Origin of the sequence: Streptomyces sp. NPDC047014 (assembly GCF_040644195.1) — a bacterium.
In the GTDB taxonomy this organism is placed as follows: Bacteria; Actinomycetota; Actinomycetes; order Streptomycetales; family Streptomycetaceae; genus Streptomyces.
Genome location: NZ_JBEYVX010000033.1, coordinates 1 through 56,886, shown reverse-complemented (window position 1 = coordinate 56,886; position 56,886 = coordinate 1). Strand labels below are relative to the sequence as shown.

At 72.6% G+C, this 56,886-nt stretch carries 48 protein-coding genes and 1 pseudogene; 30 read left to right on the top strand and 19 right to left on the bottom strand.

Annotation, left to right across the window (positions count from 1 at the left end; all coding sequences use genetic code 11):
* Positions 1-96 precede the first annotated feature (96 nt).
* Positions 97-1,320, top strand: a complete 1,224-nt coding sequence (locus ABZ873_RS19485; protein WP_360873212.1) for an alpha/beta fold hydrolase — start codon at positions 97-99, stop codon at positions 1,318-1,320.
* A gap of 63 nt (positions 1,321-1,383) precedes the next feature.
* On the opposite strand, the gene ABZ873_RS19480 is transcribed toward ABZ873_RS19485, so the two are convergent.
* Entirely contained in the window at positions 1,384-1,647 is a 264-nt protein-coding gene (locus ABZ873_RS19480; protein ID WP_360873209.1) for a hypothetical protein, read from the bottom strand.
* Positions 1,648-1,859: 212 nt separating this feature from the next.
* Here ABZ873_RS19480 and ABZ873_RS19475 point away from each other — a divergent pair, with 212 nt between their 5' ends.
* Entirely contained in the window at positions 1,860-2,624 is a 765-nt protein-coding gene (locus ABZ873_RS19475) for an LDL receptor domain-containing protein (protein WP_360873206.1), read from the top strand.
* Positions 2,625-2,679: 55 nt separating this feature from the next.
* On the opposite strand, the gene ABZ873_RS19470 is transcribed toward ABZ873_RS19475, so the two are convergent.
* Positions 2,680-4,308, bottom strand: a complete 1,629-nt coding sequence (locus ABZ873_RS19470) for a penicillin-binding transpeptidase domain-containing protein (RefSeq protein WP_360873203.1) — start codon at positions 4,306-4,308, stop codon at positions 2,680-2,682.
* 123 nt (positions 4,309-4,431) lie between these two features.
* On the opposite strand from ABZ873_RS19470, the gene ABZ873_RS19465 reads away from it, so the two are divergent.
* Both ABZ873_RS19465 and ABZ873_RS19460 read left to right on the top strand, forming a co-directional pair.
* Positions 4,432-5,397 (top strand): LysR substrate-binding domain-containing protein, encoded by a 966-nt coding sequence (locus tag ABZ873_RS19465; protein ID WP_360873200.1) that lies wholly within the window; start codon positions 4,432-4,434, stop codon positions 5,395-5,397.
* On the top strand, positions 5,394-6,263 hold the full coding sequence (locus tag ABZ873_RS19460; protein WP_360873197.1) for a serine hydrolase: 870 nt from the start codon (positions 5,394-5,396) through the stop codon (positions 6,261-6,263). The genes ABZ873_RS19465 and ABZ873_RS19460 overlap by 4 nt, the downstream gene beginning before the upstream one ends.
* Positions 6,264-6,335: 72 nt before the next feature.
* On the opposite strand, the gene ABZ873_RS19455 is transcribed toward ABZ873_RS19460, so the two are convergent.
* On the bottom strand, positions 6,336-7,010 hold the full coding sequence (locus ABZ873_RS19455) for an adenosylcobinamide amidohydrolase (RefSeq protein ID WP_360873194.1): 675 nt from the start codon (positions 7,008-7,010) through the stop codon (positions 6,336-6,338).
* Between the two features lie 188 nt (positions 7,011-7,198).
* On the opposite strand from ABZ873_RS19455, the gene ABZ873_RS19450 reads away from it, so the two are divergent.
* The 6 genes from ABZ873_RS19450 to ABZ873_RS19425 all read left to right on the top strand — a co-directional run bounded on the left by ABZ873_RS19450 (position 7,199) and on the right by ABZ873_RS19425 (position 12,882).
* Positions 7,199-8,083, top strand: coding sequence for a class I SAM-dependent methyltransferase (locus tag ABZ873_RS19450; RefSeq protein WP_360873191.1), 885 nt, complete (start codon positions 7,199-7,201; stop codon positions 8,081-8,083).
* A gap of 1 nt (position 8,084) precedes the next feature.
* Positions 8,085-8,807 carry a tRNA-dependent cyclodipeptide synthase gene (locus tag ABZ873_RS19445; protein ID WP_360873188.1) on the top strand — a complete coding sequence of 241 codons (723 nt, stop codon included), beginning with the start codon at positions 8,085-8,087 and terminating at the stop codon, positions 8,805-8,807.
* Positions 8,758-9,963 (top strand): cytochrome P450, encoded by a 1,206-nt coding sequence (locus tag ABZ873_RS19440; RefSeq protein ID WP_360873185.1) that lies wholly within the window; start codon positions 8,758-8,760, stop codon positions 9,961-9,963. The genes ABZ873_RS19445 and ABZ873_RS19440 overlap by 50 nt, the downstream gene beginning before the upstream one ends.
* A 158-nt stretch (positions 9,964-10,121) precedes the next feature.
* On the top strand, positions 10,122-10,367 hold the full coding sequence (locus tag ABZ873_RS19435) for a hypothetical protein (protein ID WP_360873182.1): 246 nt from the start codon (positions 10,122-10,124) through the stop codon (positions 10,365-10,367).
* A gap of 170 nt (positions 10,368-10,537) precedes the next feature.
* Positions 10,538-11,734: a serine hydrolase domain-containing protein gene (locus ABZ873_RS19430; protein ID WP_360873179.1), complete on the top strand. Its 1,197-nt coding sequence runs from the start codon at positions 10,538-10,540 to the stop codon at positions 11,732-11,734.
* Between the two features lie 275 nt (positions 11,735-12,009).
* Entirely contained in the window at positions 12,010-12,882 is an 873-nt protein-coding gene (locus tag ABZ873_RS19425; RefSeq protein WP_360873176.1) for a universal stress protein, read from the top strand.
* A gap of 11 nt (positions 12,883-12,893) precedes the next feature.
* Here ABZ873_RS19425 and ABZ873_RS19420 read toward each other — a convergent pair whose 3' ends face one another.
* Positions 12,894-13,607, bottom strand: coding sequence for a response regulator transcription factor (locus tag ABZ873_RS19420; protein WP_360873173.1), 714 nt, complete (start codon positions 13,605-13,607; stop codon positions 12,894-12,896).
* Positions 13,608-13,869: 262 nt separating this feature from the next.
* Between ABZ873_RS19420 and ABZ873_RS19415 the strand changes: the two genes are divergently transcribed.
* Positions 13,870-14,196: an STAS domain-containing protein gene (locus ABZ873_RS19415; RefSeq protein WP_360873170.1), complete on the top strand. Its 327-nt coding sequence runs from the start codon at positions 13,870-13,872 to the stop codon at positions 14,194-14,196.
* Positions 14,197-14,312: 116 nt separating this feature from the next.
* A complete protein-coding gene (locus ABZ873_RS19410; RefSeq protein ID WP_360873255.1) occupies positions 14,313-14,744 on the top strand; it encodes a pyridoxamine 5'-phosphate oxidase family protein in 432 nt (143 codons plus the stop codon).
* 102 nt (positions 14,745-14,846) lie between these two features.
* Here ABZ873_RS19410 and ABZ873_RS19405 read toward each other — a convergent pair whose 3' ends face one another.
* Complete coding sequence (locus ABZ873_RS19405; protein ID WP_360873167.1) at positions 14,847-16,571, bottom strand: GAF domain-containing sensor histidine kinase; 1,725 nt, start codon at positions 16,569-16,571, stop codon at positions 14,847-14,849.
* A gap of 146 nt (positions 16,572-16,717) precedes the next feature.
* Between ABZ873_RS19405 and ppk2 the strand changes: the two genes are divergently transcribed.
* The 4 genes from ppk2 to ABZ873_RS19385 all read left to right on the top strand — a co-directional run bounded on the left by ppk2 (position 16,718) and on the right by ABZ873_RS19385 (position 20,008).
* Complete coding sequence (gene ppk2 / locus ABZ873_RS19400) at positions 16,718-17,512, top strand: polyphosphate kinase 2 (protein ID WP_360873164.1); 795 nt, start codon at positions 16,718-16,720, stop codon at positions 17,510-17,512.
* Positions 17,513-17,655: 143 nt separating this feature from the next.
* Positions 17,656-18,294: an ABC transporter permease gene (locus ABZ873_RS19395; RefSeq protein WP_360873161.1), complete on the top strand. Its 639-nt coding sequence runs from the start codon at positions 17,656-17,658 to the stop codon at positions 18,292-18,294.
* Between the two features lie 136 nt (positions 18,295-18,430).
* Positions 18,431-19,390, top strand: coding sequence for a hypothetical protein (locus ABZ873_RS19390; RefSeq protein WP_360873158.1), 960 nt, complete (start codon positions 18,431-18,433; stop codon positions 19,388-19,390).
* Between the two features lie 126 nt (positions 19,391-19,516).
* Positions 19,517-20,008 (top strand): hypothetical protein, encoded by a 492-nt coding sequence (locus ABZ873_RS19385; protein WP_360873155.1) that lies wholly within the window; start codon positions 19,517-19,519, stop codon positions 20,006-20,008.
* A gap of 10 nt (positions 20,009-20,018) precedes the next feature.
* Here the strand turns inward: ABZ873_RS19385 and ABZ873_RS19380 are convergent, their stop codons facing one another.
* Positions 20,019-20,873 (bottom strand): class I SAM-dependent methyltransferase, encoded by an 855-nt coding sequence (locus ABZ873_RS19380; protein ID WP_360873152.1) that lies wholly within the window; start codon positions 20,871-20,873, stop codon positions 20,019-20,021.
* Positions 20,874-21,158: 285 nt separating this feature from the next.
* On the opposite strand from ABZ873_RS19380, the gene ABZ873_RS19375 reads away from it, so the two are divergent.
* The 3 genes from ABZ873_RS19375 (at position 21,159) to ABZ873_RS19365 (ending at position 24,078) form a co-directional block, all read left to right on the top strand.
* The gene (locus tag ABZ873_RS19375; RefSeq protein ID WP_360873149.1) at positions 21,159-22,562 is read left to right on the top strand and encodes an alpha/beta hydrolase; all 1,404 of its coding nucleotides are present in this window, start codon (positions 21,159-21,161) and stop codon (positions 22,560-22,562) included.
* Between the two features lie 106 nt (positions 22,563-22,668).
* Entirely contained in the window at positions 22,669-23,661 is a 993-nt protein-coding gene (locus ABZ873_RS19370) for a helix-turn-helix domain-containing protein (protein WP_360873146.1), read from the top strand.
* A gap of 60 nt (positions 23,662-23,721) precedes the next feature.
* Positions 23,722-24,078: a hypothetical protein gene (locus ABZ873_RS19365; protein WP_360873143.1), complete on the top strand. Its 357-nt coding sequence runs from the start codon at positions 23,722-23,724 to the stop codon at positions 24,076-24,078.
* Positions 24,079-24,261: 183 nt separating this feature from the next.
* Here the strand turns inward: ABZ873_RS19365 and ABZ873_RS19360 are convergent, their stop codons facing one another.
* Positions 24,262-26,067 carry an ABC transporter ATP-binding protein gene (locus ABZ873_RS19360; RefSeq protein ID WP_360873252.1) on the bottom strand — a complete coding sequence of 602 codons (1,806 nt, stop codon included), beginning with the start codon at positions 26,065-26,067 and terminating at the stop codon, positions 24,262-24,264.
* A gap of 54 nt (positions 26,068-26,121) precedes the next feature.
* Entirely contained in the window at positions 26,122-27,573 is a 1,452-nt protein-coding gene (locus tag ABZ873_RS19355; RefSeq protein WP_360873140.1) for an amidase, read from the bottom strand.
* A gap of 119 nt (positions 27,574-27,692) precedes the next feature.
* Between ABZ873_RS19355 and ABZ873_RS19350 the strand changes: the two genes are divergently transcribed.
* Positions 27,693-28,310, top strand: a complete 618-nt coding sequence (locus ABZ873_RS19350) for a helix-turn-helix domain-containing protein (RefSeq protein WP_360873137.1) — start codon at positions 27,693-27,695, stop codon at positions 28,308-28,310.
* 49 nt (positions 28,311-28,359) lie between these two features.
* Here ABZ873_RS19350 and ABZ873_RS19345 read toward each other — a convergent pair whose 3' ends face one another.
* The 3 genes from ABZ873_RS19345 to ABZ873_RS19335 all read right to left on the bottom strand — a co-directional run bounded on the left by ABZ873_RS19345 (position 28,360) and on the right by ABZ873_RS19335 (position 30,565).
* A complete protein-coding gene (locus tag ABZ873_RS19345; RefSeq protein ID WP_360873134.1) occupies positions 28,360-28,752 on the bottom strand; it encodes a nuclear transport factor 2 family protein in 393 nt (130 codons plus the stop codon).
* A gap of 96 nt (positions 28,753-28,848) precedes the next feature.
* A complete protein-coding gene (locus ABZ873_RS19340; protein ID WP_360873131.1) occupies positions 28,849-30,072 on the bottom strand; it encodes an alpha/beta fold hydrolase in 1,224 nt (407 codons plus the stop codon).
* Between the two features lie 79 nt (positions 30,073-30,151).
* Positions 30,152-30,565: a VOC family protein gene (locus ABZ873_RS19335; protein ID WP_360873129.1), complete on the bottom strand. Its 414-nt coding sequence runs from the start codon at positions 30,563-30,565 to the stop codon at positions 30,152-30,154.
* A 123-nt stretch (positions 30,566-30,688) separates the two neighbouring features.
* Here ABZ873_RS19335 and ABZ873_RS19330 point away from each other — a divergent pair, with 123 nt between their 5' ends.
* On the top strand, positions 30,689-31,732 hold the full coding sequence (locus tag ABZ873_RS19330; protein WP_360873126.1) for a YafY family protein: 1,044 nt from the start codon (positions 30,689-30,691) through the stop codon (positions 31,730-31,732).
* On the opposite strand, the gene ABZ873_RS19325 is transcribed toward ABZ873_RS19330, so the two are convergent.
* The 3 genes from ABZ873_RS19325 to ABZ873_RS19315 form a co-directional block, all read right to left on the bottom strand.
* Positions 31,700-32,257 carry a ribosome-inactivating family protein gene (locus ABZ873_RS19325; protein ID WP_360873249.1) on the bottom strand — a complete coding sequence of 186 codons (558 nt, stop codon included), beginning with the start codon at positions 32,255-32,257 and terminating at the stop codon, positions 31,700-31,702. The genes ABZ873_RS19330 and ABZ873_RS19325 overlap by 33 nt on opposite strands.
* A 241-nt stretch (positions 32,258-32,498) precedes the next feature.
* Positions 32,499-32,753 (bottom strand): DUF6332 family protein, encoded by a 255-nt coding sequence (locus ABZ873_RS19320; protein WP_360873123.1) that lies wholly within the window; start codon positions 32,751-32,753, stop codon positions 32,499-32,501.
* 62 nt (positions 32,754-32,815) lie between these two features.
* A complete protein-coding gene (locus ABZ873_RS19315; RefSeq protein WP_360873120.1) occupies positions 32,816-37,378 on the bottom strand; it encodes a hypothetical protein in 4,563 nt (1,520 codons plus the stop codon).
* A gap of 205 nt (positions 37,379-37,583) precedes the next feature.
* Here ABZ873_RS19315 and ABZ873_RS19310 point away from each other — a divergent pair, with 205 nt between their 5' ends.
* Positions 37,584-38,225: a dihydrofolate reductase family protein gene (locus tag ABZ873_RS19310; protein WP_360873117.1), complete on the top strand. Its 642-nt coding sequence runs from the start codon at positions 37,584-37,586 to the stop codon at positions 38,223-38,225.
* Positions 38,226-38,320: 95 nt separating this feature from the next.
* Here the strand turns inward: ABZ873_RS19310 and ABZ873_RS19305 are convergent, their stop codons facing one another.
* The gene (locus ABZ873_RS19305; RefSeq protein WP_360873114.1) at positions 38,321-39,451 is read right to left on the bottom strand and encodes an NADH:flavin oxidoreductase; all 1,131 of its coding nucleotides are present in this window, start codon (positions 39,449-39,451) and stop codon (positions 38,321-38,323) included.
* A gap of 201 nt (positions 39,452-39,652) precedes the next feature.
* Here ABZ873_RS19305 and ABZ873_RS19300 point away from each other — a divergent pair, with 201 nt between their 5' ends.
* The 4 genes from ABZ873_RS19300 (at position 39,653) to ABZ873_RS19285 (ending at position 42,105) form a co-directional block, all read left to right on the top strand.
* A complete protein-coding gene (locus tag ABZ873_RS19300) occupies positions 39,653-40,126 on the top strand; it encodes a MarR family transcriptional regulator (protein ID WP_360873247.1) in 474 nt (157 codons plus the stop codon).
* A gap of 85 nt (positions 40,127-40,211) precedes the next feature.
* Complete coding sequence (locus tag ABZ873_RS19295) at positions 40,212-40,457, top strand: antitoxin MazE7 (protein ID WP_360873111.1); 246 nt, start codon at positions 40,212-40,214, stop codon at positions 40,455-40,457.
* 2 nt (positions 40,458-40,459) lie between these two features.
* Positions 40,460-40,840 carry a toxin Doc gene (locus ABZ873_RS19290; RefSeq protein ID WP_360873108.1) on the top strand — a complete coding sequence of 127 codons (381 nt, stop codon included), beginning with the start codon at positions 40,460-40,462 and terminating at the stop codon, positions 40,838-40,840.
* A 191-nt stretch (positions 40,841-41,031) separates the two neighbouring features.
* The gene (locus tag ABZ873_RS19285) at positions 41,032-42,105 is read left to right on the top strand and encodes a saccharopine dehydrogenase NADP-binding domain-containing protein (protein ID WP_360873105.1); all 1,074 of its coding nucleotides are present in this window, start codon (positions 41,032-41,034) and stop codon (positions 42,103-42,105) included.
* Positions 42,106-42,142: 37 nt separating this feature from the next.
* Here ABZ873_RS19285 and ABZ873_RS19280 read toward each other — a convergent pair whose 3' ends face one another.
* The 3 genes from ABZ873_RS19280 to ABZ873_RS19270 form a co-directional block, all read right to left on the bottom strand.
* Entirely contained in the window at positions 42,143-42,367 is a 225-nt protein-coding gene (locus ABZ873_RS19280; protein ID WP_360873243.1) for a DUF2945 domain-containing protein, read from the bottom strand.
* 248 nt (positions 42,368-42,615) lie between these two features.
* Positions 42,616-43,071, bottom strand: a complete 456-nt coding sequence (locus ABZ873_RS19275) for a hypothetical protein (protein ID WP_360873102.1) — start codon at positions 43,069-43,071, stop codon at positions 42,616-42,618.
* Between the two features lie 46 nt (positions 43,072-43,117).
* Positions 43,118-44,464 carry a hypothetical protein gene (locus ABZ873_RS19270; protein WP_360873099.1) on the bottom strand — a complete coding sequence of 449 codons (1,347 nt, stop codon included), beginning with the start codon at positions 44,462-44,464 and terminating at the stop codon, positions 43,118-43,120.
* Positions 44,465-45,400: 936 nt separating this feature from the next.
* Between ABZ873_RS19270 and ABZ873_RS19265 the strand changes: the two genes are divergently transcribed.
* The 4 genes from ABZ873_RS19265 (at position 45,401) to ABZ873_RS19250 (ending at position 56,191) form a co-directional block, all read left to right on the top strand.
* Positions 45,401-47,182 carry an N-acetylglutaminylglutamine amidotransferase gene (locus tag ABZ873_RS19265; RefSeq protein ID WP_360873097.1) on the top strand — a complete coding sequence of 594 codons (1,782 nt, stop codon included), beginning with the start codon at positions 45,401-45,403 and terminating at the stop codon, positions 47,180-47,182.
* A 98-nt stretch (positions 47,183-47,280) separates the two neighbouring features.
* Positions 47,281-49,428: a prolyl oligopeptidase family serine peptidase gene (locus tag ABZ873_RS19260; protein WP_360873094.1), complete on the top strand. Its 2,148-nt coding sequence runs from the start codon at positions 47,281-47,283 to the stop codon at positions 49,426-49,428.
* A 200-nt stretch (positions 49,429-49,628) separates the two neighbouring features.
* Positions 49,629-50,744: a glutamate--cysteine ligase gene (locus ABZ873_RS19255; RefSeq protein ID WP_360873091.1), complete on the top strand. Its 1,116-nt coding sequence runs from the start codon at positions 49,629-49,631 to the stop codon at positions 50,742-50,744.
* A 236-nt stretch (positions 50,745-50,980) separates the two neighbouring features.
* Positions 50,981-56,191, top strand: coding sequence for an NACHT domain-containing protein (locus tag ABZ873_RS19250; protein ID WP_360873088.1), 5,211 nt, complete (start codon positions 50,981-50,983; stop codon positions 56,189-56,191).
* A 309-nt stretch (positions 56,192-56,500) separates the two neighbouring features.
* Here the strand turns inward: ABZ873_RS19250 and ABZ873_RS19245 are convergent.
* Positions 56,501-56,886: pseudogene (locus tag ABZ873_RS19245) on the bottom strand (hypothetical protein); the annotation flags it as partial.

Genomic DNA, 56,886 nt, shown 5'->3' with positions numbered 1-56,886 from the left:
CATAAGCACACATATTTGCTTCCGGCCGCGCCGTGCCCTACAGTCCATCTCGCAAGCACAAATCTGTGCTTCAAGTTCTGGCTGGAGGAGACCGCCATGAAGCAGCTGCTGTTCCCGAACAACACCCAGTTCTGGTACGAGACCCTGCGCTCGATGAGCCACATCGCCTACGGCGGCGCCGACTTCGGCGAGGTCGTCTCCACCGCCGAGCGCATCACCGAGGGCGACTACGACAGCTGGTACACCGAGTGGTTCGCCACCGCCGGCCGGGTGGCCGCGCAGGCCGAGAAGGCCCTCGCGGACGGCCACCGCGTCAGCGCCCGCGACGGGTTCCTGCGCGCCTCGAACTACTACCGGTCGGCGGAGTTCTTCCTGCACGGCAAGGAGTGCGACCCGCGCCACGACCACGCCTACGACCGCTCCGTGGAGTGCTTCAAGGCCGCCGCCGCCCTCTACACCACCCCGCGCATCGAGCCGGTCCAGATTCCCTACGAGAACACCACGCTGCCCGGCTACCTCTACCGGGCCGACGACTCGGGGACGCCCCGCCCGACGCTGATCATGCACAACGGCTTCGACGGCACCGCGGAGGAGATGCACTTCTTCGGCGCGCTGGCGGGTGTCGAACGTGGCTACACCGTGCTCGTCTTCGACGGCCCCGGCATGCCCGGCCCGCGCCACCACCAGGGCCTGGTCTTCCGCCCCGACTGGGAGAACGTCATCACCCCGGTGATCGACTTCGCGGAGACCATCCCGGAGGTCGACAACAGCCGCATCGGACTGTTCGCGCTCAGCATGGGCGGCGTACTCGCCCCCCGGGCCGCCGCGTTCGAGCACCGGCTCGCCGCGCTGATAGCCGTCGACGGCCTCTACGACCTCGGCGAGACCTCCGTACGCAACATCCCCGGCACCCGCGAGGAAGCCGAACGCCTCCTGCGGGCGGAATCCGCCCCGGAGATCGACGCCGCCCTCGACCAGATCATGGCCAAGGACCCGATCGCCCGCTGGGCGCTCAACCACGGCATGTACGTCATGGGCGTCGACACCCCCCGCGCCTTCACGGCCTCCTACCTCGACTACACCCTCGCCGGCGGCATCGCGGAACGGATCCAGTGCCCCACCCTCGTCTGCGACGCCGAGGAGGACGAGTTCTTCAAGGGCCAGCCCGAGCAGCTCTACGAACGCCTCACCTGCCCGAAGACCCTCATGCTCTTCACCGCCGAGGAAGGCGCCGGCGCCCACTGCCACCCCGGCGCCATCCGCCTCGCGGGCGCCCGCATCTACGACTGGCTCGACAACACCTTCGCGACCACGTCCTGACCGGGCCACGCACCCCGCCCGAGCCGGGGCAGGGCGGGGCACCGGCACCCCCGCCCTGCCGGCTCAGTCGTTGCGCAGGACGGGGGTCGCCGCACTGCGGGGCAGGGGCGGGAAGACACAGAACTCGTTCGAGGCGCAGTCGCGTGACTTGGAGAAGAGCATGCCCAGGCCCGCCAGGCTGCTGACGGGGAGGCAGACCCCGCGAGCCGTCGGCTGGCTGGCGGGGGTACAGGGCGCCAGGGGCTCGGCGGCCGCGGTCGTGACCAAGCCGGAGAGGGCGAGCAGGGTGCCTGCGGCGAGGACGACCCCGCGGATGGTGGTGCGCATTCAATCCTCCGGTTTTCCTGTTGTCGGAAAGACGCTCTCCCCAAGCCGAAGCGAGGCCGGGGGACAGGGCACGTCGGGTTGGGCCCGATGGCGCAATGCCCCGAGGCCGCCCCGGTCGTCGGCGCTGCCATCCGGTGGTTCTTCGGTAGCGGCCTTCGGTGGCGGGGGAGACTGCCCGCGCCCCCGTGTGCCGACCGACGTGAGGAACGTAGATGCGCGTCCGCGTACTGGCGCTGGCCCTGACCGCGAGCTTCGGCCTCGCTCTGCCGGCCGCCGCGGCGCAGGAGGCGGGCACCGCAGTGCCTGAAACCCTTCGCGCCTACGGTGTCGGCGGCCGGCTGGCGGCTCTCCAGGTGCAACCGACCCCGCTGGCGACCAGTACCCGCCCCAGCGCCTCGACCGCGGGAATCGGCATCGGGCGAGGGCCGAACCGCATCGGCACCGGGGCCGCCTCCGCCACCGTCTCCTCCGACAGCGACATGGAGCGCGCCGAGGCAAGCGTCGACGACGTCAGTGTCTACGCGGTGATCGGGCGCATCGCCGCCGAGCAGGTGTCCGTCACCTGCCGCGCCCAGCGGGACTCGGGAACGCAGGGCGTCACCACGCTCACCGGGGCTTCGGTGGGGACCACCGAGCTGCCCGCGAAGCCGGTCCCCAACACCGTGATCCGGTACCCCGCCACCGCGCCCACGCTCGAACTGACGCTCAACGAGCAGTCGACCGCCCAGGGCGCCCTGACCGTCAACGCCCTGCACGCACGCGCACTGGACGGCTCCGCGGACCTCGTCATCGGCTCGGCCACCTGCGGCCCCCTCGCCCCGCCGGATGAGCCTACGTGCCCGGAGGGCTTCGTCGCGTGCGGCGACAGCAGCTGCATCGACGCCTCCCTGGTGTGCGACGGGAAGCCGGACTGCCTCGACGGCAGCGACGAGGGCATCTGCGGCCCGACCGCCGGCGTGCCCTGTCCCGCGCACTGAGCAGGCCCGCCCGCACGGCTGAATCCCGCGATCAGCGGCCGGAACCCGGTGCCCCTCAGGCCGGGTCCTGCGGGACGGCTTCCAGGAGGTGGCGTACGACCGGCACCGCGGACGAGCCGCCCGTGATGCCGCCTTCGACGACAACGGCCACGGCGACGTTGCCGCGGGTGGCGACGACCCAGCCGTTGTTCGGGGCGCTCTCACTGACCTCGGCGGTGCCGGTCTTCGCGCCGATGCCGCCGGGCAGGCCGGCCAGACCGCGCGCGGTGCCGTCGGTGACCGTGGCCCGCATCAGGGCGCGCAGCTGGGTGACGACCTCGCCGGGCAGTGCGGTGGTGGTGGTCCGGTCCTCGGCGTCGGGGGTGACGGTGGGCTGGTGGAAGGTCCCGGAGACAGCGGTCGCGGCGACGGAGGCCATGGTCAGCGGGTTGCCCAGGACCCGGCCCTGGCCGATCATCGAGGCGGCCTTCTCGGTCTGGTCGCGCGGGGCGGGTACGGATCCGTCGAAGGTGGGAAGGCCCACGTCCCATTTCTGGCCGATGCCGAAGTACTTCCCGGCGACCTCGCCCAGCTCGGCGTCACCGACCTTGCCGCGCAGGCTGATGAACCCGGTGTTGCAGGACTCGGTGAAGTTCTTCGTGAACGTCGCACCGGGGAACTCGGAGGTCTCGACATTGTGGAACTGCTTGCCGACGGTGAGGTATTTGGGGCAGTCCACGATGTCGCCCGGCTTCACGGCTCCGCCCAGGAGCAGCGCGCCGGTGGTGACGATCTTCCAGGTGGAGCCGGGGGCGTAGGTGCCGGACAGGGCGCGGTTGAAACCGGCGGCCGGTGAGTTCGCCACGGCCAGGATCTCGCCGTTGTCGATGCGCAGGGCGACGAGCGCGGCGTCCTTCCCGCCGGCCTTCGCGGCCAGGGCCTGATCGGCGGCCGCCTGCCAGCGGGAGTCGAGCGTGCTGGGGATGCTCTGCCCGGCGGCGGCGCCTTCCTTGCCGAAGCGGGCCTCGGTCCCGGTCACCTCTCCGCTCGCCCGATCGATCCGCTCGATCGCACCGCGCGGACCGGCTCCCGCGCGCTGCGCGATCTGGGCGAGCACCGGCTTCAAGGAGGGGCTGGCGTCTGCTGCCAGGGGCTTTCCGGAGCGGTCGGTGACGGGGGAGCTTCCCGCGTCCTCGCGCTGGAGGCGGAACTTCTCGGTGCCGCTCAGTCTCGGGTGGATCAGCGACAGGTCCCAGGCGACCTTCCAGGCCCCGTCCTCCTGGCGGCGCACGGGTATCCGCGAGTCGTAGGACCAGGTGCCCAGGCCGGTGACCGGCATCCTCGTGGCGAACGCGAGGGTGACGGTGCCGTCCTCGGCCGCGCTCGCCGCGCCCGCCGTGAGATCCGGCTCGGCGATGTCGAGTCCGGCGGTGAAGTTCCGCAACGCGGTCCGGGCCTCATCGGGGCTGGTGGTACGGGCTCCCGCGCTCTCGGCGCGGCCACCGGCCCAGTCCGCCAGGAACGCCTTCGCCTCGGCCACAGCGGCCGGATCCACGGCAAGCCGGTCCGGCCCGAACGGCCCCCACCGGGTGGCGTACGCGCCGGCCGTCGCGACCACGGCAGCGGCGGCGGCCACCGCAACGGCCGTACGCGGAAGGCGTGGACGCGGGCGGAGAGCAGGGACGGGGTGTTCCGATTCGGGCATCGGGGGCTCCTTCACTGGTGCGGCGAGAGCGTGGACAGACCCCGAGATCAGCATCCGGCCCACCACCGTGTCCAATATCGGAATCAAAATCCGAACGATGCACATTTGATATCGTCGCTGTTCATGGACCTTTTCGGACATGTGCGGTGCTTCGTCGCTGTTGCAGAGGAGAGACATTTCGGCCGGGCCGCCGCCCGGCTGGGCATGGCCCAGCCGCCCCTCTCCCAGCGCGTCCAGCGCCTGGAGAAGGAGCTCGGCGTCCGGCTCTTCGAACGCACCAGCCGCAGCGTCACCCTCACCCCCGGCGGCGCCCTCCTGCTGGACCAGGCACGCGCCCTGCTCGCCGGCACCGACACCTTCCTGGCCGCCGCCCGCCGCATCCGGGACGGCCGCACCGGGCTGCTGCGCGCCGCGCTCCCCTCCGGCACCGCCGCCGAGCCCGTCGCCGCGATCCTCGCCGGCCTGCACCACCGGCAGCCCGGCCTGGAGATCGAGCTCCACGAGCTGTCCACCGCCGAACAGCTCGCCCGTATCGCGGCGCACGAGCTCGACGCCGGGCTCGTCCACCACCCCTGCGACACCACAGGGCTCGCGCTGGGCCCCGTACTGCGCCGCGAGCTCGGCGTGCTCCTGCCGCCGGACTCACCCCTGGCCGCACGCGCCGACGTGCCGCTGTCCGCCCTCACCGGCCATGACCTGGTCCTCTTCCCCCGCAAGGACGCCCCCGCCCTCTACGACGAACTCCTCACCACCTGCGCGCGCGGCGGCTACACGCCCGCCACCGTCCGCCACGGCCAGGGCGACCGCTTCGTCCGCGGCCTGCTCCACTCGGTCCGCGCCGTGGCCTTCGCCCCACCCGACCTCCCGTACCCGGCCGGGGGCAGCGGACCGGACATCGTCTGGCGGCCGCTCACGGGAGCACCGCTCGCCATCCGCTTCTCCACCGCCTGGCCCCAGGACCGCGCCGGCGCCGCCGTCACCGCCTTCGCCGACACCGTCCTCGACGTCCTGCGCGACACCCCCGGGGTCTCCGCCGACTTGCCCCCGAGCCCCCTGCACCTGCGTCCGGCATCGGAGTACTGGCTGTGAACCCCCTCGCGCGCATCCGCACCGCCTTCACCGAGGCCGGAGCGACCGGCTGGCTCCACGCCGTCGACATCGACTCCGGCGCCGAGATCGACTCCGGCGCCGACCACCCGGTAGTCACCGCCAGCGTCCACAAGCTCTGCCTGCTCCTCGCCCTCCACCAGCAGGCCGAACAAGGTGCCCTGGACCTGACCGAACCACTCGACTGCCCGCCCGCCGGACGCGCTACCGGCCCCACCGGGCTGGCCGCGATGCTCGACACCGTCCGCATCTCCCTGCGCGATGCCGCCTACCTCATGACGGCCGTCAGCGACAACGCCGCCGCCGAACTCCTCCTGGAACGTGTCGGCCTCGACGCCGTCAACGACACCACCCGGCGCCTCGGCCTCACCGCCACCCACGCCCCGCACACCTTCGCCCAGACTCTCGCCACCCTCCGGGAGGACGCCGGCCCGGCCGGCACCCAGGCCCTGACCGACCCGCACGTGATCACCCGGCTGCGCGCACTGGACCCCACCCGCACCAACCACAGCACCCCCCGCGACATGACCCGGCTCCTGACCGCGATCTGGCGCGACGAAGCCTGCGCACCCGAACACGGCGCCGCGATCCGCCGCCTCCTCGGCCTGCAGGTCTGGCCCCACCGCATGGCCTCCGGCTTCCCCTTCGACGACGTACACGTCGCCGGAAAGACCGGCACCCTGCCCACCCTCCGCAACGAGGTCGGCGTGATCGAATACCCCGACGGCGGCCGCTACGCCATCGCCGTCTTCACCCGCGCCGCCAACCCCGCGGCCACCCTTCCCGCCGTCGATGCCGTCATCGGCACCACGGCCCGCATCGCCGTCGACGCCCTGCGCAGCCGGTAGGTACCCGGCCGCCGCTGCCTCTACGGGCCCACCCCGGCCGGGGAGTTCCCGGCGTGGCAGGTCCGGCCCGCGTCAGGGGCGGGCGGCCTCGCGTACCGCGCCGTGGACGGCGCGGGCCAGGCGGGAGCCCCACAGGGAGCGGGGGCCGGCGAAGGCGTGGGCTTCGTCCTCGGGGCGGGGGACGCGTGCGGCGACGCATACGGCGTCGGTGGGGGTGCCGGAGCAGTCGTAGCCGGCGTCGAGCAGGGCCTGGACCTTGGCTTCGGTGGCGGTGGCCACGGCGTTGACCAGGGCCGCGTCGGTCAGGGCCACCGGGAGCGCCACCACGATGTTGACCGTGCCGGGCACCACCACCGCGGGGTCCTCCGCCGGGGCCGCGGCCCACCCGCGTACGCCGAGCCCGGCGGTGGCGGTGGCCTCGACACCGCCGTCGCAGGCGTATCCGTACGCCCGCACATCGGCGGCGGTCATCAGCCCGACCCCTTCCCCGTCGGCGCCGGCGTCGCGGGCCAGCTCGGCGAGGTGCCGGTCCGGGTCGGTGCGCCGGTAGCCGTGGGAGACCTGGGCGTTGAGGACCCACCGGCGTTCTCCGATGCCCCCGCCCAGCACGGCGCTGCTGATCATCCGCCAGCCTTCACCGGCCCGCCACAGCAGACCGTGCAGCCGCTCCCCGTCTTCGAGGCGGCTGAACTCCCGCACGGGCAGCAGGCCGGTGCCGGGACGGGGCGGAGGAAGGAAAGCGGTCACGAACGAGACTCCTTGCGGGGCGGGACCGGAAGATCCTACGGCGCACCGTCCCGCCCCGCCCTGCGGTCTGCTCGTGATGGACCGTGTCCGGGTGGAGGAGCCGCGCCGGGCGCCCGGCGCGTCAATGCGCCCCACGCGTTAGTTTTTCCCACGGGGAAAAGGATGTTCGTGTTTTTCGCTACCGGCCGATGTTCTGTACCACCGGCGCGCACACTGTGCCTCCACCCGGACTTCCCCGTCCCTGGAAAAACTTCTGCCCGTCCCCAATCATCATCCGCATGGACAGCAGCCAGTCTGGAAGTCAGTTCGACACAGCCGCGGATGCCTATGAGGCGTCCGCAAATGATCTCCCCGTGCGGCCGCACATCGAGTACCCCTCCATTCGCCGCCACTGCGGCGATCTGGCGGGGAAAAGCGTGCTGGACCTGGGGTGCGGAACCGGCATGTACAGCCGTCACCTCGTCCGCTGGGGTGCCCGGACGGTCATCGGCGCGGATATCTCCGCCGGAATGCTGGGGCGGGCGCGGGAGATCGAAAAAGAGGCGCCGCTGGGAATCGTCTACCTGGAGCGCGACCTCACGCAGCCCTGCGCCTGTGACCCGGAGTTCGCCGACCTCGCCGGCAACATCGACCTGGTCCTGGCGGTGTACGTCCTGTGCTACGCCACCAGCAGGGAGGACCTGGTGGCCATGTGCCGCACCGCACGGGCCGATCTCCGGCCCGGAGGGCGGTTCATCGCGCCCGTGCTCAATCCGGACTACGCCGACGCCGGCGAACACCCCGACCACTACGCCGGGTACGGGTTCACCCTCACCGGAACCGCACCCCGAGGAGAGGGAAGCCCCGTCCGGCTCGATGCCTGGTTCCCCGAAGGATCCGGCATCGAGCCCGTGCGGGTGGACGCCGTCTGGTGGTCGCGGAGAACCTACGAAGAGGCCCTGCGGGAGGCGGGCTTCACCTCGGTCACCTGGCACCGCATGCAGGTCACCGACCAAGGTGTGGCCGAGAGAGGCAGCGCGTACTGGGCCAACTACCTCTCCCGGCCGCATGCCCTGGTGATCGAGGCTTCCTGACATGTGCGGGATCATGCTGGAAACAGCCGAAGGTTCCAGCATCGAGCGGGGCGAGGCATTGGCCTGGGGCATTTCCCCGTTCAATTCCTTCTACTCCGCCGCCACCATCCGCCGGCTCATGCGGTGGTCCCTCCCCAGATTCGACCGGGTATACGTCCTGCTCGCCGGCCCCGAGGCCGCCAGCCGATTCATCTGCTCCGGGGTGACCCCTCATCGGGCCGTGGACAAAGTCATGACCCAGGTGCATTACCAGCGTCGTGCCGCCCAACGCGCCATAAGGGACGCCGGATATCCCCATGCGGCGCGCGACGTCATCGTATGGACCCGGCTCTACGCGGCCCCGCGCTATCAGGAACTGCGGGCCCTGATGCGGGACGCCTACGACACGCACACGAACGTCAGGGAATTGGCCCGCTCCACCATCGCGCAGGTGCTGGCCTCGCCCACAGGGGATCCGCCCCCTCGGGCGCACATCGACGCGAACGTGGACTACGTCCTGGCGGAAATGCCGTTCGTCCTCGACGCGGCGGCACTCCTGGGTCACCGCCGGGCCGTCTTCGCGTACCACCGCCGTTTCCCGCTCTTCGACTACCTGGCCACCGGGGCCGTACCCGCCCTGAGACCAGGAGCCGGCCAGACCTACGCGCAACTCACCCTCCTTCCGGAGAGCCACGATGAACGACCCCACACCTCCGACGGTGGACTACCCCCTTCCGTCCGGTGAGCACGGAGCCCCCTCGCCCCTGTTCGACACCCTGCGCCGCGAGCACCACCTGGCCCGGATCCGTACGGCGTCCGGCCAGGTCACCTGGCTCGTCACCCGGCATGCCGACATCACCGCCATCGCCACCGACCGCCGCTTCTCCCGCGATCTGACCCGCGGGAACACCGTGGCACTGCCCCGGGACGACTTCAACGCCGTACCCGGCGGCATCTTCAACCTGGACCCGCCGGACCATTCCCGGGTGCGGCGCATCCTCCAGCCCCACTTCTCGCCCGCCGCCGCCGGCGCGCTCCAGCCCGCGGTGGCCGCGCACGCGCACCGGCTCATCGACGCCCTCGCGCAAGGCCCCAACCCCGCTGACCTGGTGGCCGCCTACAGCCGGCCGCTCGCCCTCCACATGGCATGCGAGCTCATGCGGGTCCCGGCCGAGCAGCGCGCGCGGATCGTGGGGGACCTGCGCGTACAGATGGACACCGTCGCCCCGTCCGTCCTCGTGGGCTCCTCCACCGCACACCTCCTGGAATTCGCCGACGAGGTCCTGGCCACCCCGCCCGGAAGCGGCCCCGTCGCCGCGCTCACCCGCGCGCACGAGGCGGGGACCATCAGCGCCGACGAGCTGCGCGGGACGGTGATGTACCTCTTCCTGACCTCGGCCGAACCGGTCATGGGCCCCACGACGACCGGGGTCTACACCCTCACCCGCCACCCGGACATCCTGCACCGCCTCCAGGACAGCGGGGACAGCGACGAGCCCTGGGACGAGGCGGTGTGGGAGCTGCTGCGCTTCCACCACAACTCCAACTCCTCCCTGCCCCGTGTCGCCACCGAGGACGTCACCCTCTCCGGTACGACCATCCGCCGGGGCGACCACGTCATCACCCCCTTCGTCGCCGCCTCCAACGACCCCGCGCGCTTCAAGGCCCCGCACAAGTTCCGGACCGGCCGTGCCGCTGCCGAGGACCCCCAGGTCACCTTCGGCTCAGGGCCCCACTACTGCCTCGGCGTCAACATCGCCCGCATGCACCTGCGGACAGCGCTCCGGACCCTCTGGCAGCGCCTGCCGCGCCTCACCCTGGCGGTCAAGCACCAGGACGTGCCGTGGGAACCCCGGGAATTCCTCTTCACGCGCCCCACCCATCTCCCCGTCGTCTGGTAGGCCCGCGCGGGAGGAGCAGCGCGAGCCGGTCCGCGGTTCCGCTGGTGGCGGGCGGCAACCCGCCCGCCCACCAGCGGAAACGTACGTGCGGTGCGGCGGATCCGGGGGCACACTCCAGCGCCGTCTGTTTTCGATCATCCTCACCGGGGGCTCCCACCGTGGACGTCGCACGCCTCGTCGTCATCGCTCTCACCATCACCGTGGCACTCGTCTTCTACCGCCGGACCACCGGCGAGACCCCCGGCGGGAGCACCGCCCGCGCCGCCCGCCGGGCCGGGCTGCTCCCGCAGTCCCGGCTCGTCGACGGCTGTGTGGACGCCCTCCCGTGGCGGTACTGGACCGATCCGGCGGCCGCCTTCTGCCACTACCGCGACCGCGCCGCCCGCCGCGCCCGCCGGAGCTGACCGGAGGACATCCGGCGGACGTAGCGCGCGCCGCGGACCGGGCGCGGCGTACGGGCTGCTAGGCAGGGGGGCCGCTGTACCGGCCGGGCGCCGTCACCGGCTCCGCCGGACACGGCCCCACATGCCGGCCACAGCTCCCGCACCCCCCCCGCACCCCAGGAGACACGCACGTGCTGACCCGCGCCCGCGGACGCCGCCTCCGTACCGTCCTGTCCGCCGCCGTCCTGGCCGCCGCCGCGCTCGGCGGGCTGATCCAGCCCGCGCAGGCCGCCGACCCCGGCCCGTCCGGCGGCGGCCACCCGCGGCACGACAGGAAGCTCCAGCACCAGCTGGACGGGCTCGTCGCCCAGGAGGACGGCCCGCCCGGCGTGATCGCCATGCTCACCCGGGGAGACCGTACGGAGGTCTACACGGCCGGAGTCGGCGACATCGAGACCGGCCGCCCCCCGCACCCCGACGACCACATGCGCATCGCCAGCATCGCCAAGGCGTTCAGCGGCGCCGTCGCCCTCCGGCTCGTCGACCAGGGCCGCCTCTCCCTCGACGACACCATCGGTGGACGCCTGCCCGCACAGCCGAGCGCCTGGCACGCGGTGACCCTCCGCCAGCTCCTCCAGCACACCAGCGGCCTCCCCGACTACTCGGCCGACCCCGAGTTCCTGGAGATCCTCAACGCCGACCCGCGCCACGTCTTCGACCCCCGCCGGCTCCTCGACTTCGTCGCCGACGAACCGCTGCGGTTCGCCCCCGGATCCCTGTACGAGTACTCCAACTCGGACAACATCGCCGTCGCGCTCATGGCCGAGGCCGTCACCGGCAAGCGCTACGAGGACCTGCTCCGCGAGCTCGTCTACCGCCCGCTCGGCCTGCGCCGCACCAGCCTGCCCCTCGGCTACCGGCTGCCCCGGCCCTACCTGCACGGCTACGACGTCACCCCGCCCGCCGCGCCCGAGGACATCAGCGAGGCCGTCGGCGCCTCCGGCGTCTGGGCCTCCGGAGGCATCGTCTCCACCCCCCGGGAGCTGGGCGCGTTCATCCGCGGCTACGGCGGCCCCGCGCTGCTGTCCGAGGCCACCCGCCAGCAGCAGCTGACCTTCCGCCCCGGCGACTCCTCGGAGCCCGCCGGGCCCGGCACCAACGCGGCCGGGCTGGCCATCTTCCAGTACACGACCCGCTGCGGGGTGGTCTACGGCCACACCGGGAACTTCCCCGGCTACACCCAGCTCGCCGCGACCACCCCTGACGGCACCCGCTCGCTGACCTTCTCCCTGAACACCCAGACCAACAAGGCCATCAAGCCCGCCCTGCTGGCCCGGCTGCGCACGGTGGAGGAGAAGTTCGTCTGCGCCCTGCTCAAGGACGAGTGAGCCCCGCCCCGTTCGACCGACTGCGCCTCAGGCGGGCCACGCCACCGGATGTCGAAAGGGCCGATGCCGACACCCTGGACCCTGCCGCCGGGGAGCGGCAGGGGAGGAGGGTCCCCCGGGGAGGGACCCTCGGCCCTTTCGGGCGCCCGGCCGGGCCGGGGAAGGTGAATCCCGGTGGCGCCCGGCCCTTCCCCCGGCCGGCGCCGCCGATCACGAACTGCCGGTCAGGCGTGGCCCACCCCGATGCCTCGCGCATCAGTACGGAGGACAGACCCGTGAAGCGCACCCTCGTCGTCGGGGTGGACGGTTCCCCCGAGAGCCTGGCCGCCGCCCATTGGGCGGCCCGCGAAGCCCTGCGCCGCGAGCTGCACGTGCGCCTGGTCCACGCCTGGCTGTGGCAGCCGCTCGCCGTCCCGGTCGTCCAGGACCGCGCCACCGAGGCCCGCCGCGCCCAGGAGATCCTGGACGCGGCCGAAGCCGAGCTGACCCGCCGCCACCCGGGGCTCGCGCTCTCCACCGAGGTGGCCCCGGACCTGCCCGTACCTGCCCTGCTGCACGCGGCGGAGGGCGCCGAGGCCCTGGTCCTCGGCACGCGGGGGCACGGCGCCCTCGCCGGCTTCCTCCTGGGCTCCTCCGGGCAGCAGCTGATCGCCTCCGCCGCCTGCCCGGTGGTCTCCGTACGCGCGCCGAAGGGCGGGAGCGCCGACGGCGGCGGGGGAGAGGTGGTCGTCGGCCAGCAGGGCGGGGTGGAGGAATCCGCCGACGTCCTGCGCTTCGCCTTCGAGGCGGCGGCCTCCCGCAGGGCCCCGCTGCGCGCGGTGCGGGCCTGGAGCCTGCCCCCGGTGTACGGCTACAGCCCCGGCTCGATGTGGACAGCCGACCAGATGGGCGGGCTCGAACCGTACGAACGGGCCGCGCTGGACCAGGCCCTGGAGCCGTGGCGGTCGAAGTACCCCGAGGTGGAGGTCGTCGCGCATGTGGAGCAGGGCAGCGCCGGGCACGCGCTGCTCACCGCCGCCCCGGACGCCCGGCTGCTCGTCGTCGGCCGGCGGATCCGGACCTCGGCGCTGGGGGCGCGTACGGGGGCGGTCGCGCACGCGGTGCTGCACCACGCGGCCTGCCCCGTCGCGGTCGTACCCCACCACTGAGGCGGCGGCGCCTACTCCGGGGCCGGGCCCTGCCCCGGCTGGCGGCCGGGCGGCGTCAGCGCGTGGCTGGCGATGACCGCCGCCTGGACGCGCCGCTCCACGCCGAGCTTGATGAACAGCCGGGAGATGATGTTCTTCACGGTCTTCTCCGCGAGGTACAGCCGCTGGCCGATCTCCCGGTTGGTCAGCCCCTCGCTGACCATGAGCAGGATCTCCTTCTCCCGGTCGGTGAAGCCCGGCAGCCCGGGAGCGCTCTCCTCCTTGGGTACGTCGCCGCGCATGCGCGCCATCAGCCGCGCGGTGGCACCGGGATCCAGCATCGACTGCCCTGAGGCCACCGTGCGGACCGCCGTCACCAGGTCGGTGCCGGTGATCTGCTTGAGTACGTATCCGGAGGCGCCCGCCATCACGGCGTCCAGCAGCGCCTCCTCGTCGTCGAAGGACGTGAGCATCAGGCAGGCCAACTCCGGCATCCGCGAGCGCAGTTCGCGGCAGACGCTCACCCCGTCGCCGTCCTGGAGCCGTACGTCCAGGATCGCGACGCGGGGGCGCAGCGCCGGGATACGGACGAGGGCCTGCTCCGCCGTGCCCGCCTCGCCGACCACGGTCAGGTCCGGTTCGGCGTCCAGCAGGTCGTGCACGCCGCGGCGCACCACCTCGTGGTCGTCGAGGAGGAACACGCGGATGGGCTCCGTCCCCGGGACGGGGCCGCTGCTGCCGGTCATGGCGAAACTCCTTCACTGGGTCCGTGTTCGGCATACGGACAACGGCATCCTGCCCGCCCGAAGGGACCGATGACCAGGGCCTATCGGCCCCTCGTCACCCACTGGATCCGGCCGCCGGATATCGGCCGCCCGGCGGGAGAAGGGACCTTCGGCCCTCCCGGAAGGACCGCCGGGCCCTGCCCGGGGCGGGCCGCACCGGATGGACTGTTCCCGCACGGGGAACAGCGCGGCCCGACGGAGCCGCACGCAGCGCGGAGGACGTATGACGACCGCCTTGATCGACCTGAGGACCGTGGCGCGGGACGACCGTGATGTGCGCATCGCGCTGGCCGGTGAGCTCGACCTGTTCACATCCGGGCAGGTGCAGTCCCGGCTGCGGGAGCTCGCGGACTCCGACTGCCGGAACCTGGTCCTGGACCTGGGCGGGCTCTCCTTCTGCGACAGCGCGGGCATCGAGCTCCTGGTCCGCTTCGACCGCCGCTGCCGGCGGGCCGGCACCCGGCTGCTGCTGTGCGACGTACCGCCGCTGGTGACCAAGTCCATGCGGGTGCTCGGCGCCGACCGCGACCTCAAGTTCGTCGTCTCGTGAGCACGGCGGCGCCGTACGGGACCGAGGGCCGCACGGGCGGTGCGGGAGGGAGGGCCATGGACCAGCACCGTACGGCCCGGCCCCCGTGCAGGGAGGCGCCGGCGGCCGCGCGGCACATGCGCGAGCTGGACCGGGCCGAATGCCTGCGGCTCCTCGCCACCGTGTCGCTGGGGCGGATCGTCTTCACCCAGCACGCGCTGCCCGCCGTACGGCCCGTCAACCACCTGGTCCACGGCGGGGACATCGTCGTCCGGATCAGCGAGGGCGGGGCGCTCGCCTCGCTGGCCGCGCCCGCCGAGGTGCCGGGTGTGGTCGTGGCGTACGAGGCCGATGCCATCGACCCGGAGACCCACCTCGGCTGGAGCGTCGTTGTGACGGGCTACGCGCGCCCGGTGACCGACCCCGGGGAAGCCGCCCGCTACGCGGACCTGCTCCACCCGTGGGCGGGCCGCCCGAGCAGCCACGTGCTGCGGATCCACCCGGACCTGGTCACGGGCTTCCGGCTGGAATCCGTACCGGCCAGGCCCCTGCGCGCCCTGCACGGCTGACCTCCGGAACCGGGAAGGCCCGGTTCCGGAGGCCGGCCCGATTGCGGAGGCCGCCCCCGGGACCCCGAGGCCGCCCCAGGATCCCGAGGCCGGTCCCGCTCCTCAGGCGCCGTCCGCGAGCGGGGCCCGCCAGACCAGGCGGCTGCCGCCCTCGTCCGGGTGCTCCACCGCGAAGGTTCCGCCGACGCCGCGCGCCCGTTCGTCCAGGTTGCGCAGGCCGCTGCGGCGGCCCTGGGCGGGGATGCCCGAACCGTCGTCCGACACCGTCAGGACGATCTCCCCGCCGCCCGCTTTCAGGGTCACCCCCACCCGCGTCGCCCCCGCGTGCCGGGCCGCGTTGCTGAGGAGTTCACCCAGGACCGCCACCACGTGGTCCGCGATCAGCGGCGGTACGTCCGTGTCGAGCAGGCCCTCCATGCTCAGCCGCGGGGGATGCCCCAGGGACACGGCCGCGTCCCCCACGGCCCGCGCGGCGCGCGCCCGCAGCCCCGGCCCGCTCTCGCGGTCCTTCGTCCGCAGCCCGAAGATCGTCGACCGGATGATCTTGATGGTCTCGTCCAGGTCGTCCACCGCCCGGCCCACCCGCTCGGCCGCCCCCTCGTGCTCGACGAGCCGCGCCGCGCTCTGCAAGGTCATACCGGTGGCGAACAGCCGCTGGATGGCCAGATCATGCAGGTCCCGGGCGATCCGGTCGCGCTCCTCCAGCAGCGCTATCTGCTCCGCGTCCCGCCGCCGCTCCGCCAGCTCCAGCGCGATCGCCGCCTGCCCCGCGAAGGCGACCAGCGGCTCCAACTCGCCCTCGCCGAACGCCGGATCACCCGCCGACCGCGACAGCAGCAGCACACCCCGGCCCTCCCCGCCCGCCGTCCCCAGCGGGACCGCCACGGCCGGACCGAGCCCGTCCCGCCCGCGCACCTGCGCCTCGGCCGGAAAACGCCCGTCCTCCCAGGCCCGCATCGCGGTGACCGGCTTGCCCGAGCGGTGCGCGGCCCCCGAGAGCGTCCCCTCGGCGGGAACCACCAGCCCCTGCCGGCCGTCCCCCTCGCCCCCGGCCGCGAACTCCACCACCAGCCCGTCGACCCCGTCCACCGGAACCGCGAGATGCGCCAGCCGCGCCCCCGTGATCTCCTGCGCCCGGCGCGCGATGAGCTCCAGCACCGCCGGACGCGAACTCCCCGACAGCAGGCTCTCGGTGATCTCCGCGTTCGCCCGCAGCCACAACTGCTGCCGCTGGGAGCCCTCGTACAGCCGCGCGTTGTCGATGGCCACGCCCGCCGCCACGGACAGCGTGGTGATCACCGTCTCGTCCTCGGTGTCGAAGTCCACCCCGCCCCGCTTGTCGGTCAGGTAGAGGTTCCCGAACACCTCGTCACGGACCCGGATCGGCACCCCGAGAAAGGTCCGCATGGGCGGGTGGTGCGCCGGAAACCCGTACGAGGAGGAATGCGCGCCGAGATCGGTCAGCCGCAGCGGCTCCGGATGGTGGATCACCTCACCCAGCAGCCCGAGGCCCGCCGGAAGCGGCCCGATGTCGGCGATCTCCGCGTCCGTCAGCCCCACCGTGAGGAACTGCGCCAGCCTGCGCCCGTCCGGGCCGATCACGCCCAGCGCCCCGTACTCCGCGTCCACCAGCAGCGCGGCCGCCTCCACGATCCGCCGCAGCACCTGGGCGAGATCCAGCTCCCGCCCCACCGATACGACGGCCTCCAGCAGGCTGTGCACCCGGTCGCGTGTGCCGCGCACCTCGTCGATGCGCACCTGGAGCTCGTCCAGCAGCTCGTCCAGCCGCATCCGCGGCACCCGCGTCAACGGATCCCCCACACCCACGCACTTTCCCTCCGATCGCCGGACCGTTCCCGGCTGCGGCCAGCGTATCGACACGCCGGGGCCCCGCGGGCGTCGTTGCGCGCGGATGCCCGGCGTGAATGACTGGGCCCCCGGACGGCCGGCGACGGCGGGGAGGAGAACAGCACATGAGACTGGGCAAGGCGGTCTACGAGGAGGAGCTGCTGAGGCTCCAGACGGAGCTGATCAAGCTCCAGGAATGGGTGCGCGCGGAGGGCGCCCGGCTGGTCGTGGTCTTCGAGGGGCGCGACGCGGCGGGCAAGGGAGGCACGATCAAACGGGTCGCGGAACACCTCAACCCGCGCGTGGCCCGTATCGCGGCCCTCCCGAAACCGACCGAGCGCGAACGCACGCAGTGGTACTTCCAGCGGTACGTGGCACATCTGCCCGCCGCGGGCGAGATCGTCCTGCTCGACCGCAGCTGGTACAACCGGGCGGGCGTCGAGCAGGTGATGGGCTTCTGCACCCCCGCCGAGCACCAGCTCTTCCTGCGGCAGTGCCCGGTCTTCGAGCGGATGCTGGTGGAGGACGGGATCCTGCTGCGCAAGTACTGGTTCTCCGTCAGCGACGCCGTCCAGGAGGAGCGGTTCCGCCGCCGCGCGCAGGACCCCCTGCGGCGCTGGAAGCTCTCCCCGATGGACCTGGAATCGCTGACGCGCTGGGAGGCGTACTCCCGGGCCAAGGACGAGATGCTGGTGCACACCGACACGGCGGACGCGCCCTGGTATGTCGTCGAGAGCGACGACAAACGCAGCGCCCGGATCAATATGATCGCCCACCTGCTGTCCACGATCCCCTACGAGGACGTGGCCCTGCCCCCGCTCGTCCTGCCGGCCCGCCCGCCGTCGACCGGGTACGAGCGGCCGCCGCGGGACCTCCAGACGCTCGTGCCCGACCACGCGGGGACGCTCGGGGGCCGGTGAGCCGCCGTCCGTCCGCGCCGACGACGTGGACGGCCCCGGGCAGCAGTGGACAGTGACCGGGCCCCGGTGGGCCTGGCGGGTGGACACCGGACGGCCCGAGGCTGCACGCACATCCGTTCCCCAGCCCTCTGGAGATGTGCACCGTGACCAGTACCGCAGCCCCCACCGCGGCCCGCCCGGCCGACGGGCCCGAGGCGCCCGCGGGCCACCCGCCGGGCGAGGTCGACAACCGCGCGGCCTACACCGGCTTCGGCCTCGCCTACGTCCTGGGCCATGGCTCGGCCGCGGTGTCCGAGGGCGACCAGCCGCTGCTGGAACTGCCCGGCTGGCTGCCGATGACGCTGCTCGGCACCGGCCTGCTGACCGGCATCGCCCAGGCCACCGCCGCCGCGCTGCGGGCCCAGCGCGGGGCGGCCGCGCCGGACGTGCTCTCCGGCAAGCTCCTCGGTACGGCCTGGGTCGTGGCCTTCACCGCGCTCGCCCTCGCCATCACCGGCCTGACCTCCGCGCTCGACGCCCCGGAGCTCCAGGCCGTCCTGTGGCCCACCGGATCCGGCCTCATCGTCGGCCTGCTCTACCTCGCCGAGGGCGCCGTACGCCGCAACCTGCTGCACTACGGCCTCGGCGTCTGGCTCGCCCTGACCTCCGCCGCGGCCCTCGCGCTCGACGTCCCCGGCCCCTTCTGGGTTCTGGCCCTGGCGGGCGGTGGCGCGTACGCCCTCGCCACCGTGCTCGAACACCGGCGCCTGCGGCGGCCCCCGGCCCTCCGCGCCGGGTTCTGACGAACCGGTCACCGCTGGGGCATTGGAGTGGCCCGCGGGCCGGCGGGCGGCGTGGTGTCCCCGCCGCCCGGGGGCGCTCCCTAGGGTCGCCGGGGGCACGGCATCGGGCCGGCCACGGGAACCGGTGGGGTGCGTCGTGGAACGAAGGACGGCCGGAAGGCGAAGCACACGGGAGTCCGCACCCCGCGCCCGGCGGCACGGCTGGGCCCGCCGCCTGGCCGCGGCCGTCGGCGTCGCCGTCCTGTGCGCGCTCCCGGCGGGCGCGGCGGGCGCCGCGCCGAGCGGCGGCGGGTACCCCGGGGCCCGGGGGCCCCTCTACGTCTCCGACTACGGAAACAACCGCGTGGTCGTCCTCGCCCCGGACGGCGGCGGACAGACCACCGTGCCCTTCGAGGGCCTGGTACGGCCCACCGGCATGGCATGGGACTCCGCGAACCGGCTGTACCTCTCCGACACCGGCAACAACCGGGTGGTCGTCCTGCCCGGCGACGGTTCCGGCCAGCGGACCGTTCCCACGGAGGGGCTGTCCCGCCCGCTGGGGCTCGCCGTCAACCCGGCGGGTGATCTGTACGTCGCCGACAGTTTCAACGACCGCGTGGTGAAGGTGTCCGCCGCGGGCGTGCAGACGACCGTCCCCACCACCGGTCTGCTGCACCCCTGGGGGCTGGCCCTCGACCCCGCCGGGAACCTCTACGTGTCGGACTTCGTCAACGACCGCGTGCTCCGGATCGCGGCGGCCGGCGGCGGCCAGTCCACCGTCCCCACCACCGGCCTCTCCCAGCCGACCGGGCTGGCCCTGAACGCCGCCGGGGACCTCTACATCGCGGACAGCGGCAACAACCGCGTGGTCAGGGTGGGTGCGGGCGGCGGCGGCCAGTCCACGGTGCCCACCACCGGCCTCAGTAATCCGCTCGGCCTCGCGCTCGACGGCTGCGGCGGGCTCTACATCGCGGACGGTTTCAACAACCGGGTGGTACGCGTCCCCGAGGCCGGCGGCGGCCAGACCACGCTCCCCTCCAGCGGGCTCAACACCCCGACCGGGCTCGCCTTCCCGTCCGGCCCCACCCGCCCCCAGGGCCCCGGGCCGCGCCCGTAGGAGCGCGGAACGGTCCATCCTGGATGGCGTGCACGGCCGCGCGACCGTGCAGGCCCGCACCGAGCAGGCGCCCGCGTGGGCGATCATGCTGGGGTGGGGAACGGCACGGGCACGAAAGGTACGTCGATGGAGGCTGTGCGGGAGGCGGAATTCGCGAGGGTCGCGGATCTGGTCGCGGCGGTGGAGCAGGGGCGCGGCGGCGCGCTGTGGCGGCCCGAGGGTGTCGACCGGCAGCTCGACGCGAACCTGGTGCGCCACCTGCCGGGGACCGGCGGGGCGGCGTACACCGAGGACGAGGTCGACGTGATGCTGGTCGTCGTCGCGGGCGGCGGCACCCTCACCCTGGACGGCACCCAGGTCCCCCTGACGCCCGGCTTCCTGGGCCTGCTGCCGCGCGGCACCTCCCGCGCCGTGCTGGCCGGCCCCGACGGGCTCCTCGTCCTGACGGTGCACCGCCGCCGCCGGGGCATGAGCATCGGCCGCTCCACCCCGGCGGAGGCACCGGAACCGTGCGCGCTGCACCTGGTGTGCGGCCGCTGCCACCGCCACGCGATCGAGGCGGACGCCCGCTTCTGCACCGGCTGCGGCACCCCCTTGACCCCGCGCGCGGCGCCGTAGGGGCCGTGTGTCAGTGCGCGGTGATCGAGTACGCCGCGAGTGCGCGGTTGCCGCGCGGCCGGGCGAGGGCCCGGAGGACGTCGGCCTGGCTCAGGACCAGCTGCCGCACCGGCTCGGGCAGCGCGGCCAGACGTTCCTCGCTGCCCACCAGGTCGAGGCAGGCGGCGATCTCCCAGTCGCCGTCCTGGAGTTCTCCGGTATCCACCGGTGCGCTGCCGTCGGCCGTCCAGCCGGTCTCCGGCAGGAGCCGCAGCAGGTACTCACGGGAGAAGGGCGTGCGGATATTGCCCTCGCCGTGCGATCCCGCGGCCTCGAACTGCCCCTGGATCAGCACGGCCAGCAGGTGCGCCACCTGGTGGTCGGAGGCAGGCGTCAGGTCCCACTCGGTGAACCACAGCCGCCGCGCCCACGGCCGTATCCGGGCCAGCGTGTCGCGCAGTTGTCCGAGCGAGGCGAAGTACCAGGAGCAGTGCGCGAGCACCACGTGGTCGAAGGCGCCTTCGGGGAAGTCGACCGACGGGTCGAGGACGTCGGTGCCGAAGCGGAAGTCGATGCGTGACCCGAGGGGGCCCGCCGCGAGCCGGGCCGCCGATTCCCCGAGCGTGACCGGCGTCCCGTACGAGGGCTCGGCGACGTCTACGGCCACCACGCGCCCCTCGGGCCCCACCGCCTCGGCGAGTACGGCGGTCATATCGCCCTGGCCGCAGCCCAGTTCGAGGACGGTCGAGCCGGGTGCGATGCGCCAGCCCGCGACGAGCCCGGCACGGTGGCGGGTCTGGGCCAGCTGGGAGTCCGGGCTGTGAGCGGCGGCGGCCATGCCGGCCGCGAGCGAGGGGGCCTTGGCGAGGAGATCGGAGTGATTCACAGAGTCCTTGCTGATACTCGACGGGTCAGTGCGGCCGAGGGTAGGGGACGCGGGGGCGGCGGCGCCTCCGATTTCCCGGCCGCCCCCTGGCCCGGCGGCGGGCGCCCTCCATCCGAACGGCCCAACGCGCCCCGGGACCGCGCGCGTGGTCCCGTACGGCCGGCCCGCGGGCCCATGACCTGGTCACTCGGGGGTCCGCGCGCCGCGGCACCGGGCCCGGGAGGAGGGCCGGCGCGCGGTCGGCCGGGATGTCCTCCCGCCTGCCCGGGGCTACGTTCCGAAGCTATGACGCACATATCAGGCGATCGGCACACCGGCCCCTCCCGTCGCGCCCTCCTCCTCGCCGGAGCCGGCGCCGCGGTCATGACGGGATGCGCCCGCAGCGGCGCGAACGGCTCACCGGCGGCCGCCACCACCGGCTCCGTCACCCCCAGCCCGGCCGCCGGCGGCCTCACCCCCGGCGTGATGACGCTGTTCAAGGACCCGGGCTACAACTTCAACGGCCTGCTCGCGCTCGGCGCCTCCGGGGCCGGCTCCGCCGAGGTCGGTGAGGTCCTCACCGCCGTCAATACGATCAACCAGGCGGGCCTGAGCGCGCAGTCGTACGTGGACACCTTCCGCAAGCTCGGCGACCAGCTCCTCAAGCCCCCGCCCGGAGCCCCCGCCGACGGGCAGACGAAGCGGTTCAGGGCGCTGCGTGCCGCGCAGTACTACGGCCAGGCCCTGTTCTTCGTCCTCGGCTCCGAGGACCCCGGCGCGGAGGAGAAGCTGTACCGCGCTGGCCGCGACGCGTGGGACGCGTTCTGCGATCTGTGCGAGCCCGCTCCGGTGAAGGCCCAGGTGCCGTACGGGACGACCCCGCTGCCCGTCTGGTTCTTCCGGCCGGACACCTCCAACACCCGCCGCCCGACGGTGATCCTGACCAACGGCAGCGACGGCCAGAATGTCGATATGTGGACCTATGGCGTCTCCGCGGCCCTCGACCGCGGCTGGAACGCCCTCGTCTACGACGGCCCCGGTCAGGGCCAGTTGCTCTTCGTGGACCAGGTGGTCTTCAGCCCCACCTGGGAGAAGGTCGTCACCCCCCTCGTCGACTGGCTGACCGCCCGCCCCGACGTGGACCCCGGCCGGATCGCCCTCACCGGCCTGAGCATGGCCGGCGACCTCGCCCCGCGCGCCGCCGCCTTCGAGAGCCGGATCGCGGCGCTCGTCGCCATGCCCGGCTGCGTGGAACCGTGGCTCGGCTTCCCGCCCGAGATCCGCAAGATCCTCACCCCCGACAAGCAGGAGACGAACGACATCTGGAACAAGGAGGTCGTTCCCGAACTGCCCCCGGAGGTGGCCGCCGTGATGAAGAAGCGCTTCGAGCCCTTCTCCATCCCGGCCATGCTGGAAGCCCGCCAGGGCAAGCTGTTCACCGACTTCTACACCCCCGCCACCCGCATCCAGGCCCTGTCGATCACCGAGGTGGTCGGCCGCATCAAGGCACCCACCCTGGTCCTGGACTACGAGGGCGAGCAGTTCTACCCGGGCCAGGCCCGCCAGATGTACGACGCCCTCACCTCCCCGAAGGACTACGTCAAGCTGACGGCGGCGGAGGGAGCCCAGCTCCACTGCTCCCCGATGGCCCCGCAACTCCACTGCGAGGTCGTCTTCGACTGGCTCCAGAAAACCATGTCGTCGACCTGAACGGCCGACCGCACACCGGCGCAACACGCCGCGCAAACCGTTCTCCCTTGGACCATGTGCCGCCCCATCCTGAGCCGTTGGAAGATCGACTCAGGAGGGGGACGGCATGTGGTCCACGGCTTCGTCGGAGGAACTGCCCGCGGGGGAGCGGTTCGACTGGTTCGCCGACATGGTCTCGCGCGAGGTGGTGCCCACCGCGATCAGGAGCGAGCGGCCGGCCGAGTTCCGGGCGGAGGCCGCCGTCCTGGACGCCGGGGACATCCGCGTGTCGCGGCTCGCCTACGCCCCTCTGCGCTCCCGCCGCACCCCGGCGCTGATCAGGCGCAGTGATCCGGAGCAGTACCAGCTGGCGCTGGTGAGCAGGAGCTCCATGGCGATGTCCCAGCACGGCAACGACTGCCGCGCCGAGCCCGGGGACCTGGTGCTGTGGGACACCTCCTTGCCCTCCGTCGCCGAATCCCCCGCCCGGGCGGGCGTCGGTGAGCTGGTGGTCCTGCACCTGCCGCGTGCGGCGCTGCCCCTGCACACCCGCGGGCTCGGTCGCCTCCTGGCCCACCGCATTCCGGGCGGCGAGGGCATGGCGGCGATGCTGGGCGGCTTCATGTCGTCCCTGGTCGCGAGCGCCGACCGGTGCACCCCGGAGGAGCTGGAACGCCTCGGCGCCGTCGCCGCCGACCTCGCCGCCGCCTGCCTGGCCCGCCATCTCGGCGCCGACGCGTCCTTACCGCCCGAGGTGCGGGCGCAGGCCCTGCTGCGGCGCATCCACGCCTTCATCGAGCAGCACCTCGGCGACCCCGGGCTCACCCCCGCCGTGATCGCCGCCCACCACCACATCTCCGTACGCAGCCTCCACCAGCTCTTCCGGGGCGCGGACGAGACCGTCGGCGCGCGGATCCGCCGACGCCGCCTGGAGCGGTGCCGCTCCGAGCTGTCCCGGGCCGATCCGCGCCGGAGCCCGGTGCAGGACATCGCCGCCCGCTGGGGGTTCACCAGCGCGGCCGTGTTCAGCAGGTCGTTCCGTGAGGCGTACGAGCTGAGCCCTACGGAGTTCCGCGCGCTCAGGGTCAAGGAAGCCTGCGCGGAGCGCACACAGCGGTAGTACCCGCCGTTCCTATGCTCGGTGCGTCCGGTCGGACAAGATCACCGAGGAAGGTACGACATGAAGAAGAGAATCGTTCAGGCTGCCATGGCGACGGCGGCGGTGGCCGCTTTCGGACTCCTCACCGCCGCCCCGGCGTCGGCCGCGTCCGCCTCGTGTTCGAGCGGCGGCAGCACCGTCTGCACGAGCAGCACCGTCGCGGCGAACGGCAACCACCAGGTGTGCTTCGGCGGAAAGCACACCGCCCTGGCCTACTGGGGCCGCGCGGAGCTGTGGGACAAGGACACCGGCGTGATGGTCGGCTCCATCGCCACCAACCAGTGGCGCTGGCAGCAGACGTGCGTGGGCGGTCTGTACGGCCAGAACTACTACCTGCGGGGTACGGGCGGCCAGTTCTACGGCGAGGTCTGGAACTGACCCGACCGGCCGCATGCACGCGGCAGGGTCCTGTGCCACCCGCCGCCGGGCCCTGCCGGACCGTCCTCCGCGGGGGAGGGCGGTCCGGCGCGGCTTCGCCGGTGGCCGGCCCCTCGCGCCAGGCTCCCCGGCGCGGTGGGTACGTCACGGGAACCCCCGAGTTCGACTGAGCGGCCGGGCGCCTCAGAGGCGGTCCGGCGACGGGCCGCCGCCTCCCAGGTCCGCCGTGGCCAGGAGCTGGGTCGCGGCCAGCTCCCCGTAGAGCGGGTCGCCCGCGACCAGTTCGGCGTGGGTGCCCACCGCGCGGACCCGGCCCGCCTCCATCACCACGATGCGGTCCGCGAGCGTCACCGTGGACAGCCGGTGCGCCACCACCAGTACGGTCATCTCCCGCGCGACCTCCGCGACCAGATCGCGCAGCGCCAGCTCGTTGACCGCGTCGAGCTGCGAGGTGGCCTCGTCGAGGAGCAGCAGCCGGGGCTTGCGGAGCAGGGCCCGTGCGATGGCCACCCGCTGGCGTTCGCCGCCCGACAGCTGGGAGCCGCGGTGTCCGACCAGCGTGTCGAGCCCGTCCGGGAGCCGGTCCACCAGCGAGTCCAGCCGGGCCTTCACCAGTACCTCGCGGATGTCGTGGTCGGTCGCCTCCGGCGCCGCGAACAGCAGGTTCTCCCGCAGCGTGCCCGCCAGTACCGGTGCGTCCTGCTCCACATAGCCGATGCAGGCGCGCAGCCGGTCGAGCGGCCAGTCCCGTACGTCCCGCCCGTCCACCAGGACCCGGCCGCCCGACACCTCGTGGAACCGCTCGATCAGCCCGAACACCGTGGTCTTGCCCGCGCCGGACGGCCCGACGAAGGCCGTCGTCCCCGGGGCGGGCACCTCGAAGGAGACCCCGCGGTGCACGTACGGCATCCCCGCGCGGTAGCGGAAGGACACGTCCTCGAAGGCCACCGACACCGCCCCCGCGGCCACCTCCGGCAGGGGCGCGGACACCGGCACCACGGGCTCCGTCTCCAGGAGTTCCGCCTCCTCGATGCGGGCGACCGCCGCCGCCCCGACCTGGTACTGGGTCGCCGCGTCCACCAGCTTGCTCACCGGCTCGATCAGATAGAAGAGATAGAGCAGGAAGGCCACCAGCGTGGCCACGGATATCGACCCCGAGGCCACGCGCGCCCCGCCCGCCCCCAGGACCGCCAGGAACGAGACCTGGATGGCCAGGCCCACCGAGGACCCGGCCACGGACTGCCATTTCGCCGAGGTCAGCCCGTGCCGCCACGCCTGCACCGCCGCCTCCTCGACGACCGCGGCCTCCCGCGCCTCGGCGCCCGACGCCTTGACCGTACGGAAGGCCCCGAAGACGCGCTCCAGCCGGGTCGACATCTCCCCGACCGCCTCCTGCGAGCGGGTGGTGGCCCGTGAGATCTTCGGCATCACCAGCGCGAAGGCACCGCCGACGACGACGATCACGCCGAGCGTGACACCCAGCAGGACCGGGTCCATCAGGGCCATCATCACGATCGTGGCGAGGAACCCGAAGCCGCCCACCACCGCCGAGACGATCGCGGTGGTGGTGACGGCGCGCAGCAGGGTGGTGTCGGAGGTGATCCGCGACATCAGGTCGCCGGGCTGGTTGCGCTCCATCTCCGGTACCCGCAGCCACAGCAGCCGGCCGATCAGGGAGCGGCGGGCGGCCAGGACGACCGACTCCGCCGCGCGCTCCAGTACGTACGCGCCGATGGCCTCGATGGCGGTGCCCAGCAGCACCAGCGCGGTGAGCGTCAGCAGGATCGCCGTGAACGGCTCCTCCCCGCCCAGCCGTTCCACCAGCGCCTTGGCGGCCAGCGGCTGGGCGATTCCGGTCGCGGTGCCGATCAGCGCGAGCGTGCCGCCCAGCAGCACGGCCCGGCGGTGCGGCCGGAAATGCCGGTACAGGGCCCGCCAGGTGGCCGTCGCGGAAGGGGGCGCCGACTTCTCGGGCTCGGTGTGGTGGATCTCCCGGGTGCTCACGCCCGGGAGGACGTGCCCACCGCGTCCGGGGTTGCGCGCTCAGACGGGCAGCCGCGCGCCCGCCCACACCGGAGGCTTGCGCTCCGCCCAGGGGGCGGCCTTCTCCAGCTGCGCGGCGAGCCGGAAGAGCAGGTCCTCGCGCCCGTACCCCGCGGCGAACTGCACGCCGATCGGCATCCCGGTCTCCGGGTCGGAGGCGAGCGGCACCGACATCGCGGGCGTACCGGCGACGTTGAACGCGGCGGTGAACGGCGAACGGTGGAACAGGTGCTCCAGCCAGCCCAGTCCGTCGGCCTCCTCCGCGCCCCGGCCGTAGGTGGACAGCGGCAGCGGCAGCTCGGGGAGGGTGGGGGTGAGGAGTATGCCCTGGGCTGCGAAGTGGGCGCCGATCGAGCGGGCCACCCGGTTGCGGACGTCGAGGGCGCGGACGAACTCCGCGCCGCTCACCCGCTGCCCCCAGGCGTAACTGGCCAGCATCTCCGGCTCCACGGTGGTCTCGTCCACGGGCCGCCCCGACGCCGCGGCGAAACCGTCGATCCAGGTCACCAGGTTCGTGGCCCACAGCCGGGCGTTGGCCAGGACGAACTCCTCCCAGTGCACGCCGAGTTCGACCGTGGTGACCTCGACCCGGTGGCCGAGGGATTCCAGCAGCCGGGCGGCGGCCACGGCGGCCCGGGTGACGGCCGGGTCCACGTCCCGCCCGTTCCAGGGGGTGGTGAGCAGGCCGATGTGCAGCGTGCCGGGGTCCCGGGTGATCTCCTCGCTGTACGGGCGACGGGGGCGCTCGGCGAAGTACGGATCGCCGGTCTCCGGGCCCTGGATCAGGTCGAGCAGCGCGGCGCTGTCACGTACGGTCCGGCTGAGCCCGCCGTGCACGGCCAGGCCGTTGAACACCTCGTCGGCGTCCGGGCCCAGGGAGACCCGGCCGCGGGTGGGCTTGAGCCCGAACAGCCCGGTGCTGGCGGCCGGGACCCGGATCGACCCGGCCGCGTCGGTGGCGTGCGCGAGCGGGGTGATCCCGGCGGCGACGGCCGCGGCCGAACCGCCGCTGGAGCCGCCCGGGGTGCGGGTGAGGTCCCACGGGTTGCGGGTGGCCCCGTAGAGGACCGGCTCGGTGGTGGTGCTGTAGGCGAACTCGGGGGTGGCCGTGCGGCCCAGCGTCACCAGACCGGCGCGGCGGAACCGCCGCATGAGGAAGGAGTCCTCGGCCGCCACATTGCCTTCGGCGAGCCGGCTGCCCAGCTCGACGCGCTTGCCGCGCATGGAGACGGCCAGGTCCTTGATGAGGAACGGCACGCCCGCCAGCGGGGTACTGCCCGGGACGGGACTGTCCCCGGCGGGCCAGCTCTCCACGACGGCGTTGAGGCTCGGGTTCACGGCGTCCATCGCGGACTGCGCCGCGTGGGCGAGCTCCGCCGGGGTCACCTCTCGGCGCGCCACGAGCTGGGCCAGGCCCACGGCGTCGTACTCGGTGTATGCGTGCAGCTCCATGAGATCCACCTGTATTTCCACTCGGTCCCGTGCGATACCGATCGGTATCGTCTGGGGGTGGGCGGTAACGTAGCATGGGCCGGGAGAGACGGGCCACCACGAGCGGAGCGAGGCACACCATGACGAGCAGCCCGCCGAGGCCGGGCCGGGACTCCCGGGTCGCCCGGCTCCCTCCGCGCGAGCGGATCCTCGACGCGGCCGAGGAGCTTTTCCTCAGCGAGGGCATCAGGGCGGTCGGCGTACAGGCGATCGCGGAGCGGGCCAAGACCACGAAGATGGCGCTCTACCGGCATTTCGCCACCAAGGACGCCCTGATCGAGGAGTGGCTACGGATCGTCGCGGCGGGGTACGTCGCCGCTCTCGACCAGGTGGAGAACGAGCACGCGGGGGACGGGCGGGCTCAAGTGCTGGGCGTGGCGCGCTTCTTCGCCGAGGGGCTGCCCGAAGTCGCCCGCAGGGGATGCCCGTTCGTGAACTCCGTCGCCGGTCTGCCCGACCCGGCTCATCCGGCCCGGCGGCTGATCGCGGAGCACAAGGCCCGTCAGCGGGCCCGGCTCGCGGCCATGTGCGAACGGGCCGGTGCGCGAGAGCCCGACGAGCTCTCCGCGGAGATCACCTTCCTGCTGGAAGGGGCCCAGATCAGCGCGCAGAACGGCAGCGTCGACCGGGCGGGGGACCGGCTCGTGGCGGCGGTCACGGCGGTGCTGGACAGAGGGGCGGAGTCGCCGGCGGGGTGAGACCTCCGCCCCGTCGCCGGGCCCGTCCGGGCCCGGCGGGCGGGGTCGTTCAGCGGGCGCTGCCGATGTTGCGGTCGGCGTCGGAGCCGCTGAGCATCAGGGTGGTCTCCTCGATGCGGTGGAAGCGGCCGTCGGGGGCGAGGTCGGCGAAGACGTAGACCTCCATGCTGACGGTGCTGCCGTCGTTCTTCGTGATGTGGCAGGTGTGCCGGTCGGCGTACTTGCTCCCGTCGTACAGCTCGTCGTGGACCTCGACCGTGCCGCCCGCGACGATGCCGCGCAGGTGGCTGATGTGGTCCAGGAACTCGGCGCGGTCGGCCCACTCGCCGTCCGTACGCTGGCGGTACCCGTCGGTGAAGTGGCGCTCGGCGGCCTGCTCCAGGGTGATGTCCTTGTTGAACAGGAGGTCGTTCAGGGCGGCTTCGATTCCGGTGCGGTTCATCTGTGCTTCCTTGTCTGGTGAGTCGGTAACTGGTGAGTCGGTGCTGTGCTGTGCTGCGTTGCTGTGCTGTGCTCTGCGAAGTATGTGCGGGGTGCCTCAGGCGCGGTGCGCGAGGGTGGTGTCGAGCCAGTCGTAGATCCGGGCCAGGGCCAGCCGCATGGCACCGGGGTGGCAGTGGGCGCCGGCGCCCTCCTCCGCGGTGAAGGTCATCAGGGTCTTCGGGCAGGTCAGGTGGTCGAAGAGCTGCTGGGGCTGGCCCTGGAAGAACTCGTCCTCCTCGGCGTCGCACACCAGCGTCGGGCACTGGATCCGCTCGGCGATGCCCCCGGCGAGGGTGTAGTCGAGGTAGGAGGCGCTGAACGCCCGGGGCGAGTCCACGCCCATGACGTACATCCCGTGGTTGATCGCCCAGCGCGCGGTGGCGTCCTCCTCGATGATCTGCGCCATGCGCGCGTCGAGCTCGGGGGCCGATTCCGCGCGCAGCATCCGCTCGGCCTCCTCGCGGTCGCCGGGGAGGTGCCGGGTGGACACCGCGCCGAGGTCGTAGACCCCGTCCACGGCGATCAGCGCGGCGATACGGCGCTCGAACGCGGCCGCGCGGGGGGCGAGCAGGCCGCCCATGCTGCTGCCGAGGAGGGCGATCCGGCTGTTGTCCACCTCGGGCAGGGCCTCGGCGAAGTCCACGACCGGGGTGATGACGTTCTCCCAGTCCGGGCGGAAGGCCATGTCCTGGCGGTGGCGGGGGCCGGGCTGCCCGGGGCCGTCGAAGGTGAGGACGGTGTATCCACGTTCTACGGCGGCCAGCGCGCCGCTGAAATGCAGTTCCTCGGCGGTGCCGTCGAAGCCGCTGTGCATGATCAGGGTCGGGCGGGGAGCGCCGCTGTCGTCCGGCCGGTAGAGGTAACCCGGCAGCGTGGTGCCCTCGTAGGGGATCTCCACCGGCTCGATGCGCGGGCTGGTGAACAGGGCGGCCGCGGCGTGGAAGCAGGCGACGCTGCGGTCGTAGGTGTGGGTGTGGCGGGGGTCGCACGGCCGGCCGTGCTGGAAGAACTCCGCCGAGCGGTAGTAGTTCGAGGCGCGCAGGAAGCCGTCCCGGGCGCTGACGGTGTGGCCCGCGTCGAGCGCGCGCCGGGCCTCGGCGGAGACCCGGTCGGCGGTGGCCGTCCACTCCGTGTGCCAGCTGTCGTAGTCGCCCTCCTTGATGCGCGCGCTCGTCGCCATGACCTCGCCGAACTCCGCCCCGCCGTAGGCGATGTGGCTCATCGAGCGCAGGGTCTCGTACCAGAACTGGGTGTTGCCGGGGAACAGCAGGGGCTGCATGACGCTCTCCTTAAGCACAGATCTGTGCGTACGTCAGCGACTGTAGACCCTTCACCCGGCAGGAAGCAAATAAATGTGCTTACGAGCTTCCGTGGGTGCCTCCCGCGCGCTCGATCGCGGCCGGCGCGACCGGGGTGAAGAAGTTGACGAGGTTGCCGTCCGGGTCGCGGAAGAGGAGGGAGCGGTTGCCCCAGGGCAGGGTGGTGGGGCCGCTGACGAACGCGTCCACGAAGCCGCTCAGGTCCTCGTGCGTACGGTCCACGTCCTCGACGAGGAATTCCAGGATGACGCTGCGGTTGTCGGCCGGCCGGGCCGAACCGGGCGCGAACAGCGGGACGGTACGGGTGCTGCCGACGGCGAGGGTGGCCGAGGCGGTCCGCAGCTCCGCGAAGTCCGCGGTGGCCCAGGTGGCGGACACCCCCGTGGCGCGTTCGTAGAACGCGACGAGGCGGGCGACGTCGTCCGTGATGATGCGGCTGGACACGAAGTGCATGGGGTTTCTCCCGGGTCTGGTCGGTCGTTCGGCATGCGGCGGGGTGCTGCTCGGTGCCGCTGACCGCACGCTACGACCGATACCGGGCGGAACCCGCCCGGTATCCGCGGGAGAATCGCAGGCATGCCCCGACCCCTCGCCCGCGTCCTCACCCTGCTGGAGCTCCTGCAGTCGGGTGGCCTCCGCGGCGTGCCCGAACTCGCCGACCGGCTCGGCGTCGACGAGCGCACCGTACGGCGCTACGCACAGCAGCTCCTCGACCTCGACGTCCCCGTCGAATCGGTGCGCGGCCGCTACGGCGGCTACCGGCTCGCCCCCGGATTCCGCATGCCCCCGCTCATGCTGAGCGACGACGAAGCACTCGCCGTCCTGCTCGGCCTGGTCGCCGGCCGCCGCTCGGGCCTGACCACGGCCACGGACACGGCGAGCGAGACGGCGACGGCCAAGATCCGGCGGGTGCTGCCCGAGCGGCTGCGCCGCCGGCTCGACGCCGTGCTCGACACGCTCGCCTTCACCGCACCGGAGCCGCCGCCCGGCAGGCGGGCGGCGGCCCCGGATCCCGCGGTGCTGCTCCCGATGGCGGACGCCGTCCGGCACCACCGGCCGGTCGCGATCCGCTACACCGCGGGCGACGGCGGGCACAGCGAGCGCACCGTGCACCCGTACGGGATCGTCGCGCACGCGAGGAAGTGGTACGTGACGGCCCTGGACCCTTCCGCGGGGGAGGAGCGCGGCTTCCGGCTGGACCGGGTCACCGGCGTGCGGATCCTGCCCGGATCGTTCGCACCGCCCGCCGGGACCGATCCCGCCCGACGCCTCCTCACCTCCCTCGCCACGGCCCCGTACCGGCACGAGGTGAGCCTGCGCGTGAAGGCCACCGCCGAGCTGATCCACACCCGGCTGCCCGCCTCCGTCGCCCTCGTGACCGAGCCGCCCCCCATAGACGGCTCCGCCCCCGAGGCCGACGGCTGGTGCCGGGTCGCCCTGCGCGTGGACCGGCTCGACTGGCTGCCCGCCGTACTCGCCTCGCTGGACCGGCCCTTCGTCATCGAAGGCCCCGATGAGCTGCGCGCCCTCGTCGAAGCCTTCGCCGCACGGCTCACGGACTCCGCGCGGCGAACCGCCGTGCCCGGATCACAGCCGGCCCCCGGTCATCCAGATACGTGACATCGCGTCCGCCAGGGCGGGGTAGCGGGCCGCCTCGCACAGCATCTCCGACAGCACGAGCATGCCGTGGGCGGTACTGCGCGGATCCCGGTTCTGGTGCAGCCGCATGACCGCCGCGCTCAGCGGACGGCGCCCGAGCTGGATGCCCGCCCGTCGCACGGCGGCGGCCGTCTCCAGATCCGCCCGGCAGCCGCCGAACGGCAGGGCCTGGCTCCGGTCCACGCCCGGCGGGGCGGCCGAATCCCGTACGTGACGCATGTACGCCTCGGGCGGGGCCTGGCCGTTCTCGAAGATATTCCGGAAACCGGCGATGCGCAGGCTGGTATTGCGCGGGCGGAGCTCGATGTAGAGCTCGATGAAAAGGCCCCGCAATTGGATGTGGAGGGGAAGGTACGGCATTTCGCCCTCCTTGCGCCCGGCGCCACCGAAAAACCCTTGGGCGTCCTCTGCCTTGGACCGGATGGTCGAGGTCAGGGACCGGTAGTCGTCGGGCGAGGCCCAGGCCGGGGAGAACAGTATCGGCATCAACATGGCCGGCCGATCAGGGAAGCGGCCCGGAGACCGGACTCCTCAAAGGAAATCTGCGCCGGCCCGTCGGGATCCTGCCGCACTCACGCATGCACCTCACCACCTCCACCGTCATTCCGGTCCCCGGCGGGATCGCTTTCCCGCCGCTACCGGATTCGGTCCGATGTGCTCCTTTGTAGTGCTCGGGGGAGCGGTGTTGAGAATTGTTGACCGCTGATGCCAAAAAATCGGCCGGGCCTCAACGCCCTTGCCGGCGCCGCACATCGAAGCGCAGCAGTACGCGCGCCACGCGCCACACCGCGGCGGCAGCCGCCAGGACGCCCGCCCCCACCAGCAGCTTCTCCCGGGCCGCCCCGGACACGCCGAGGGCGAGGGCGGGCACCACGAGCAGGCCGAAAACGGCGGCGGCCAGGACGCCGGCTGTCACCAGCGCGAACATGATCTCCACCGTCATCGCGTCCTTCTCCCACCGCGACTCGCTCCCCATGTCCATGCCGGACAGCGTACGGTCCCGGGCGCACGGCCGTCGGCCGCGCGCCGCGTTCGACCGCCCCGTCAGCGGGCCGCCCGCCACGCCTCCGTGAACAGCTCGTGGGGCGGGACCGGCGGCAGCAGCCGCAGGAAGGGGAGCTGCGGGTCCGAGCGGCCCGCGGAAGCCTCGTAGGGGCCGAGCTTCGCGGTCTCCAGGGGCAGGTGCGGGGCCTTGAGGTCCGTCCACGGGCCCGGTACGAACGCCGTCCGGCCCGCGCGGGCCCGGCGGCCCGTCTCCACCGCGCCCGCCCCCGCCAGCTCCGCCTGGGCCGCCTTGTGCCGGGCCGGGCTCCAGCCGTTCCAGCGGCGGACGTTCTGGTCGGTGGGCCGGGCCAGCGCCAGCAGTTGCAGGTACAGAGCGGCCGCGTCGGCGCCCACCCCGAGGGCCGCACCCACCTCGGCCACCAGCTCCGGGACACTGAGCGCCGGGTCGGCCTCGTACCCGCCGGGCGGCACCGGCGTACCGGCGGCGCGGGCGAGCATCCGGACGGGGCCCTCCCCGCGGACCGCTTCGATCCGCCGCACCGCGGCCCGCAGCTCCGGCAGGCCGAGGCTCGCGCACAGCCGCTCGGCCCGCTCCGCCCGGGCGGGATCCGCGAGGGCCGACGGCCGCAGGAACACGTCACCGCCGGGCACCGACACCACGAGCAGCCCGTCGTCGTGGGCCGTGGAGACCACCGTGTCCTCCCGGTACAGCGGCCGCGGGCTCGGCAGTACGGCGCCCTCGTACGGCCCGAAGGCCGGGTCCCCGGGCACGGCGCGGGCCAGCCCGCGATGCCAGCCGAGCGGGATCAGCATCCGCGGGTCGTCCATCCGCGCCCGCAGGGCGGCATGCACGGCGGCGGCGCCGACGGCGGCCGGATGGCCCACCGGCAGCTCGGTCAGCGCCCAGGCCACGGCGGAGGCCGAGGCAGCGTGCGGCGGGTGCTGTACGAAGACCTGGCGGCCGGTGCTGCCGTCGGCCTCGACCGGGTGCAGCGCGAGCCCGCCGCCGGGGGTGCCGACCAGGACGCCTGCGGCGCCCGGCACATACCGGCCGGCGGCCTCCGCACCGCCGGTCAGGGCCAGGGCCCATGCGGAGCCCAGCCCGAGATCGGCCTCCAGGGCGGTGGCCAGCTCCTCGTCCACGTACTCCGTGGCGCCGAGCAGCCCGGCCCACACCTCGGCCATCCGCCCGGCGGCCGCGGTCATCCCGCCCGGCTCCCACAGCCCGGCCGGGTCCTCGGGGACGCCCGCGGCGAGCACCGCGCGGCAGCCGGAGTCGCCGAGCCGGTGGCGCAGCCCGTCGTACTCGCGGGCCATCGTCCTGTTCGCCTTGTACGGGGCCGCCCGCAGGGCCTTCGCGTGCTCGTCGGGGTCGCTGCGGTGCGGCAGACCGCCGAGCACCAGGGCGGCGACCGCCCGCCGCACGCCCGTGCGCCGCGCGAAGGTCTCCACCGCCTCCGGCGGCACGGGAAGCGGCCCGCGCCGGGCCAGCGCATCCAGCAGCAGCGGCAGCCGCCCCGCCTCGTCCCGCTCGACGGTGCGCACCGCGTCGGCCGCGGGGTCGCCGACCGTGCCTTCGGCCGTACCGCCGTCTTCGTACGGCCGCACGGAACGGCCCCCCGGGCCGATGCGCCAGCGGCCCCCGCGCGCGGCGAACGGCTGGTCGGCCCAGGTCTCCAGCAGCGCGGAGAGCGCCGTACGGTCCTCCTCGGAGGTGGTGCCGACGGCGGCCCGCCAGGCCACCGCGTCCGCGAAGCCCAGCAGCGCGGTCCACGGCGCCGGGGGCGCCGGCAGGGCCAGCCGCCTGGTCTCGTCGTCGATCTCGCCGCGCAGGAACCGGCCCTCGGCGGCCACGGCGGTCAGCGTCGCCGGGTGCGCGCCGGGCACGTACGAGCCGTGCGGCCGGACCGGCGGCAGCAGCCCGCCCAGCGCGGGGAGGAGCGCGGTGTCCGGCACGGCCCGGCGGAGGGCGACCGCCGGGCCCGCGCGCATGATGCCGACGCGGCGGGACAGCGCCTCGCGGCGCCGCAGCACATCGGCGGCGAGCAGCGCGGCCCGTACGACACCGTCCACCACCCGCGGCTCCGACACCCCGGGCAGCAGCCCGGCGACGCGCTCCCGGAGGCCGTCCGGCCCGTCGGCCCGGACGGCCGCGTCGAGCAGGGCCCGCACGGTCTCGTGGCCGAGCGCGCGCAGCGCCTCCGAGGAGGCCGCGTCGCGCGGGGTGAGGAAGTGCCAGTAGGCGGGCGGCGGGAAGGGTCCCACGCCGTGGGCCCCGGTCCGGTCGTGCGGCCCGGAGCCCGCGGCGGGGAAGCCGGTGGCCTCCCACAGCAGCGAGTTGTCCTCGGCGGCGTGGCAGCGGACGGCCGTCCCGCCCGCGAGCACCGCCTCCTCCCCGCCCAGCGGCATACGGAGGATGCCCCAGGGGCGGCGGCCCGGGCGCCGGCTGCGGTAGCGGGCGCTGCGGCCGTCGACGCCTTCCAGCAGGAACTCGGTGGGCGAGGGGCCCGCGTACGGGGTGCGGTACAGCACCCGGCAGCCGGTGAGCGCGCCGTCCTGCCCGAGCGGCGACGCGGGCGCGTCCGGCGGGAGGACGGCGAGGGTCAGCTGGTCCCCGAAGAGGGCCATGCCCGGCGGCAGTTCGGCCGGGCTGTGGAAGGCGGGCAGGCTGTGCCCGGCGGCGCGCTCCCCGGTCACGGGATCCACCCGCGCCCAGCCCTTGGGCCCCTTGAAGACCTCGCAGCTCCACCAGTGGGTGCCGTCGCTCATCTGGAAGTCGTGATCGCCGATACCTTCCGGGCCGCCTGGGCGCAGGACGCGCTGCCCGTCGTGCCGCCCGCCGCCGTCCGCGGTCTCGAACTGGTAGCCGAGGCCGCCCTGGATGCTGCCGCCGTAGGGCCGCAGGCCGTAGCTCTCGTCCGGTACGAAGACCTCCTCGGGCCGGTCCGACCAGAAGGCGTGCCCGCCGAAGGCCCGGCCGGGCCCGGTGGACCAGCTGACCAGGAACCGGCCGCCCACGTAGTGGACGGCGTGCCGCACGGCGTCCTCGGGCAGCGCGAACTCTGCCGTGGCGCGCACGGAACCGGGGGCCACGGCCACGGCCTTCGCGCGGCCGTAGACCGTCAGCACCGGCCAGGTGCAGGTGACCCCGGCGGCCTCCTCCGGCGCCAGCGCGGCCACGGCCTCCTCCAGGGCGGGCCAGCCCAGCTCCTCGGGCAGTCCGGCGCGCAGCGCCCGGGCCAGCGGACCCGCCGGGTCCACGGCGGCCAGCGCCTCGTCTATGCCGTCCAGGGCGGTGGCCGTGGGCCGGTCCAGCAGCCCGGCCAGCTCCTCCACGGCCTCGTCGGCGGCGGCCAGCCCGCCACCCGCCAGCGCCCCGAGCAGGCTCTCGACGCGGGAGTGCACCTCGGCGGCGATGCCCGGGTTCTCCGGGAGCCGGGTGATGGCGGTGCCCCGGCCGCGCAGCCCGGCGTGCAGCGTGCCCTCCAGCCGGGACCCGAACACCGGGTCCGCGGCCAGGGCCTTGAGGTCGCGGCGGGAGCGGTCGCCCCAGAAGCTCAGCCGGATGTTCTCGCCCGGGTCGACGACGGCTATGCCCTCCGCGAGGCAGAGATCCAGGAGGTCCGCGTCCAGGCCGGGCCAGCGGTAGCGGTCCTCGTGCAGGGCGACCGGGACGGCGGCGGCCCGCAGCCGGGGCGCGAACCGGCCGACCAGGTCGAACAGTTCGGCCGGCATCGGCTGCCGGGACACACCGCCGTAGGCCACGCGGTAGTGCGAGTAGGCGTGGGTGTACCGGCCGAGCCATGCGGCGAGCCCGCCCTCCGGCGTGACCCGGCCCGCGGTGACCGCGTCGGCCGCACCGGAGCGCAGCAGCAGGCGCAGCCAGGCGGCGGCGTCCTTGCGCGACTCGGGGAAGAGGTCCAGGAGGTCGGCGAGGGTGCCGTCCTCCTGCGGGTGCTCGGCGAGCAGCGCGGCGGCCGCGTCGAGCAGCCGGTCCGGTACGGCCTTCCCGCGCGCGGCGGCCAGCGTACGGGCCAGCACCCGGGCCTCCTCGGCGCCGTCCAGCCCGGCGCCGCGCGCCGAGGCGCGGATCCGGCGGGCCAGATCGGCGGGGAGCTCGCCGGGGGAGGCCGCCCACGCGCCGAGGACCCGTACGAACTCGTCGTGCGCGGCGGCCGGGTCCAACCGGTCCGCCAGCCAGGTCTGGTGCCCGCTCAGCTCCTTGACCGGGAGGGCGCCGGACCGGGCGAGCAGCAGCACGTTCTGCCGCCGCCAGGCCGGATCCACGGGCAGGTCGTGCTTCTCCTCCGCCGTACGGGCCAGGGTGTAGGCCCGGCCGGCGGCGCGGGTGTCCCAGGAGACGAGCCGGTGCGCCACCGTGTCCCAGTACCAGGGCAGATGGGCCGGCGGCAGCCGGTGGGCGAGACCGGCCAGCCCGTCCAGGGCGCGGCCCGCCTTCGGGTAGGCCCGGGAGATCCGGTCGCGGACCTCACCGAGCAGTCCGCGCGCGGCCTCCTCCGCGTCCGGCCCGTGCGTACGGGCCCAGTCCGCATAGACCTCGGAGCGGCTGGGATCGGACGGGAGCGGGACGAGAAGGTTCATGATTCGATCCTGGCACGCCCCACTGACAGCCCCGCCACCCCGGCCCGTCGGCCGGAATCCCACCCGGTGGACGGCGCGCCGATGAGTTCCGCGGATCCCGGCGGTCTATCTCTGTGACGGCAGCCCCATCGCCACCGAGACACCACACCACCGCGCCACCGCGACACGACAACGCCGCGACCCCACGCCACCCCGGGAGCACATCATGGGACTCATCCACATCGAGCTGTTCGCGACCCTGGACCTCGTCGGGCAGGCACCCGGCGGTCCCGAGGAGGACCCGGACGGGTTCCCGTTCGGCGGCTGGCAGGCGCCGCTGCTGGACGAGGTCTTCGGGGAGCAGGTCTCGGCCGCGTACGAGGGGACGGACGCCCTCCTCCTGGGCCGCCGGACCTACGACATCTTCGCCGCGTACTGGCCGCACCAGAAGGGCGACGGCGAGGACGGCGAGATCGCCACCCTCTTCAACAGCATCCCCAAGTACGTGGCCTCGCGCGGCCGCCCCGAGCTGCCCTGGGCCGGTTCCACCCAGCTGGGCCCCGACCTGGCCGCCGCCGTGCGCGAGGTCCGGGACCGGCACGAGAACGTGAAGGTGGTCGGCAGCCTGGACCTGGTGCAGAGCCTGCTGCGCGAGCGGCTGTTCGACCGTGTCGACCTCTGGCTGCACCCGGTCTTCCTCGGGGTCGGGAAGAAGGTGTTCCGCGAGGGGGCGGTGCCCGCCAACCTCACGCTCCTGGAGCCCCCGGCGGCCGGCCCCAAGGGCGCGGTCTTCCTGCGCTACGGGCTCGCCGACGGGATGCCCGCCACCGGGGACATGAGCGCCCCCGACCGCGGTCTCGGCGGCTGAGCCCTGGTCCGCGCGGCCGTGGGCTCGTGGTCCGTGGGTCCGTGATCCGTGATCCGTGGGTCCGTGGTCCGGGAGGCCGGACCACGGACCGGCGGTCACCGGCTGAGGGACTTGAGCGCCGCCGCGTCGTACGGCTTGAGCTCGTCGAAGCGGCCCGCCAGGACCTTCGCCGCCCACTGCGGGTCCTGGAGCAGCGCCCGGCCGACGGCGACCATGTCGAACTCCTCGCGCTCCATGCGGTCCAGGAGGTTGTCGATGTCGCCGAGCGCCGCGCCCTCGCCCGCGAAGGCGCGGAGGAAGTCGCCGTCCAGGCCGACCGAGCCCACGGTGATCGTGGGACGGCCGGTGAGCTTCTTCGTCCAGCCGGCCAGGTTCAGGTCCGAGCCCTCGAACTCCGGCAGCCAGTAGCGCCGGGTGGACGCGTGGAAGGCGTCGACGCCCGCCGCCGCCAGCGGCGCCAGGATCGCCTCCAGTTCCTCCGGGCTCTGCGCGAGCCGGGCGTCGTACGCCTCCTGCTTCCACTGCGAGTAGCGGAAGATCACCGGGAAGTCGGCCGGGACCCGCTCGCGGACGGCCGCGACGATCTCCGCCGCGAACTTCGTACGGGCCACCGCGTCGCCGCCGTACGCGTCCGTGCGGCGGTTGGTGCGCTCCCACAGGAACTGGTCGAGCAGGTAGCCGTGGGCGCCGTGCAGCTCCACCCCGTCGAAGCCGATCCGCGCCGCGTCCGCGGCGGCGTCGGCGAAGGCGCCGATGACGTCGTCGAGGTCGGCGCTGGTCATCGCCCGGCCGGTGCCCTCCGTACCGTCCACGCGGATGCCGGAGGGGCCGACGGCGGGCGCCTCGGCGTACGGGGCCTCGCCCTGCTTGCGCACCATGCCGATGTGCCACAGCTGCGGCACGATCGTGCCGCCCGCCTCGTGCACGGCCGAGGCGACCTTCGCCCAGCCCGCCAGCTGCTCCTCGCCGTGGAACCGCGGCACGCGGTCGCTCTGGCCGGCCGAGTCGTGGCCGACGTAGGTGCCCTCGGTGACGATCAGGCCCACGCCCGCGGCGGCACGGCTGCCGTAGTACGCGCGCACGTCCTCGCCGGGCACGCCGCCGGGGGAGAACATGCGCGTCATCGGGGCCATCGCGATGCGGTTCGGGACGGTCAGGCCGTTGAGCGTGACGGGCCGGGACAGGATCTCGGCGGCGCGGGAGGCGGTGGACGTGGTGACGGTCATGCTGTTCCTCCGGAGTGAGGCAATGGCTCGTCGGGTGACAACGAGAAGTGCATAGTACACATGCTATGTATCATGCATATTGCGGCGCCGTGCTGCGGGACTGGTGCAGGACGCCGACGCATCGACCCGTCGGCGGTCCGCGATAATGGGGCGCCGGACGGAACGGGAGGCGCTGTGCTGGAGAGACTGGAGCGGGAGCTGATGCTGCTCTCGCGGCATCAGGTGCTGGCCCGGCGCGAGCGCGACACCGAGCGCCTGGACCGGTCCGCGTACCTGGTACTCAGCCGGATCGACACCCAGGGCCCCATGTCCATCGGGCAGTTGGCGGAAGCCTTCGGTCTGGACACCTCCACCGTGAACCGGCAGACGGCCGCCCTGCTGCGCTGCGGCCTGGCCGAGCGCGTCCCGGATCCCGAGGGCGGCATGGCCCGCAAGCTCCGTATCACCGCCGAGGGCGCGCTGCGGCTCTGCGAGGACCGCGAGGCCAACCGCTCCTGCCTGGCCGGTGTGGTCGCGGGCTGGTCGCCCGAGGAGGTGCGGGAGCTGGAGGACGCCCTCGTACGCTTCAACCGCAGTGCCGAGGCCCGCGAAGGGCGCCCCTGGCCGCGCGCCGAGGAGGGCGAGGCCGGTCCTGCCTGCCGTGCGCCGCAGCCGCGGGATGCCGCGAGCCCCTGAGGGCGCCGTCCGTGCGCCGGTGGCGCTACGGGCGCTCACGGGGCAGGGGTATTCGCAGAGGTATACATCGGTGCATACTCGGGGCATGGCAGACACCACTGTGAAGGTCGATTCCGAGACGCGTGACCGCTTCGCCACCGTCGCCGCCGCGCAGGGCAAGAGCGTGCGCGCCTATCTGGCGGAGCTCGCCATCGAGGAGGAGAACCAGCTCGCTCTCGGGCGTGCGACCGCCGCGTTCCGCGACGCCGTCGCCCAGCCCGGCATCGCCGAAGCCTTCGACCGCGAGTTCGGCGGCCTCCCCGCCGCGCCGGGCGCCCACCGGGCGGCCTGACGTTGAACCTGCACATCGACATCCGCTGGCTGCTCGACCGCCAGGAGGAACTGCTCGGCCGCGACCTCGGCGTCTCCGACTACTCCGGTCTGGTCGCCGCCGTAGCCCGGCACCGGGTCAACACCCCGGCCCTGACCAGCGGCAGCCCCGACGCGTTCTGGCGGGCGGCCGCGCTCCTGGAGCAGATCGTCCTCGTACGCCCCCTGCCCGCCCGGAACGAGTACTTCGCGTACGGGGTCACCGTCGCCTACCTCGGGGCCTCCGGAGCCGAGATCGGCACGAGCTTCGAGCCCTGGCGGGACCTGATCACCGACATCCGCTCCCTGCGCCTGAACGTCTACGACGTGGCCGAACGGCTCCGCGCGCTCCAGCCCGGTTCCTGAGCCCGGCCCCGCGCAGGTCGCGTACGGCCCCTCCCGCCCGTGTCCGGAACTGTACGCCCGGCGTCGTTCCGGACACTGGTGGGGTCTCGCCCGCCCCGGCCAGGATGATCCCCACAGCAGCGCACCGGCCCGCCGAGCAGCACCCGGCGGAGCCCGGCCGCGCAACGGACGCCAGGCAGGGGAGCCCTCGTATGAACGGCACGAGCAAGAACGGCACGAGCGTGAACGGCGCGACGGAGCACACGGACCACACGGTGGCGGTCTACGGCGCGTACGGACACACCGGCCGGTTCGTGGTCGCGGAGCTCGCCGCCCGCGGGTACACGCCCGTACTCTCCGGCCGCGACGCCGCCCAGCTCGCCGCCCTGGCCGAGGCCACCGGCTACGAGGCCCGCCCCGCCACCGTCGACGACCCGGCCGCCCTCGACCGGGCCCTGGCCGGCACCCACGCGGTGATCAACTGCGCGGGCCCCTTCGCCGCGACGACCGCACCCGTGATCGACGCGGCCCTGCGCGCGGGCATCCCGTACCTGGACGTTGCCGCGGAACTCGAAGCCAACCTCGACACGTTCACCCACTACGCCGCCCGCGCCCGGGAGGCGGAGGCCGTCGTCGTGCCGGCGATGGCCTTCTTCGGCGGGCTGGGCGACCTGCTGGTCACCGCCGCGATGGGGGACTGGGAGCAGGCCGACGAGGCCCATATCGCCTACGGCCTCAGCCACTGGCACCCCACCGCCGGGACCCGGCTGTCCGGCGCGGTCTCCCGCGAGCGGCGCGGCGCGTACCGGCTGCGCTACAGCGGCGGTGCCTGGGAGCGCCGTACCGACGCCCCGCCCACCGAGCAGTGGCCCTTCCCGGCCCCGATGGGCACCCGGCCGGTCGTCACCGAGTTCACCATGGCCGATGTCGTCACCGTCACCGACCACCTGCCGATCCGCGACGTGCACACCCACATGGCGGTCGACGCCGCCCAGGACATCGCCTCGTCCGACACCCCCGCCCCCTCCGCCACGGACGACCAGGGCCGCTCGGACCAGACCTTCCTCGTCGACGTGATCGTCCGCTCCGGCGGGGCGGAGCGGAGGCTCGTCGCCGAGGGCCGCGACATCTACGCCGTGACCGCGCCGCTGGTCGTCGAAGCCCTCGGCCGCGTCCTGACCGGCCGGATCCGCACCCGGGGCGTCGCCTCCGCAGGCCGCATCTTCGACGCCCCCGACTTCCTGACGGCCCTCACCCCCCACGTCACCCTCCGCCGCGACGCCTGACCGCCCTCACCCGGCGGTACGGACCCCGTCAGGAGGTTCAGGAGCTCTTGCCCTTCCTGCGCAGCGCCTGCGGCTTGTGCACGGCGGTCCGGCCGGACTTCTCGCTCTCCACCTCGTACTGCGGCTCCTCCTGCGAGGCGTCGACCGTACGGCCGGCTGCCCGGGTCCGCTGTGTGATCTTCTTCCGGACCTTTCCCGTCACCTTCTGGCCGTGGCTGCTCCACGAGACCTCGTCACCCTTGCCCAAGCTGTCCTTGGCCATGCTGATCTCCTCGGTCCGTCCGATGGCGCCCTCGGTGAGGGCCCGGGGCGTCATCCACCCCTCCCACACCACGCTCACGCACGCCACCGCATCGCGCACCCGCGTCATCCCCACCCGCGTCATCCCTCCGGCTCGTAACCTCACCGACACCGTGACCCGTACGCCGAAGCCTGCCCTCACCGTGTCGGAAGGTGAGGGCAGGCTTCATGGCGCTTCGTTCTGTCCGGCTTCGCCGGGAAGGGCAGCGGCTACGAGGGCCAGCGGCTGGGAAGGCTGCTGCCGCCGCCGCTGTCGGCCGGGAGTACGCCGTGCTCCGGTGTGATCGTCCGCCAGGTGCCCTTCGGGTCCTCTCGTGTCAGGAAGAGGATGACCCGTCGGCCCTCGTGCAGCGGGTCCCCGCCCGGATAGGGATCTCCGCCCGCGCACTTCTGGGGCGTGGAGATGACCTTGAGGTCGGTGTAACCGATGTCATCCCCCTTCAGGACCGGCAGCCCCTCGGTGCTGACCGCATAGACGTGTGCCTCGGTGCCGAACACCGCCTCGTCGCCCACCCGCTCCGTCACGTCCGCGGTGACGACGTAGTCCGCACCCTCAAGGGCTTCCTGCGGAGTGGAGTAGACGGGCCACGCGGGACACGCGTCACCACCGCCGGCGGAGGCCGAGGAGCAGGCCACGAGGCCACCGAGGAGAAGTGGGACCAGCAAGGGTCGTACCTTCATGGTCGGCGTCCTGTCCCCGTAGTCTCCGGACTCATCCGGTGGCGAGCGTTCCCATGTTGTACGTAGAGGTGTAGCCGATCCAACTGTAGTGCTTCGCCCCTCCGAACGTTCCGGAGTGCACACCGCGCGCGACGTTGCCCGTGGCGCTGCTGGCGACCGCACCGCCGCTGTCACCACCCGCGCTGGAGTACGAGGCCGCGGACTGTCCGTAGACGACGCAGTTGCAGGTGGTGCTGGTGTGGCTCGCGTTGGTGGACGAGATCGTCCCGCAGCGCGCGTTCTCGGAGTTGCGGCCGAACAGGCAGGCGGCGGAGCCCACGGCGCCCAGAGAGGATCCCGTCACCACCCGGCCCTTGTTCGCGGCGTTCTGGTACAGCCACGGCTGGCCACCGCTGGGGATCGAGAGGAAGCGCATGTCGGCGTGGGTGCCGTTGGAGAGGGCGTTGGTGCTCGTCAGGGAGCCGTACGTGGCACTGCCCGAGGCGACCGCGCCGCTGTTGGTGCCGTACCAGCAGTGGCCGGCGGTCACCGCCCCGCGCACCCCATTGCGGTTGACGACCCAGCCGATGCTGCACAGGCTGTTCGACTTGCTGATGCCGACGCCGCCGCGGCGGGGCGAGTCGCAGGCGTTGCGGGACGTACAGGCTTCGTCGCCTCCGCCGCCTTCGGTGATGACCGCCGGGACGTCGAGCCGGGACAGGACGTCCTGTACGCCGGTGCGCGCGCTTCCCGGGCGGAGGACCACCTTGAGTCCGTTGGCGGTCACGTCCTCCTCGACGGCGACGACCGGTATCCCGGTGCCGCCCGCCTCGGCAGCCCACTTCCACACGGCTTCCATGGCCCCGGTGAGCTGGGCGCTGGAGTGCTCGACGAGCCGGAATTCGACGTCGGAAACCGTACTGCCCGACTTGAGAGCTGTTTCCGTGAGTGCTTCCTGGCGATTCGTCGTCGGCAGCGCACCGGCGAACTGGACGACCAAGCGGCCGCCTCGACGGTTGTCGAGGAAATGCCCGGCAAAATTCTGCTGCTGCGAGAATTCTCGGACGGTGGGTTCCACCGCGGACACGAGCGCGTCGCGGCGCTTCATCTCCGCCGCCTCGGCAGCCGTTCCGATGAATCCCCACTCGTTGACGAGGGCCGCCCCTTCGCGGATGCTCCCGGAGGGCGTCTGGGCCCTCCGGTCCTGAAGAATTTCGGACAGCCTGCTCTCCGTGGCCTCGAAACCGAGCTCCTTGCGCAGGCGCAGGGAATCGTCGATGACGCCGCCGTCCACCTTTTGAAGCACTGTGCTGGGCGCAGGAGTTGACGCGGGGAGCGCCACTGCGGGGACAGCGGCCGGGACGACCATTCCGGCTGTCGTCAGAACGGCCAGCATCACGGATCTGAATTTCATCGAATCCCCCTGGAAATGCGTAACCGCCGCTGACACGAGAATGTTCCGCGGGGTTACTGTGGAACCTCTGAGTCCTGAGGCATAGGCAAAACCTGCTGGCACACTAGAACTTACTGCCGCCTGTCGCAAGAGCCGTCAGAATCGGATTCTTCAATTCCGCGCGGCAGGGTGGATGCGGCGCGCAGCAGAGAGGAGGGCGGCGTCTCCAACGGCTGCCCCGATGGCTCCGTAACCGGAATGCATTCCCAAGTAGTCCAAATCTCAACGGGACATGGACGCCGACCCGTACGCGGCCGGCAAGTCCGGGCTGCGGGCCTTCACGCACACCCTCTTCAAGGAGCCGCAGCGCGACCGCGAGGGCATCGAGGTCGCGGGGATCATCGCTGGTGGCATGGAGCCCGGTGACCGGCCCGGTCCAGGGCTCAGGCGTCGGCGGCGAAGCGCGAGGCGGTCACGCCCGGGGGAGGGCGCGCTACGGCCCGGCGATGCCCGTCGCACTGAACCGGACGCCCGGCTCCTGCGGATCACCGTGGGGGAGGTACTGGAGGCGGTGCGCGGCCACGGCCCGGACCCCTCCGGCGCCGCCGACGACGCATGCCCCGTGGAATTGGTCAGCCCCGCACGAGGCGGGGCTGCGGGAGACATCTGCCCCGTCTTCGGGCTGCCACACCTCGAGGGAGGCACCGGGGGCCAGGGCGCACCGCCCCCGGCTCGGCGGGAGTACGGCCCCGGGAGCGGCCCCCGCTTGAAAGGCGCAGGTGCGGGCAGGCGCGGGGTATGTCGATCGCCCGTTCGGACCGGCTCGCACGTGTCGGCCGAACCGGCACAGGAGTGCAGACGCATGGTGTACGCGGCCTGGCCCTCTGACAAGAGCGGGGTCCCCCGGGCAACTCAAGGCGCCGAGACACGCGGAGGTGTCTCATGTGCGGCTTGAGCGGAGAGGTGCGGTTCGACGGCGGAAGGCCCGACCTGGCCGCCGTCGAACGTATGACCGATGTGCTGGAGCCCCGCGGGCCCGACGGCAGGGGAATCTGGTCCCAGGCGGCGGTTGCCCTGGGGCACCGGCGCCTGCGGATCATCGACCTGTCGGAGCGTGGTGCCCAGCCCATGGTCGACGCGGATCTGGGCCTCACGGCCGTCTTCAACGGCTGCGTCTACAACCACCGCGAGCTGCGCGCCCGCCTCGAAAAGCTCGGGTACCGCTTCTTCTCGGACTCCGACACCGAGGTCGTCGTCAAGGCGTACGCGGAATGGGGCAGGGACTGCGTCGAATTCTTCGTCGGCATGTTCGCCCTCGCCATCACCGAGCACCGCTCCGGCCGCGTCGTCCTGGGCCGTGACCGCCTGGGCATCAAGCCCCTGTACGTCACCGAGGACCGCGACCGGCTCCGCTTCGCCTCCTCGCTGCCGGCGCTGCTGGCCGGCGGGGGAGTGGACACCTCCATCGACCCGGTGGCCCTGCACCAGTACCTGAGCTGGCACGGCACGGTGGTAGCCCCGCGCACGGTGCTGTCCGGCGTGCGGAAGATCCCGCCGGCGACCGTGCGCATCATCGAGCCCGACGGCACCAGTGAGGAGCACTGCTACTGGCAGCCCTCGTACACCCGGCACTCCGAGCTGGGCTCGGACCCGGTGCTCTGGCAGGAGGCCGTGCACGACGCGCTGCGCACGGCGGTACGGCGGCGCACGGTCGCCGATGTGCCCGTAGGGGTTCTGCTGTCCGGCGGGCTGGACTCCAGCCTCATGGTGGCCATGCTGGCCGAGGAGGGGTACGAGGACGTACCGACCTTCGCGATGGGATTCGAGGAGGAGAACGGGGAGGGCGGAGACGAGTTCTCCTACTCGGACCTGATCGCCCGCCGGTTCTCGACCGACCACCAGCAGTTCCTGATCACCTCCGACCGGCTCCCGACCGCTCTCGAAGCCGCGATCGGCGCCATGAGCGAGCCCATGGTCAGCCATGACGCCGTCGCGTTCCACATGCTGTCCGAGCAGGTGTCCAAGGAGGTCAAGGTCGTCCTGTGCGGCCAGGGCGCGGACGAGGTCTTCGCCGGCTACCACTGGTACCCGCAGATCGCCGCGTCCGGCCGCGCGGGAGCGGACGACGCGTATGCGCGCGCGTACTTCGACCGGACGCACACCGACCTCACCGCCATGATCCATCCCGACCTCGGTGCGGGCCACGACGCTTCCACGGACTTCGTCCGGCGCCACATGGCCACCCCCGGGGCCGAGACCGCGCTCGACGCGGCCCTGCGCATGGACGTCCACGCGCTCATGCCCGACGACCCGGTCAAGCGTGTCGACAATATGACGATGGCCTGGGGGTTGGAGGCGAGGGTTCCGTTCCTGGACCAGGACCTCGTGGAGCTGGCGGCGGCCTGCCCGCCGGAGTTGAAGATCGCGCAGGGCGGCAAGGCCGTGCTCAAGGACGTCGGCCGCGCGGTACTGCCCCGTGAGGTCGTCGACCGGCCCAAGGGGTATTTCCCGGTTCCGGCGGTCCGGCACATGGCCCGGCCCGTACTGGCCCGCGTACGGGACGCCCTCACCGCCCCCGAGGCGCGCAGGCGGGGAATCTTCGAGCCGCATCTCGTGAACGAGCTGCTCGCGGCACCCAACCGCCACCGCGCCAGGCGCGGAGCCAACACGCTGTGGCAGGTGGCCACACTGGAGCTCTGGCTGCAGGCGCACGACATCCACTGAGCAACGGGACCCCGAGCATCGAGTGGTGGGAACACTCGGGAAGCGGAAGCCTGAGAGAGGTGGCCATGCCCCTGGAGCGGACGAAATCTGTGGATCATATGACCGGTACGGCGGGCGGAACCGGCGGACCCGTCGGGGCCCCTGCGACTGCTCGCGCGGCGGAGCCCGCGAAGGCCGCTCCCGCGCCCGTGCCGGTGCGCGTGCCCGACCACCTCGGCGCCGACCCGCCCACCCTCCTCACCGCCCACGGGTGCTGGTACCCCTCGGCCGACCCCAGCGGTGAGCAGGTGGCGTACATCTGCGACCGGTCCGGCGTCCCCCAGCTGTGGAGCGGGCCCGCGCGCGGGACGGACGCCCACCTGCTCGACGGCGATCCCGATCCGGTGACCGAAGTCTCCTGGTCCCCGGACGGGCGCTGGATCGCCTACACCTCGGCCCCGGGCGGCGGCGAGCACACCCGGGTCCTCGTGGTGCGCCCGGACGGTACGGGACGGCAGGTGCTCGCCGGCGCCGAGCCGGGAAGCTCCGCCCACCTCGGGTGCTGGACCCGCGACGGCACGGCCCTGGCCGTCACGGTCGCCCAGCCCTCGGTGGACCGCGCGGAGCACACCGGAGCGGGCCACCAGCCGCAGGACGCCGACGGGGCCGCGGTGCCCGGCGCGGTCCTCGGGCCGTTCGGGGGGCGGATGTCGGCAGTAACGTCGCCGGTCGGCCCCATCGGCCCGGCCGTCGACGGACAGGTCCGCGGCGGGGGTCTGGCCGCCTACCTGGTGGACCCGGACGGAGCGCACTCGCCTGCGCTGCTGTACGCCGAGGAGGGCGCGGCGTCGCTGCGGGTGTGCGACACCAGCCCGGACGGGCGCTTCGCGCTCGTCCGCCGGGGTCCGCGCGGCCGGCGCGAGGCCCTGGTGCTCGACACGGCCTCCGGCCGCACCACCTTCGCCGTGCACGTGGCCGACGGAGACCCCTGGATCGGGCGCTTCTCGGCCGACGCGGGGACCGTATGGCTGCGGAGCGACACCGACCGCGAGTTCGCCGCCCTCCTGAGGGTCCGGCTGGACGAGCGGGGCGCGGGCCGGGGGGTGTCCGTGGCGGCCGAACGCGAGCAGTCCGGTCTGGACCTGCTGAGCATGCCCCACCACGGCCGCTGGGCCTTCCTGGCGTGGAACGTCCACGGCGCGACCGAGCTGGAGAGCGTCGGCCTGCCCCTCGCCGACGGGGACGGGGATGGGAATGGGAACGGCGACGGGGAAGCCGGCGCCGGGGCGCCGCGGCGGCCGGATCTGCCGCACGAGGTGGTGACCCGTATCGCGCCCCTGGAACGCGGTGGCCTCTTCACGGCACTCGCAGGCTCCCGGCGCCGGCCCGGCATCTGGGAACTGGACCAGGGCCTCGTCCCCGGCCGCGCCGGCTGGTCGGCCCGGGACGAGGACGCCGTACCGCCGGGGCGGCCCCCCGTACGGCCCGTGCCGCTGCGCTGCCGGGCGCGGGACGGGCTGACGCTGGGCGGCTGGTACTACCGGGCACCCGGACGCAATCCCGGCCGGCCCGCGCCGTGCGTCATCCACCTGCACGGCGGTCCGGAGGAGCAGGAACGGCCGGTGTTCAGCCCGCTGTACCACGAGCTGCTGGGCAGGGGCATGGACGTGTTCGCCCCCGACGTGCGCGGGTCCTCGGGCTGGGGGCGCTCCTTCGTGGACGCCGACCTCGGCGCCGGCCGGTTCGCGGCGATCGAGGACGTGGCCGACTGTGCCGCGCACGTCGTCGCGCTCGGCTACGCCGACCCCGTGCGGCTGGGGGTGATGGGCCGTTCGTACGGCGGGTACCTCACCATGGCCTCCCTGGTGTGGCACCCGGAGCTCTTCCGGGCCGGGGTCGCCGTCTGCGGAATGTCGGACTTCGCCACCTTCTTCGCGGGCACGGAGCCATGGATCGCGCAGTCCGCGACCGCCAAGTACGGCCATCCCGAACACGACCGGGAGCTGCTGCGCGCGCTGTCCCCGATGAGCCGTATCGACCAGCTGCGCGCTCCCGTCCTGGCCGTCCACGGCGAGCACGACACCAACGTCCCGCCGACGGAATCGGAACAGTTCATCCGCGCCGCGCGCGGCCGCGGGGTCCCGGCCCAGCAGCTGACGCTGCGCGACGAGGGCCACGAATTCCTGCGGGCGGACAACAGAAAGCTGTACCGCCAGACCGCAGCGGACTGGCTGGAACGCCACCTCGGCAGCACTCCTGCCCCGTGAGGTGTGCGGGGGCGAGAGCGAATGCCGCGCGCCCGGGACGGTGACCGCGCCGACCGCGTCGACGCCATGCACCCACACACCAATGCACCAGCGCACCGGCGCACCACCCGACCGGGTCGAACGGAGCCCGCGCCCGCATGCTCGTAGCGGCGTCGGGGCAGGTGCGGGGGCAGATGACCCTTCGATCCACAGGCGGCGACATGCGAAGCGTAGGCGTGGAAGAAGAGCTGCTGCTCGTGGACGCGGAGACCGGTGCCCCGCGTGCCGTTTCGGCGGCGGTCCTGGCGGCCGCGGACCGGCAGGCATGGCAGCAGCCCGGGACGGACGGCCGGCCGGAGCACGAGTTCGAGAAGGAACTGCACAAGGAGCAGCTGGAGTTCGCCACCAAGCCGATCACGGAGATGGGCGAGCTCCAGGACGAGATCGTCCGTATCCGCGGCGAGGCGGCCCGCCACGCGGCGAGCGCCGGCGCCGTGGTGGCGGCGGTCGCGACATCCCCGCTGCCGGTGCAGCCTTCGCTCAGCGTCGGCCCGCGCTACCGCTGGCTGGGCGAGCAGTTCGGCCTCACCGCGCAGGAACAGCTCACCTGCGGCTGCCACGTGCACGTCTCGGTCGCCTCCGACGAGGAGGGCGTCGCGGTCCTGGACCGCATCCGGCCCTGGCTGGCCGTCCTGACGGCGATGAGCGCGAACTCGCCCTTCTGGCAGGGCGAGGACAGCGCCTACGCCGGCTACCGCAGCCGGGTGTGGAACCGCTGGCCGTCCGCCGGCCCGGTCGGCATCTTCGGCTCCGCCGACCGCTACCACGAGCAGGTCCGCGAGATGGTCGACACCGGTGTGCTGCGCGACGAGGGCATGATCTACTTCGACGCCCGCCTGTCGGCCACGTACCCCACCGTGGAGGTCCGGGTCGCCGACGTCTGCCTGGAACCCACCACGCCCGTCCTGCTCGCCGCCCTGATCCGCGGCCTGGTCGAGACGGCCTCCCGGGCCTGGCAGGACGGCCGGCCCCCGGCCCGCGTCAGTACGAGCCTGCTGCGCCTGGCCGCCTGGCGGGCCGCCCGCTCCGGCCTGGACGGCCCCCTGCTGCACCCCGAAACCATGCGCGAGACCTCGGCCGAGCACGCCGTCGAGGCCCTGTACCAGCACGTACGCGAGGCGTTGAAGGACCACGACGACGACGAACGCGTCCGCGAGGGCATCGCCCACCTGCACGAACACGGCAACGGCGCCCGCATCCAACGCCGCCTGCTCGCCGAGGGCACCGACCTCGGCTCGGTGGTCACCCACTGCGCGAAAATGACGACCAAGCCGTAAGCACACGGAACCGCTGAGCAGCGGGGCAGCGGAGCGTCACCCCCTGAGCCTCGACGCGGTCGGCCTCCTGCTCGCGGCATCCCAGCGGTCCGTGGTGCCGACCGGTCCGGCGGCGGAGGGAATCGCGTGGACGGGCTGTGGGTGACTGCGGCTGGATCTGGATCTGGATCTGGAACGGGTACAGGGCACTGGGCATCGTCCGGCGTCCGGGGCCGAGGTGGGGGAGTGGCGAAGCGATGACGATGATCGGGTTCACGGACGAAGCGGGTGGGCGAGGCGACACGGAAGCGCTTCTGTGGTCTGCCCCCACCGGTGCGGTGCCGGCGCCGCCGATCGACACCAGGGCGCAAGTGCTGCCCCTCAACGTTCTGGAGTGGCCCGACGCTGAGCGCCTGTTCCTCAGGCTGCTGCACACCGTCCGGCCGGTCCAGTACGCCAAGCTCTTCGGTGTGCCGGGCCAAGCCCAGAGCGGGATCGATGCCTACGCGCGACTTCCGCTTGATCTGACGCGTAGCGAATCCGGCGGCCGGGACTACATCACCTTGCAATCCCGGCGGGTCAAAGTGCTCACGGCGGCAAGGATCAAGAAGGCCGTCGACGACCTGTTGAAGGGTGAGTGGGCCGCCAAGACGACAGCGTTCCACTTCGCCACCTCGTTCGATTTGCAGGACGCCAAGCTGGACGCCGCGATTCGTCAGCAGGCCGAACGGCTGGCCAGACTCAAGATCACTTTCGTTCCGTGGGGTGTTCAGGAGGTCTCCCACCTGCTGAAAGATCACCCTCGCATCGTCGATGACTTCTTCGGCCGACCGTGGGTCGAGCGCTTTTGTGGCCCGGACGCAGCCCAGACCATCGCGAACAACCTGCCCCACCAGGACAGTAGAGAACTACGCGCCGGGCTGCGCGATCTCTACCACGCCGTCTTCTCCGCCCAAGGCGGAGTGCACCCGATCGAGAACGCGGAACCCGACGGCGCGTTCGTCGTCCTGGACGTCGAGCCCAACCGCCAACGGGCCGACGTCATCAGCGGCGCCGAGCAGCCCGAGCCGACCGTTCAAGACCTTCGGCCTGCACAGGATTCGGGCGACGGCCACACCTACCTCGCCTCGCGGCTGGGCACTCGCCGACAGTCGTTCAGGTCCGCCCGCCACCTCCTCAAAGGCGGAAGCCACGCCGCGCCGGACACCGATGGCAGTATCGCCGCCGACGAGTGGCTGGCCGGCGGTAGGTACCGGCTGCTCATCGGCCGTCCGGGAGCGGGGAAGTCCAGCCTCCTGCGGTTCATGGCCACGGACCTGCTCTCGTCCCAACCGCAGTCGATCGCGCTGCAGCGGGAACACGCCACCGACCTGCCGATCTGGCTGCCGTTCGGGTTCCTGTGCCGCCACCTTGAAGCGTCGATGGACAACTCGCTCGTCTCAGCTGCCGAAGCCTGGCTGAAGTCGCAGAGCGCCACCCATCTCTGGCCGCTGGTCCAGCGCGCACTGCTGGACGACCGCTTGCTGCTGCTTGTCGACGGCATCGACGAGTGGAGCGACGTCGGCGCGGCCGAACGCGCCCTCGGGATCCTGGAGGCGTTCCTGGGACGCACGAAACAGGCGTCAGCGATCCTCTCCACGCGCCCCTTCGCGGTCGACCGGCTCAACTGGAGGCGCCCGTGGGCGCAAGCCGAGATCACGCCGCTGACCAACCGACAACGCCAGACGATCACAGCCGGCCTCCTTCGGCCACTCACGGGACCGGAAGCCGCATCGTCCTTCCCCGGGCATGTCGGCGTCGAACCGTTCCTCGACCAACTCGATGCCAGCCCGGAACTCACCGAGCTCTCCAGGTCCCCGCTGTTTCTGACGCTGTTGGCCACCACATGGCGAGGCGAGCCCCTGCCCCGTCAACGGCCCAAGATCTATGCCCGGCTCGTCGAATTGCTCGTCCAGAAGCATCCCCAGATGCGGCAGCGCGCCTCACATGCGCGCGGAGCACTACTGGCAGCTACTGAGGTGACTCCCTTGTTCGCCGCCGTGGCCTACCGCCTCCGCGTCAAAGACCCCGCCGGTACCGTCACCAAACCGGAGATGCGCACGCTCATCGTGGAGTCGATGACCGACGACGAAGTCCTCGGCTATCAGCACGGCGACGCCCGCAGAATCGCCGATGCAGTCCTCGCCATGGCAGTGGACGAGTTCGGTCTGATCGTGTCCCAGGGTGCCGGGTCCTTCGGCTTCCTGCATCGCGTGGTGCTCGACCACCTCGCCGGCCAGTACCTCGCGACGCTGCCCGCCGAAGCACAGATCGCGGCCGTGCGGCGGTTCGTGCACGATCCGGCCTGGCGCGATGTGCTGCTGGCACTACTGACCGCCCAGGTCGACCGGTATGGAACCGAGCCACTACTTGCCGCGGCGCTCCACAAGAGCGGCCACCAATGGGCGGACATCGACGGATACGAGCTGCTCGCCGAAGCGCTCGCCGCCGGTGTCAAGCTCACCCCAAAATCGCAGACCAGCTACATCAATCGGCTCGTCGAACGGGTGGAGACCCATCCGTCGCTGCGCCATCGGGCGAACCTCATCGCCGCGCTCACCGGCGCTCTCGTGAGCCACACCACGCGCACCCATCTGCTGCCGATCATGAAACGGTGGCTCACGGCACCGCGTCCCGATCCTTCGCCGGCCATGTGGGCGCTGCGCGATCTCGACATTGCCGAGGACACCGCGGCGGAGTACCTGCTCTGGGGCATGCGGCACCCGGAAGACAATGTGAAGGTCAACGCAGCGCTGGCGCTCGCACACCGATTCGGGGGCCAGTCGCGTCTGCTGGGCCGACTGGTGGCGCTCACCCGGACGGGGACGTCCTCCGCGACCCAGGCCGCTGCCATCCTCGCCCTCGGCGACGGCTGGGCCGACGCACCCGAAACCACACGGCTGGTCGACTGGGCACGACGTCAGCCGTCCAGGCCGATCCGGCTGGTGGGCCTGCATCTGGTGCAGCGCGGCACTGCGTCAGGTGACGCTGCACTGTACCGGCCGGAGGAACGTGCCTGGCTGTTGTCCCTGCTCCGCCGAGAGGACCACTTCTCCGGGCCATGGCCCGCAGCGGACCTCGTCAACATCGCCGCCAACGGGGATACACAGGTAGCCAGGTTCGCGTGGGAGACCCTGACGACAAACGGAAGCAACGGCGGCGACCGCAGTCTTGCGTGGACCTTGGCCTGCAACGCCTTCGCCGACGACAGCCGCTTCAGAGAATGGGCGGCCACAGAGCTCGCAGACCCGAAGAGACGCGGCCTGATCCTTTACAACGTCGGCATGATTCCCCAGCAGTGGCGTGACGATCCGGGATTCGCTCAGGCCCTCCATCCCCACCTGGACGCCGAACTACGGGGGGTGATGCCTTACTCCGTAGCGGGCCTCGCCGCCGCGCTACCGCCTGCCGATGCCCGAACGGTTCTGTTGCGCGGTCTCGAGGCATACCGCCCGTACGCCGCGGCCCGCACGCTGGTGGAGCGGTACGCGGACGACGATCAGGTCCGGACCGTCCTTGTCGACCGGCTTCATGGCGACTTTGCCCAAGCTGCGCCGATGGCCGGCGTAGCCATCGACGTGCTCGGTCCGCAGGAGGGCTTCGCAGTCCTGGTGGCCCTGCTGCGCCAGCCCGACGCACAAGGACGGACCGAGGGGCGCGTTGTCGTTGCCCAGGCCGCAGCCGAGGCATGGATGCGCTTCGAGAACGCCGTCCGGGAACCAGACGCGGAAGTCGAAGCCGCGCGCGAGGTGCTTGCCGGCTACGACCCCACAGAGTTGGCGGCACTGTGCACGTCGGTGGACCCTCGCTATTTGATGTGGCACGTTCCTGCCGTCATCAATGCCTGGCCTGGGCAGCCAGCTGTCCAGGAGTTCGCCGAAAAACTCATCCACGACCCGAAGCCCATCACGCCAGGAATCCCGGACACCATTCCGGCGGCTGTCCTCAGGGCATATTGCGGCAGGACTGACGAGACCTCCCTGCGCATCCTGGACAAAACCCTCGATCTGCTCAAGCACATCGAACCGGAGCTGCGCGAAGTCCTGGCATTCGAACTCGCACGCAGCTCGCTCCCCGCGGCCGATCTCATCGACGTCACGGCGGAATGGAAGGACGAACCGGACAGTGATATCCGGCGCATCGTATTCCTCGGGATCATCCATGCGGTCCTGCGCCACCAGCAGGCCCACAATGACCTGAGGGGCCCCGAAACGCTTACGCCCGAGATGCAGTGGCTGCGCGGTGAGATCAAAGGTGAACTGTGCGCCTACGGTCCTGAGCTCGAAGAGCGCCGACAACTGGCATGGATCGGCATGCTCATGCTCGGAGACCTCACACTGATCGACGGTATGGAGGAAACGCTCGGCTACTCGGGTGCGCCCGGCGTCAAACTCGATACCCTCGACGACGGGGAGGTGGATCAAATCCTCGTCGACCTCGTCGCCGAGAACTGGGACCGGTTGCAGGCTCACTTCGGCGACGAACTCTTCGAGCGGCTCAACGGGAAGTCCGACAGTCGACGCATGACGGTCGGCGACCAGCGCCGCCGCGTCATGTCAGCGCTCGCAACAACCGCCTCCCGATACCCCGCCATCGCGGAGATGCTCCGCGACGAGGCCGACCGGAATGCCACGCTCCGCCAAGATCGCAGTTTCCTCTTGTGGGCCAAAGAAGAGAACAGGGGTGATGAAGGAGTTCTTCGTGCGTTTATCGCGAAACTCGGACAGGATGCGCACCGTTGGCAGGACCGTATCCTTGATTCGATATTGGACCGAGACAGCTGGAATGTGCCCGATCGGATGTTCAAGGCCATCCTCGCCGAGGGCGCCATCGAACCCCGGTTGGGCATCCTTGATGGAAACGAAAAGCTGGCCGCCTTCGCTCAACTGTTTCCCGCGGACAGGGTTTCCCTGGCCGCTCTCCGAGACCTCGAAACGTGGTCCGAAAGCGACCCCGCAACCCGCGGTCACCGCGACTTTGGCAGCACATCGGCCATTGTGTTCGGTGTGGCCGAACCGCAAGACCTGCCATCCCTTGCGGCCCGCATGCATACCCGATTCCGTATGGGTGTCTCGGACTTGTATCTGCCCATGTTCACCAAGCCGCTGATCCGGCGGCTCCGCGTGGACACGGAAGCTGTCGAAGCGTTTGGGAGCGCCCTGGGCGATCCCATGGGTATTCGTGACAACAGCCCCATCCTGGCGGGCTCCTGGGACCCGATTGCCGACGCATACCCGGAAGTACAAGCGTTGCAACGCATGTACCTCTTCGCCGTGGCACTGCGCCAAGCCGGTGCCCTGCCGCAGGCGGACGCGGCGGCGGCAGCCCGGGTGCTTGAATCCGCATCACCGGACACTGTCGTATACAACCCCTTCACCCACCACGAGAGCCCACTCTGCCTCGCCGTACTTGACCTCACCGCGCACTGACACCGCGATCGGTCCACCCCGATCCGTCACCGAAGGCATGCACTCCGACGTTATGCAGGCCGTCGAATTGAGAGGTATCCAACCCCGGTGATCACCCCAGACAGGGGTATCCGCGCCTCACCCCGCAGGCGTGGTGCAGGCCGAAGTGATTGACAGGAGTACGAACCCGCGCTCGCTCAAACCGTGAGACCGAGTGCGGGTTCAGCCCTCCTCCCAAGCTCAGGATTCTCCTGGAAGCGCTTCCGGTCCCGTCCAGAGAGCCCGGGACCGCGGGGCTCTCCGGGGGATCAGAAATCCGCAAGGGAGCGGTCAGCGCGCCGGCGTGGTGGTGAAGTGCTCGGTGCGGAGTTCCGTCAGGAGGCGGCTGATGTCCGTGAGGAGTGTGCCCTGCAGGGTGTGGACCGGGGGTTCCGCTTCTGCGGCTGCTCGGTCCTGGCGTTCGACGCGTTGGAGTTCCGTCATGGCGTCGTCGAGCAGGCTGGTGAGGCGCCGGGGGTCGGTCGGGGAGGTCTGGCCGATCTCCTCCAGCGCGGTGGCGGCCGTACGGAGCAAGGTGCCGCAGGCGCTTCGGAAGGAGGCGGGGAGGCCCGTGATCTCCTCGCTGTCCAGGGCGTAGTAGAGGGTGCGGGTCAGGGAGCGGAGGTGGTCCATCGTGCGTTCGGCGATGGTGACGGCCTCGCGGGCGCGCGGCAGGG

What these genes read in the sequence shown, in the direction of transcription:
- ABZ873_RS19410 (WP_360873255.1), top strand. Translation starts at nt 14,313, where the DNA reads ATGCGCGAGCTGGACCGGGCCGAATGCCTGCGGCTCCTCGCCACCGTG.
- ABZ873_RS19370 (WP_360873146.1), top strand. Translation starts at nt 22,669, where the DNA reads ATGTGGTCCACGGCTTCGTCGGAGGAACTGCCCGCGGGGGAGCGGTTC.
- ppk2 (WP_360873164.1), top strand. Translation starts at nt 16,718, where the DNA reads ATGAGACTGGGCAAGGCGGTCTACGAGGAGGAGCTGCTGAGGCTCCAG.
- ABZ873_RS19485 (WP_360873212.1), top strand. Translation starts at nt 97, where the DNA reads ATGAAGCAGCTGCTGTTCCCGAACAACACCCAGTTCTGGTACGAGACC.
- ABZ873_RS19310 (WP_360873117.1), top strand. Translation starts at nt 37,584, where the DNA reads ATGGGACTCATCCACATCGAGCTGTTCGCGACCCTGGACCTCGTCGGG.
- ABZ873_RS19385 (WP_360873155.1), top strand. Translation starts at nt 19,517, where the DNA reads ATGGAGGCTGTGCGGGAGGCGGAATTCGCGAGGGTCGCGGATCTGGTC.
- ABZ873_RS19345 (WP_360873134.1), bottom strand. Translation starts at nt 28,752, where the DNA reads ATGAACCGCACCGGAATCGAAGCCGCCCTGAACGACCTCCTGTTCAAC.
- ABZ873_RS19250 (WP_360873088.1), top strand. Translation starts at nt 50,981, where the DNA reads ATGACGATGATCGGGTTCACGGACGAAGCGGGTGGGCGAGGCGACACG.
- ABZ873_RS19340 (WP_360873131.1), bottom strand. Translation starts at nt 30,072, where the DNA reads ATGCAGCCCCTGCTGTTCCCCGGCAACACCCAGTTCTGGTACGAGACC.
- ABZ873_RS19305 (WP_360873114.1), bottom strand. Translation starts at nt 39,451, where the DNA reads ATGACCGTCACCACGTCCACCGCCTCCCGCGCCGCCGAGATCCTGTCC.
- ABZ873_RS19315 (WP_360873120.1), bottom strand. Translation starts at nt 37,378, where the DNA reads ATGAACCTTCTCGTCCCGCTCCCGTCCGATCCCAGCCGCTCCGAGGTC.
- ABZ873_RS19365 (WP_360873143.1), top strand. Translation starts at nt 23,722, where the DNA reads ATGAAGAAGAGAATCGTTCAGGCTGCCATGGCGACGGCGGCGGTGGCC.
- ABZ873_RS19350 (WP_360873137.1), top strand. Translation starts at nt 27,693, where the DNA reads ATGACGAGCAGCCCGCCGAGGCCGGGCCGGGACTCCCGGGTCGCCCGG.
- ABZ873_RS19255 (WP_360873091.1), top strand. Translation starts at nt 49,629, where the DNA reads ATGCGAAGCGTAGGCGTGGAAGAAGAGCTGCTGCTCGTGGACGCGGAG.
- ABZ873_RS19440 (WP_360873185.1), top strand. Translation starts at nt 8,758, where the DNA reads ATGAACGACCCCACACCTCCGACGGTGGACTACCCCCTTCCGTCCGGT.
- ABZ873_RS19375 (WP_360873149.1), top strand. Translation starts at nt 21,159, where the DNA reads ATGACGCACATATCAGGCGATCGGCACACCGGCCCCTCCCGTCGCGCC.
- ABZ873_RS19285 (WP_360873105.1), top strand. Translation starts at nt 41,032, where the DNA reads ATGAACGGCACGAGCAAGAACGGCACGAGCGTGAACGGCGCGACGGAG.
- ABZ873_RS19480 (WP_360873209.1), bottom strand. Translation starts at nt 1,647, where the DNA reads ATGCGCACCACCATCCGCGGGGTCGTCCTCGCCGCAGGCACCCTGCTC.
- ABZ873_RS19320 (WP_360873123.1), bottom strand. Translation starts at nt 32,753, where the DNA reads ATGGACATGGGGAGCGAGTCGCGGTGGGAGAAGGACGCGATGACGGTG.
- ABZ873_RS19335 (WP_360873129.1), bottom strand. Translation starts at nt 30,565, where the DNA reads ATGCACTTCGTGTCCAGCCGCATCATCACGGACGACGTCGCCCGCCTC.
- ABZ873_RS19260 (WP_360873094.1), top strand. Translation starts at nt 47,281, where the DNA reads ATGACCGGTACGGCGGGCGGAACCGGCGGACCCGTCGGGGCCCCTGCG.
- ABZ873_RS19450 (WP_360873191.1), top strand. Translation starts at nt 7,199, where the DNA reads ATGTTCTGTACCACCGGCGCGCACACTGTGCCTCCACCCGGACTTCCC.
- ABZ873_RS19445 (WP_360873188.1), top strand. Translation starts at nt 8,085, where the DNA reads ATGTGCGGGATCATGCTGGAAACAGCCGAAGGTTCCAGCATCGAGCGG.
- ABZ873_RS19300 (WP_360873247.1), top strand. Translation starts at nt 39,653, where the DNA reads ATGCTGCTCTCGCGGCATCAGGTGCTGGCCCGGCGCGAGCGCGACACC.
- ABZ873_RS19295 (WP_360873111.1), top strand. Translation starts at nt 40,212, where the DNA reads ATGGCAGACACCACTGTGAAGGTCGATTCCGAGACGCGTGACCGCTTC.
- ABZ873_RS19265 (WP_360873097.1), top strand. Translation starts at nt 45,401, where the DNA reads ATGTGCGGCTTGAGCGGAGAGGTGCGGTTCGACGGCGGAAGGCCCGAC.
- ABZ873_RS19415 (WP_360873170.1), top strand. Translation starts at nt 13,870, where the DNA reads ATGACGACCGCCTTGATCGACCTGAGGACCGTGGCGCGGGACGACCGT.
- ABZ873_RS19355 (WP_360873140.1), bottom strand. Translation starts at nt 27,573, where the DNA reads ATGGAGCTGCACGCATACACCGAGTACGACGCCGTGGGCCTGGCCCAG.
- ABZ873_RS19325 (WP_360873249.1), bottom strand. Translation starts at nt 32,257, where the DNA reads ATGCCGATACTGTTCTCCCCGGCCTGGGCCTCGCCCGACGACTACCGG.
- ABZ873_RS19465 (WP_360873200.1), top strand. Translation starts at nt 4,432, where the DNA reads ATGGACCTTTTCGGACATGTGCGGTGCTTCGTCGCTGTTGCAGAGGAG.
- ABZ873_RS19470 (WP_360873203.1), bottom strand. Translation starts at nt 4,308, where the DNA reads ATGCCCGAATCGGAACACCCCGTCCCTGCTCTCCGCCCGCGTCCACGC.
- ABZ873_RS19475 (WP_360873206.1), top strand. Translation starts at nt 1,860, where the DNA reads ATGCGCGTCCGCGTACTGGCGCTGGCCCTGACCGCGAGCTTCGGCCTC.
- ABZ873_RS19420 (WP_360873173.1), bottom strand. Translation starts at nt 13,607, where the DNA reads ATGACCGGCAGCAGCGGCCCCGTCCCGGGGACGGAGCCCATCCGCGTG.
- ABZ873_RS19330 (WP_360873126.1), top strand. Translation starts at nt 30,689, where the DNA reads ATGCCCCGACCCCTCGCCCGCGTCCTCACCCTGCTGGAGCTCCTGCAG.
- ABZ873_RS19280 (WP_360873243.1), bottom strand. Translation starts at nt 42,367, where the DNA reads ATGGCCAAGGACAGCTTGGGCAAGGGTGACGAGGTCTCGTGGAGCAGC.